The following is a 55,402-nucleotide window of genomic DNA, read 5'->3' as shown; positions in this document are numbered from 1 at the left end:
CCGCAAGGCGATCGACGGTTACAAGAACGGCTCGGGCACCTTCCGGATGAACGTGGCGCTGTCGGAGCTGCCGGACTTCACGTCCCTGCCCGGCAAGGCGATGGCCGAGCATCACCAGAGCGGGATCGTCATCGCCCCCAGCCTCGACTACATGGACGCCGCCTATCGCGACGCCAAGGCCGACGGCATGAGCAAGGCCCCGATCGTCGAGATCCTGATCCCCTCGACCATCGACCCCACCCTGGCCCCGCCCGGCCAGCACGTGGCCAGCCTGTTCTGCCAGCAGTTCGCCCCGACGCTTCCCGACGCGCGGTCCTGGGACGCCGAGCGCGAGGCGGCCGCCGACCTGATCATCGACACGGTCGACCGCTGGGCGCCGAACTTCAAGGCCTCGGTGCTGGGCCGGATGATCCTGTCGCCGCTGGATCTGGAGCGGAAGTTCGGCCTGATCGGCGGCGACATCATGCACGGCAACATGTCGCTGGATCAGCTGTGGGCCGCCCGTCCGCTGCTGGGCCACGCCAGCCACCGGGCGCCGATCAAGGGCCTCTACATGTGCGGGGCGGGCACACATCCCGGCGGCGGGGTGTCTGGCAATCCGGGCCGCAACGCCGCCCGCGAAATCCTGCGCGACAAGGATTTCACCACGGCGGTGAAGCTGGCCGTGGTGGGGCGGTGAGCGGCATGACCGCCCTCTCCAACCACGACCCCCAATCCGACTGGGGCCTGCCCGGCTGGATCTACGGCTCGGAGCGGTTCTTCCGCGAGGAGCAGGACAAGGTCTTCCGGCCATCCTGGCAGATCGTCTGCCACCTCAACGACATCCCGAAAGCCGGCGACTTCCACACCTTCGACTTCGTGGGCGAGAGCCTGGTCGTGGTGCGCGGCAAGGACGGCGGGGCCAAGGCCTTTGCGAACGTCTGCCGGCATCGCGGCGCGCGGCTGCTGGACGGCCCCACCGGCCGCTGCGGCCGCATCGTCTGCCCCTACCACGCCTGGACCTACGACCTGGAGGGCCGGCTGATCGGCGTGCCGATGCGCGACGACTATCCGGCGCTGGAGATGGACAAGCAGGGCCTGGCCAGGCTGGACCTGGAGATCTGGCGCGGCTTCGTCTTCGTGCGGCTGGAGGGAGATGGCCCGAGCGTCGCCGACATGATGGCCCCCTACGAGGCCGAGGTCGCCCATTACCGGTTCGAGGAGCTGCAGCCGTTCGGCCGCGTCACCCTGCGGCCTCGCGACGTCAACTGGAAGAACATCAGCGACAACTATTCCGACGGCCTGCACATCCCGATCGCCCACCCCGGCCTGACCCGGCTGTTCGGCAAGGGCTATGGCGTCGAGGCGCAGACGTGGGTCGACAAGATGTGGGGCCAGCTGATCGACGAGCCGTCGAACAATCCGTCCGAACGTCTCTACCAGGCCGTCCTGCCCGACGTTCCGCACCTGCCGGCCGACCGCAAGCGCCTCTGGACCTATTTCAAGCTCTGGCCGAACTTCGCCTTCGACATCTATCCCGACCAGGTGGACTTCATGCAGTTCATCCCCGTCTCGGCCACGACCACCATGATCCGCGAGATCGCCTACGCCCTGCCCGACGACCGGCGCGAGATGAAGGCCGCGCGCTATCTCAACTGGCGCATCAACCGCCAGGTCAACGCCGAGGACACCGAGCTGGTGGCGCGGGTGCAGCAGGGCATGGCCTCGCGGACGTTTACGGCAGGACCGCTGGCGAGCAGCGAGGTGTCGTTGAGGAGCTTCGGGCGCAAGCTGCGGGCGCTGATCCCGGAGAGCCGCCTGCCTCGGCCGCCGGAGGGGTGGTGAAGACCCCCTCCGCCCCTCCGGGCCACCTCCCCCAGAGGGGGAGGATCTTTTGGCGCGCCCCCAAGATGCTCCCCCTCTGGGGGAGCTGTCGCGGAGCGACTGAGGGGGTCTTCCCATGACCCGCGCCCCCTTCACCCGCGAAGCCCCCGACGTCCGCCGCCAGGCCCTGGTCGCGGCCGCCGAGGCCGTGCTGGCCCGCGAAGGCGTGGCCGGAACCTCGGTGCGGACGATCTGCGCCGAGGCCGGTGTCTCGGCCGGCCTGCTGCGGCACTATTTCGAGGGCGTCGACGAGCTGATCGCCGCCGCCTACGAGGCGGTTGACCAGCGGATCGACGCGGCGCTGGAGGCGGCCGTGGCGGCGGCGGATCGCGATCCCCGCGCGCGGCTCTCGGCCTATCTGGCCGCCAGCTTCGCCCCGCCGGTGCTGGACGCCGAGCTGCTGGCCGCCTGGATCGGGTTCTGGAGCCTGGTCAAGACCAAGCCCCGCATCGCCGCCATCCACGCGGCCTCCTACGCCGCCTACCGGGCGCGGCTGGAGACCCTGCTGGCCGACTGCGGCGCGCGCGAGCGCAGGCTGGCGGCGATCGGCCTGACGGCGATGGTCGACGGGCTGTGGCTGGAGCTTTGCCTGGACCCCAGCACCTTCTCGCCGGCCGAGGCGGTGCGGGCGCTGGAGGCGGCCGCCGGCGCCTGGCTAGGCTGAAGAAAAGGCTGGGTTCGCATGCAAGTATGGGCGGCGTTGACCAAACTCCTCCCCCGTAGCGAAGCGTGCGGGGGAGGTGGCGCGGCGCCATCGGCGCCGTGACGGAGGGGGCGACCGCAAACTCAGCGCCCAGTCTCGCCCCCTCCACCACTTCGTGGTCCCCCTCCCCCGCAAGCGGGGGAGGAGCAGGCACGCCAACGTTCTGAAACAGCCCAAGAAAAAGCCGCCCCGACGGCGTCGGAGCGGCTTGGAAGTCAGCCTAGATTGAAAAATTCGGGATCAGGCGGCGGCGGCGGCCGCGCCGGCCAGGCCCTTGCGGCCCCAGGTCGGACGGCGGGCTTCCGGTTCGGCGATGTGAACCTCGGCGTAGCGGCCCTGGCTGGTCATGTGGCGGGCCAGGAGCTGGGCCAGGGCCACGGCTTCGTGCTGGCTCGGGCAGGAGCTGATCAGCTCGGGCGAGTCGTTCCAGGTCACGTGCCAGACGCCGGCGACCGGACGGACGTAGTAGTGGTTCGAGTCGGCCATGGGGAGGCTCCTTGATCGAGGCTGACGCCAGCCTCCCCCCACGGGCGGCTTCGCGACAGCTGTATCAATGCTGCACAGCAACATCGAGTTGCAGCGCACAATGCACACGCCGCGCCAGGTCTCAAGCGGTTAATTTTTTGGCGCCAAGGGAACCCTAATCTTTGTAGACGACGCCGCCCTTCATCACCTTGGCCACGTCCTGCAGCAGCCCGACGTCGGCCAGCGGATCACCGGCCACCGCGATCAGATCGGCGTAGCAGCCGGCCTGGTCGCAGCCGACGTCCTTGTCCTTTCCCATCAGGGCCGCGGCGCTGGTGGTCGCCGACTGGATCGCCTGCATCGGCGTCATGCCGTAGCGGACCATGTAGGGCAGCTGGCGCGCGTTCCAGCCATGGGGATAGACGCCGGCGTCGGTGCCGTAGGCGATCTTGACCCCGGCCTTCACGGCCTTCCGGAAACCGTCCCGCTGGGCGTCGGTGGTCTCGCGGTTCTTGCGCAGGGTCTCGGCGGGCCAGCCGTTCTTCGTGCCGATCTCGTCGATGTAGTCGCCGTTGTAGATGTCGGCGACCAGCCAGGTTCCCCGCGCCTTCATCAGGGCGATGCCCTCGTCGTCGATCAGCGAGCCGTGCTCGATCGAGCGCACCCCGGCCCGCACCGCCACCTTGATCCCCTCGGCCCCGTGGGCGTGGGCGGTGGCGTAGGTCCCGCGCTTGGCCGCCTCCTCGACGGCGGCCTCGATCTCTTCCTTGGATAGCTCCAGCTGGCCGGGCTCGGTGCCGACGGTCAGGACCGCGCCGGTGGCGATCAGCTTCAGGAAGTCGGCGCCGTGCACCAGGATGTCGCGGGTCTTGCGATGGGTGTCGGCCACGTCTTCCACGACGCCCCGGCGCATCTCGGCCGGGATGACCACGTCGGCGGCGATGCCGGTCACCTCCCCGCCCCCGCCCGGCGTCGTCACATAGGCCCCGGCCACCGACATGCGCGGTCCCGGGACCAGGCCCTTGTCGATGGCGTCCCGCAGCGCCACGTCGCCGAACGCGCGCCAGGTTCCGACGTCGCGCACGCTGGTGAAGCCGGCCATCAGGGTCGTGCGGGCGTGGGCAGCGCCGATATAGGCCTGCTCGGCGGCCGTGGTCAGCAGCGGCTCGGCGATGTTCTCGGTCTGCTCCTGGTCGACGATGTGGGTGTGCATGTCGATCAGGCCCGGCAGCACGGTCAGGGCCGACCAGTCGAGCACCGGGCCGTCGGTCGGGGCGCCGGTCCAGGCGGTGACGGCGACGATGCGCTCGCCCTCGATGCGGATCAGCCGGTCGGTCAGCACCTTGCCGGCGACGGGATCGATCAGCCGTCCGGCGTGGACGTAGGAGACCTTGGGGGTCGGCTTGGGCGCCTCGGCCGCCAGGGCTGGCGCAGCGGTCAACGCCGCCAGGGCGGCGGCCAGGGTCGAACGCAGCATCATGCGATGGGCCTCACGCACGCGCCGCACGGCGCATCAGCAGATGGACGGGAACGCCGGCGGCCAGCAGCACCAGACCCCACAGCACGGCTTCCTTGCCGGCGCCGAACAGGGTGAACACCGCATAGAGCCCGGCCAATACGGCGACGACGGTCAGCAGCCGCGAACCCGGCACGCGGCCGGCGTGTTGCAGCTTCAGCGCCGCCAGGGCGCAGGCCAGGTAGGTGAACAGCGAGGCCGTGGTCGCCAGCAGGGCGATGAAGGTGAAGAGGTCGGCCATCGACTTGGCGTAGTTGATGCCCACCAGCACGCTCAGGAACAGGCCAGAGACCAGGTGCGCCCGCACCGGCGTGCCGCGGCTGGACGACTTGCCCAGAAAGGCCGGGAACACCCCGCCCCGGGCCATGGCGTAGGGCATCTCGCCTTGCAGCAGCACCCAGCCGTTCAGGGCCCCGAAGGCGCTGATGGCGGCGAAGGCGGCCACGGCCATGGCCGCGCCGGATCCCCAGAACCGGCCGATGAACTCGGCCATCGGGGCGTTGGAGGCCTTCAGCGCGTCGGGCGGCGACAGCAGCACCACCGCCGAGCAGACCAGCAGGTAGACGCCCCCGGTGAAGGCCGCGCCGAACAGGGTGGCGCGCGGGATGGTGCGGGCGGGATCCTTGACCTTGTCGGCCGGCACCGTGGCCGACTCCAGGCCCAGCAGCGCCCACAGGGTCAGGGCCGAGGCGGCGACGAGGCCAGGCCCGCCCAGGTCGGAGACCCGCAACGGCGCCGAGACGGCGGTCGACCCGGCCTGGGTCAGCAGCCAGGCCGACAGGCCCAGCACGGCGGCCAGCGGCAGCAGCTTGAGGACGGTGGTCACCACCTGCACCTCGCCGGCCAGCTTGGCGCCGAAGCAGTTCACGCCGATCAGCCCCCAGATCAGGCTCAGGGTCACCAGGGCGTGCAGGCCCGGAACCTTGGCGATGGCGGGGACCAGCACCGACAGATAACTCACGGCCCCCGTGGCGATGGCGGCGTTGCCGACCCACAGCGAGATCCAGTACGCCCAGGCGACGATGAAGCCCGCCGCCGGCCCGAAGGCTTCCTGGGTGTAGGCGTAGGGCCCGCCCTCGCGCGGCAGGGCCGCCGCCAGCCGGGCGAAGACGAAGGCCAGGCACAGGCCGCCGGCGATGGTGACGATCCAGCCCAGCACCCCGTTCCAGCCGTACGGGGCCAGCGAGGCCGGCAGCATGAAGACGCCCGAGCCGATCATGTTGCCGACGACAAGGGCGCTGCACATCCAGAAGCCGAGGGCCTTGGGCGCGGGCGTACTCATAAGGTCATGCTTTCACCAGCACGATGAACGCGCAACCGCCTCCGTCCCGAAGGACGGAGGCGGCGCGTGCGTGGTCCGCGATCAGAACTTCTGGCCGAACTTCAGGCCCATCGTTCGTGGCTGGTTGGGGATCACATAGACGTTGTCGCCGCACACCGCCTCGGCGCACTGGACGAAGCGGTTGTTGCTGGCCCGCTTGTCGGCGACGTTGGTGATGTAGGCCGACAACGACCAGGTGTCGCGGCTGAGACCCGCCGACAGGTCGAAGGTGACGAAGCCGCCGCCCGTCCCCAGGATGCCGGACTCCTCGGTCCGCAGGTCGGAGAAGACGTCGGACTGGCCGACCCCCGAGCCCTGGACGAAGGCCCTGAACGAACCGGCGTCGAACTCGTAGCGGGCCGTCACGTTGGCCTTGTACTTGGGCGTCACCGGCAGGCGCGTGCCCGACGGCGCCAGCGGCGAGGCGCAGGTGGTCACCGGATTGCCGGCGCTGTCAGTATAGCCGCAGTAGTTCTCGGCCAGCCTGGCGTCGGTATAGGCGGCCGCGGCGTTGATCGTCAGGCCGTGGATCACCGCCCAGGTGATGTCGGACTCCAGGCCCTTGATCTCGGCCGCGCCGGCGTTGCGGATCTCGGTCAGGCCGTTGGGGCCAAGGATCGAGAACTGGAACTTGTCCCACTTCTCGAAATAGGCCGCGCCGTTCCAGCGGAAGCGGTTCTGGGCCCAGCTGGTCTTCCAGCCGAACTCGTAGTTCTTCAGATAGTCCGACAGGTACGGCGCCAGGGTGCCGCGCCGGTTGATGCCGCCCGGCCGGAAGCCTTCCGAATAGGTGACGTAGACCAGCTTGTCGTCGTCGACCTTGTAGGTGAGGTTGAACTTGGGCGTGTTGCCCGTCTCCTTCACCCGCTTGTCGAGGTTGGTGCAGGGCGAGCCGGCGACGACCGGCCCCTTGAAGCACGCAGCCACGCCGGTGCCGCTGCTGTAGCCCGATCCATAGCCGTAGAAGCCGACCAGCGAGTTGTCGGCCTTGAAGAAGCGGATGCCCGCCGTCGCCGTCAGCTTGGGCAGGATGTCGAACGACACCTCGCCGAAGGCGGCGCTGTCGCGGTCGACGCGCTTCTGCTCCGTCAGCCAGATGGTGCCCGGATGGCCCTCCACCGACAGCGACTCGCCCAGGGCGTCGATCTTGTAGTCCTGGTGAATGCCGTGGGTCTGGCGCTGGTAGAACAGGCCGGCGACGAAGCGCAGGCGGTTCTCCTGCGGCGAGGACACGCGCAGTTCGTGGCTGACCTTGGAATAGCGGTCCTTGCCGTTGATGTACTGCGAGGGATCGACCGGATTGCCGGCGTCGTCGGTCCAGTAGGCGCCGTAGCCGTACAGCGTGTCGTAGAAGTAGGAGTAGTCAGTGTAGTCCTGCTCGGTCAGCACCGTCCGCTCCAGGTACGAACCGGCATAGACGATGTCGAGGTTGCTGATCTTGCCCTCGACGGTAAGGGCCGCCTGCACCCAGCGGTCGTCGGCGCTTTCCGGATAGTAGTGGCTGATCTCCAGGTCGCCGACCTCGGGATCGTAGCCGGCGAAGCCGTTCGACTTCTGCACCTGGCCCATGACCTGCGGCGTGACCGACCAGTTGTCGCCGATATCGACCTTCACCGCCGCCCGGGCGCCGTAGGTCTCGGTGTCGTTGTAGTCCTTCTTGGCCACGCCATCGTTGTCGATGGTGACGCCCGAGGTCGGATAGGTGCGGATCGACGGCACGTTGTCGATATAGCCGCCGGTGCGCTTGCTCCAGCCGACCAGGCGCACGGCGACCGTGTCCGACAGCGGCTGGTTGACGAAGCCCTCGGCGACATAGCCCGCGTCGCCGCCGGCGATCGTGTTGACCTCCAGGTCGTAGCCGGCCTTGAAGCTGGCGGTGCTGGGCTTGTTGGTGATGATGCGGATGGTGCCGGCCTGCGAGCTGGCGCCATACAGCGTGCCCTGCGGCCCGGCCAGGGCCTCGACCCGGGCGATGTCGTAGACGTGGATGTCGAGCGCGCCCTGGATCGTGGTGATCGGCTGCTCGTCGAGATAGATGCCGACGCTGGGCAGCGAGCCCGAGTGGTTGCCGTCGCCGCCGCTGGCCACGCCGCGCATGTAGACCTGGTTGAAGCCCGAACCGGAGCCGGTGAACGACACGCTGGGCAGGAACTTCACATAGTCGGCGAAATTGGTGACCTGCAGCTGCTGCAGCTTGGTCTCGCCCAGCGCCTGAATGCTGACCGGAACGTCCTGCAGGTTTTCCGAACGCTTCTGGGCGGTGACCACCACCTCTTCCAGCGCCACCCCGCCGTCCTGCGCCAGAGCCGCTCCCCCGAGCGCGCTTGACGACATCAGGGCCGTGACCAGCAGGCCCGACCTCATTGTTTTTGAACGCATAATCGGCACGTGTTCACTCCTTGGCCCCAAGGAGAACAACGTTCTTTCAGTTAATCTGAGGTCGCAAGCAGCAAAGCTTCACGTTGGCGCAATTCATGAGACTGTTGCAAAAACGGCAGTCTCGGAGCCCGGTGGTCAAATAACGGGCGCGGCGGGATAGGTGGTCAAAACCGGCCCGAGGGCCGCCTTCAGCGGATCCAGCCACGGTTCATAGTTGCGCCACTGATCGACGCCGTCCTTGAAAATCGGCTGGCGCACCTGCTCGGAGCTGGCGGTGCGCACGGCGCGGTCGTTCTGGTGGAAATTCAGGCACGCGTCCTCGAACGGCAGGCCGCAATGGTCGAGCAGCCGCCGGATCTCGGCCTCCGGCGACTCGACCATCTCCTCGTAGATCACCCGGTGCACGCGCCCCGGCAGCACGGCGTCGAAATGGGCCATCAGGTCCACATAGTCGGCGTAGTAGCGGCCGATGTCGGTCAGGCCGTAGCTGAAGGTCTGGCCCCGCGCGAAGTGCTGCTTGAACCCCGAGAAGCAGCAGCCCAGCGGATGGCGCCGGGCGTCGATGATCCTGGCGTTCGGCAGCATCAGGTGGATCAGCCCGGCGTGCGCGAAGTTGTTGGGCATCTTGTCGACGAAGAACGGCCGGTCGGTCTTTCGCTGCACCCGGGTGCGCTCGAGATACTCCTCGCCAAGCGCCTTCAGGGCGTCGGCGTCGAGACCGGCCAGGGCCTCGGGATAGGCGCTCGCCCCGCCCTTCCCCGGCTTGCCGCCCAACCGCTTGGCGATGGCGATCACGTCGGGCAGCTCCATCGTGCCCTCGACCTGGGAGTGGCTGGCCAGAATCTGCTCGATCAGGGTCGAGCCCGAGCGCGGCAGGCCGACGACGAAGATCGGGTCGGGCGCGGCGCAACCCCGCCCCGCTCGCTCGGCGAAGAACGACGGCGTGAACAGCGCCTTGCTGCGCGCCGCATGCGCCGTGGTCTCGTCGGCGTCGTAGCGGATCTGCACCCGGCGCAGCTCCGCGCCCCTGGTGTAGTGGCGAAAGCTCTCCTCGTAGCGGCCGGCGTCCTCGAGCGCCTTGCCCAGGGCGTAGTGCAGGTGGAAGCGGTCCTCGTCGACCAGGTCGGCGACGGCCAGCTGGCCTTCCATCGTGGCCAGGTCCTCGTCGGAGAAGCGCAGGGTCTTGAGGTTGGCCAGGCTCCACCAGGCCTCGCCCAGCATCGGCGCCTGCTCGACGGCCTTGCGATAGGCCGCCTCGCACTCGGCGCGGCGGCCCAGGGTCTTCAGCGCGTGGCCATAGCTCATCCAGCCCTTGGGCTGATGCGGATGCCGGGCCAGCACGTCGCGATAGATGCCGACGGCCGCCTCGTACTCGCCGATCCGCACCAGGGCGGCGGCGCGCAGGTTGGCGTAGGCCGGATGGCGCGGGTCGGCCGCCTGCAGCAGGTCGAGCTCGGCCAGCGCTTCCAGGGTCTTGTTCTGGCGATAGAACAGGGTCGCCAGGTTGTGGCGGGCGGCGGTGAAGCCGGGCGTGAAGGCCAGGGTCTGGGTCAGGATCCGCTCGGCGTCCTCGTAGCGGCCCAGGCGCGCGGCCACCTCGGCCAGCATGCGCAGGGCGGCCGGCTCGTCGGGCCTGGCCGCCAGATAGGTTCGCAGGCCATGCTCGGCCTCCGCCAAACGTCCCTCGACCAGGGCCGAGGCGGCGGCGATCAGAGCCGGATCGCGCACCGAAGCCTGGATCTGCCGGTCGCCGGCGTCCTGCGCGCCAGCCATGTCGCCCAGCACCGTCAGCCCCACCGACAGCGCCCGCCAGGCCTCGCCGAGGCCAGGGTTCAGCATCGTCGCCCGCCGCAGCGCCGCCACCGCCTCCTGGGTGCGACCAAGATCCAGCAGCACGAGACCATGCTCCAGCTGCACCTCCGGGGCTTGAGGCAGCGCGCGCGACAGCGGGTCGATCACCGGCAGGGCGGCCGCCGCGTCGCCCGACAGCCGCAGGGCCGCGGCCAGGATCAGGGTCGCGCCCGGATGACGAGGCGCGGCCTCCAGGATCGCCAGGGCCTGCTCACGCGCCAGTTCGGGATCATGCGAAAGCAGCCTCGCCGCATGGGCGAGCGCCGTGGCCAGACTGCCCGTCGGCTCCGAAACCTGCCCCTGCATCTCACCCCGCCACGCTTCGTAACGGGAGTATCGGAGGGCGACGCTGGTCGGGTGTCAATCAGGCCGACGGCCAACGGCGCGAGGCGAAGGCGATTGCCCGGGGCGCGGGCCTAGGCGGGGTCCAGGGAAGCAGGCGCGCCGAACACCGGCAGAATGATCGGCCGGCTCAGGTTGCGGCCACGCACGCCGCTTTCGAGAAAGGCCTCGCATTGCGGAAAGAGCCCGGCCAGCCGCCGGGCCAGCCTGGCCGAGGCCTTCGCCGACCAGAAGCGGTTGGGCGCCAGCCAGGGCTTGCCCCAGAAATGATAGTACTTGCCCTTGCGCGGCACGAGATTGGCCTGGTCGAACGGCCTTTGCTCGCCGGCCCGCTCCCGCTCGACGGCCACCTGGAACCGCGGGTCCCGATACTTGTCGAACTGGATGGTGACCGACTTGAACAGGCCCTGCTCGGCCTTCTCCAGACGGATCTCCAGACCGCTGACCGCGCGGCCGCGATCCCCGCATTCGAGGCTCACGGGAACATAGCCCGCATCGAGAAACCTCTGGAGAAACACCGTCTCCACCTGTTCGGCCAAGCCGCCGGTCCTGGGCCCGCACAGCCGGACCCATTTCGCGAACCGCTTGGGGCGCTGATAGGCCAGGGTCATCAGGAGTTCCCGGAGGCAGGGCCTGCGGTCAGGCCCCGGTCTCGTCCACGGCGATGATCACCGGCTTGCCGCGCGACCAGGGCTCCCACCCCGCCGCCACGGCCGAGGCGATGGCCTTGCCCACCAGCTTGACGGGGATCTGCTCGGGCTTCAGCTGCGGCGCGCCGTAGCGGGGCTGCTCGCCCGGCGGAAACTCGATCACGACCTCGCGCTTGCCTTCCTTGTGGTGCACGCAGATCGCCATGCCGTGCCGCTCGACGGGATCCTTCGACCAGTGGGGCGTGCGCTGCAGCCGCCAGACATAGGTCTCGCCGTCGACGTCGATCTCGAATTCGGGGTTCAGCTTGGTTCGCGCCATGTGGGGGTTGTTAGCCCGACGAACGCGTCCAGGCCAGCCCGTCCCGACCCGCGCTTGACTCATTTCGATGTTTAGCTAATCATCACATCATGAGCCAGGTGTTCAGAGCCCTTTCCGATCCGACCCGCCGCAAGGTGCTGCTGCTCCTGCGCGAGGGCCCCTTGAGCGCCGGCGAACTGGCCGATCAGTTCGACGTCTCCAAGCCAACCATGTCGGCCCATTTCGCGGTGCTGAGGGAGGCCGACCTGGTGCACGCCGAGAAGGCCGGCAAGTCCGTCATCTACCACCTGAAGCTCTCGGTGCTCGAAGAGGCGCTGCTGGGCTTCGTCCAATCGTTCGGCCTCGGCGAGGACGCGCCGGCGCCCCCGTCGATCAAGCAGGAGATCGCACGATGAGCACGATGAAGAAGGACATGATCGCCGACCTCGCCTGGGGAGTCGGCATCGTCGTGCTGGCCCTGGCGGCGAGCTTCGCGCGCAAGCTGGGCTATATCGACACCGACACCGTCAACAGGCTGGTCATGGGCGCCATCGGCCTGATGGTCGCCTGGTTCGGCAACCGCATGCCCAAGCGGTTCGTCCCCATCGCCTGGGCCCGCAAGGCCAACCGGGTCGGCGGCTGGTCGATGGCGCTGAGCGGCCTCGTCTATGCCGGACTGTGGGCCTTCGCGCCGCCGCAGGTGGCCGTGCTGGGCGGCTGCGGCGCGATCCTGGCGGGGCCGGCGGTGACGATCGGCTACTGCCTGTCGCTGCGGGCCAAGGCCGCCTGAGCGGGACGCGTCCCTAGAGGCGGTCCCGCATCGCGTACCAGGAAAGGCCCGCCACCGTCAGCGGCCAGCGCAGCAGCCGCCCGCCAGGGAACGGCGGGGTCGGCAGGCGCGACAGCAGCTCCACCCCGCCCGTCTCGCCCAGGGCCGCGTCGGCCAGCAGCTTGCCGAACCACGGCGCCAGCATCACCCCCTGCCCCGAATAGCCGGCCGCGACCCGCACCCCCGGCGCCAGTTCGCGCACATAGGGCGCGCGATGGACGGTGATCCCCAGGCTCCCGCCCCACGCATGAGTCACCTTCACGTCGGCCAGGTCGGGGTAGATCTTCAGCATGTGGCGGCGCACGAAGCTCGGCAGGTCCGGCGGAAAGCCCGGCCGGTAGTTCTCGCCGCCGCCGAACAGCAGCCGACCGTCGGGCGTCTTGCGGAAGTAGTTCACGACGAAGCGGCTGTCGGCCACGGCGGCGTTGGAGCGGATGATCGTCTCGGCGCGATCTCCCAAGGGTTCGGTGGCCAGGACGAAGTTGTTGATCGGCATCACCCGCGCGCGAGCCTGCGGGCCCGCCAGCTCGTCCAGATAGCCGTCGCCGGTCAGGATCAGCTGATCGCACAGTACGCGGCCGGCGGCCGTCTCGACCACGATCTTGCCGCCCTCGCGGCGCCCCCCTTCCTTGCGCCAGGCCCGCGCGCGGCTGCGCTCGTGGATCGTCGCGCCCCTGGCCAGCGCCGCCAGCGCCAGGCCCAGGGCCAGGTTCAGCGGATGCAGGTGGCCGCCGCCGTTGTCGCGCGTTCCGCCGTGATAGACGCCCGTGCCCAGTTCCTCGGCCAGGGCGTCCTCGTCGATCAGCTCCAGCTCGTGATAGCCGTAGCGGGCGGCCATGAACTCGATGTGGTCAAGGTCCTCGCCCTCCCCGCCGCTCTTGTGGCGGGCGTGGATCATGCCCGGCGTGAAGTCGCAGGCGATGGCGTGCTCGGCGATCAGGGCCGACAGGTGCGAGCGGGCGTCCAGCGACATCTTCCACAGCGCTATCGCGTCGTCGCGGCCGACCGTCTTCTCCAGCCAGGCCTGGTCGTTGCGCTGGCCCGCATGCACCTGCCCGCCGTTGCGCCCCGAGGCGCCGGACCCGACCTGGGCGGCCTCCAGCACGACCACCGAGACCCCGCGCGAGGCCAGTTCCAGCGCCGCGCCCAGACCGGTATAGCCCGCGCCGACCACGCAGACGTCGGCCGTGGTCTCGCCGTCGAGGGCGGGGAGCGGCGGCAGGGCGTGCGCCGTGGCGGCGTACCAGGAAGCGCTCGGGTGGCCGGTGTTCAGCATGCTCGGACGCCACCTCTCCCGTAGGGAGAGGGTGAACAAAGGCGACCGCCCCTAAACATTCAGCAGCAGGAACTCCCGCTCCCACGGACTGATGGTGCGCATGAAGGTCTCGTACTCGGCCTGCTTCACCCGGACATAGGCGCTGCAGAAGGTCGTCCCGAGGATCTCGACCAGGGGCTTGGCGTCCTCGAACAGGGTCACCGACTCCAGCAGGCTGCGCGGCAGCTCGATCCCCCGGGCGCTGGCGTCGATCTCGACCGGCGCGGTGGGCGCCAGGTTCTGGGTCATGCCCAGGTAGCCGCAGGCCAGCACCGCGGCGATGGCCAGGTACGGATTGGCGTCGGACGAGGGGATGCGGTTCTCGACCCGGCGGTTGGCCGGATCCGACGGCGGCACCCGCAGGCCGCAGGTGCGGTTGTCGTAGCCCCACTGGGTGTTGACCGGCGCGCCGCTGTCGCGGGCGATGCGGCGGTAGCTGTTCACGTAGGGCGCCAGGATCGCCATGATCGCCGGCAGGTAACGCTGCTGGCCGGCGATGAAGGCGTAGAAGGCCGGCGTCGCCTCGCCCGTCTTGGGGTCGGAGAACAGGTTGTCGCCGTCCTCGGTCAGGATCGACTGGTGGATGTGCATGGCGCTGCCGGGCTCGCCGGCCATCGGCTTGGCCATGAAGGTGGCGTAGATGTCGTGCTCGAGCGCCGCCTCGCGGATGGTGCGCTTGAACATGAACACCTGGTCGGCCAGTTCCAGCGGCGTGCCATGGCGCAGGTTGATCTCCATCTGGGCCACGCCGCTCTCATGGATCAGGGTGTCGATCTCCAGGCCCTGGCGCTCCGAGTACTCGTACATGTCCTCGAAGAGGGCGTCGAACTCGTTGACCGCGCTGATCGAATAGCCCTGACGACCGCTCTCGGGCCGGCCCGAGCGGCCGATCGGCGGCTTCAGCGGATAGTCCCAGTCGATGTTCTTCTCGACGAGATAGAACTCGATCTCCGGCGCCACGATCGGGCTCCAGCCCTTCTCGCGATAGAGCGACAGAACCCGGCGCAGCACCTGGCGCGGGCTTTCCTCGACGGGCCGGCCGTCGGGGTGGAAGGCGTCGTGGATCACCTGGGCCGTCGGGTCCTGGGCCCAGGGCACGGTGGCCAGGGTGGCAAGGTCCGGGGTCAGGAAGATGTCGGTGTCCGACTGCACCGCGTTCACCGCCCCCTCGAACTCGGGGAAGTCGCCGGTGATGGTCTGGTAGAACACCGCCAGCGGCAGGTTCATCGAGGGTGTCCCCAGGAACTTGCGCACCGGCATGATCTTGCCGCGCGCGACGCCGGCCAGATCGGGAACGACGCACTCGATCTCCTCGATGTTCTGGCTCCGGAACCAGGCCTGGGCCTCGTCCAGCGTCTTGACCCCCCGGGTGATCTTCGGACCGTCGTGGTTCTTCTTGTGCTTGGGCTTCATGGGGGCGCTCCTCGCGCTTGCTGAAGTCTGGGCTGATTGTTGAGGGTTGTCGTTCGGTCGCCTCGCTCAGGCGGTGTCCATGATAGGCTGCGGCATGACCCAATCCGATATCGATGCGGAATCCAACGAAGACGCCGAACGCCGCTTGGCGGCCGAAGCCGATATCGAGGCCGGTCGCTGCGTCCCACACGAGCGGGTGCGCGAATGGCTCAAGACGCTGGGCACGCCCGACCAGACACCCACGCCGTACTCCTGGCGGAAGTAGGCCGGCGCGGCGATCACGCATCGCCCTCCTTCGGCTTCAGCGCCCGCAGCACCGGTTCGGCCTCGTCGAGCGATTTGCGGATGATCCCCACCAGTTCGTCGATCTGCGCCTTGGTGATGATCAGCGGCGGACAGCAGACGATGCTGTCGCGGATGGCGCGGACCATCAGGCCGTTCTTGATGCAGAGGTCGCGCACGATCGGCCCGGCCTCGCCTTCCTTGTCGAGGAAGCGATGGTTGGTCCCCTTCTCGCGCACGATCTCGACCGCGCCGATCAGGCCCAGCGACCGGGTCTCGCCCACCAGTGGATGGTCGTTCAGGCTCGCCAGGGCCTGGGCCAGATAGGGGCCGGTCTCGTCGCGAGTGCGCTCGACCAGGCCCTCGCGCTCCATGATCTCGATGTTCTTCAGGGCCACGGCCGCTGCGGTCGGGTGGCCCGAATAGGTGAAGCCGTGGATGAAATCGCCGCCCTTCTCGCGCAGTTCGGCGACGATATGGTCGGCCACGCCCACGGCGCTGATCGGCAGGTAGCCGGACGACAGGCCCTTGGCCATGGCGATCAGGTCGGGCTTGATGCCGTAGTGCTGGTGGCCGAACCATTGGCCCAGGCGCCCGAAGCCGCAGATCACCTCATCGCAGACCAGCAGGATGCCGTACTTGCGGCACAGGGCCTCGACGGCGGGCCAGTAGCCGTCCGGCGGGATGATCACCCCGCCCGCGCCCTGCACCGGCTCGCCGATGAAGGCGGCGACATTCTCGGGGCCGACCTCGAGGATCTTGTCCTCGATGGCCTGCACCGCCCGGTCGCGGAAGGCCGCCGGATCCTCGCCGAAGCCGTCGCCGAACGGATAGGGCTGCATCACGTGCTCGACGCCGGCGATCGGCAGGTCGCCCTGCTTGTGCATGTGCTTCATGCCGCCCAGCGAGACGCCGGCCACGGTCGAGCCGTGATAGGCGTTCCAGCGGCTGATGAAGACGGTGCGGCTGGGCTCGCCCTTGAGCTTCCAGTAATGGCGCACCAGGCGGAAGACCGTGTCGTTCGCCTCGGATCCCGACGAGTTGTAGAAGACGTGGGTCAGATGCCCCCCCATCTTCTCCGCGATCTTGGCCGCCAGCTCGATCGGCGGCGGCGTCGCGGTCTTGAAGAAGGTGTTGTAGTACGGCAGCTCCAGCATCTGGTCGTAGGCGGCCTTGGCCAGTTCCTCGCGACCGTAGCCGACATTGACGCACCACAGCCCGGCCATGCCGTCGAGGATCTGGTGGCCCTCGCCGTCATGGATGTAGACGCCCTCGGCCCGGGTGATGATCCGGCTGCCGCCCTGCTCGGCGATGACCTTGTGATCAGCCTGGGCCGGCAGGTGGTGGGCCAGATCCAGGCGCTTGAGCTCGGCGATGTCGTGGTTGCGGAGGGGGGCGGTCATGTGTGGGTTTCCCGTACGTTTCTCTTCTCCCTTCCCCCTTTGATGGGGGAAGGGTCGGGGATGGGGGTGACAGCGGTTCAGGGTCCAGCGCGAGCCGAACCGCCGTAACCACCCCCACCCCTGGCCCCTCCCCCATCGAGGGGGAGGGGAAACTCGAATTCGCCTCGCAAGGCTTGGCCAAAAAGGTCGAAGAACGTCCGGCTCTGGGCGTTCTCCTCCGGCTTCCATTCCGGATGCCACTGCACGGCCAGCACCGGCGCGCCGTTGACGCTGGCCGACACCGCCTCGACGACGCCATCCTGCGCCCGAGCCTCCACCGACAGGCCTTCGCCCAGCCGGTCGACGCCCTGGTAGTGCACCGAATTGACCACCGCTCGCTCGACCCCGAAGGCCCTGGCCAGCACCCCGCCGGGGGTCAGGTCGACCGGGTGGCGATGGTCGAACATGCCGTTGAAGTCGACCTCGTCGGGCGCGTGGTGGGCGATCAGCTCGGCGCTGGTCGCCATGTCGCGCCGCAGGGATCCCCCGAAGGCGACGTTGATCTCCTGGAAGCCCCGGCACACCCCGAACACCGGCCGGCCGAGGTCCAGCATGGCCTCGATCAGGTCGCGGGTCATGGCGTCGCGATCGCGGTCGAACGGCCCCGGCGCGTCCTCCACCTTCTCGTCATAGAAGGCGGGATCGAGGTTCGACGGGCTGCCGGTCAGCAGCAGGCCGTCAAGCCGGCCCGCGATCTCGGACGCCTTCATCAGCCCTGGCATCGACGGCACCAGCAGGGCCGCCGCATCGGCGTACTTCATGGCGCCGGCGACATAGCGGTTCATCACCGCCTGGGCCGGCTCGATCCCGACGGTGCGGGTGCAGCAGATGACGCCGGCGACGGGTCTCATGGGGTCACGACAGCAGCACCGCCGGCGAGCAGGCGTGCCAGGCGATCCACACCGCCTCGCCCAGCCGGAAGTCCTCCTGGTCCCAGCGCGTCAGGTTGGGCCGCTGCACCTTCACGCGGCGGCCGCCCGCGATTTCCACCTCGTAGGTCGAGATGCCGCCCAGATAGGCCTCGTGCTTGATGACCCCGGCCACGGCGTTGGCGCCCTTGGGGGCGTCGCCCATGTTCGGCGGCTCGCCGTCGTCGGGGCGCTTGTGCAGCTCGATCTTCTCGGGGCGGATCGCCGCCCACACCGTGCCGCCGCGCGGGCCGGTGACGCCGTGGTCGAGGAAGATGTCGGTGGGCAGGCCTTCGGACTTGATCACCGCGTGGCTCGGCTCGTCCACCGCCAGCACGCCCTCGAACAGGTTCACGCTGCCGATGAAGTCGGCCACCAGCCGGCTGTTGGGAAACTCGTAGAGGTCGTTGGGCGTGGCCACCTGCTGCAGCAGGCCCTTGCTCATCACCGCGCAGCGGCTGGCGAGCGCGAGCGCCTCGTCCTGGTCGTGAGTGACCATGATGAAGGTGATGCCGACCTTCTCCTGCAGGGTGCACAGCTCGGTGCGCATCTGCTCGCGCAGCTTGGCGTCCAGGGCCGACAGCGGCTCGTCCAGGAGCAAGACGCGCGGCCGTTTCACCAGCGCCCGGGCCAGGGCCACGCGCTGGCGCTGACCGCCCGACAGCTGGTCGGGCTTGCGATGGCCAAGGCCGCCCAGCTGCACCAGCTCCAGCGCCTCCTCCACCCGGCGGTCGCGCTCGGCCTTGCCGACGCGGTCGACCTTCAGGCCGTAGGCGACGTTGTCGGCCACGGTCATGTGCGGGAACACGGCGTAGGACTGGAACACCATGTTCACCGGCCGCTTGTTCGGCGGCACGTTGGAGATGTCCTGGCCGTCGATCAGGATCCGCCCCTCGGTGGGCGTCTCGAACCCGGCCAGCATCCGCAGCAGGGTGGTCTTGCCGCAGCCCGACGGCCCCAGCAGGGCGAAGAACTCGCCCTCCCTGATGCTCAGCGAGACGTTGTCGACCGCCGCCAGCTTGCCGAAGCGCTTGGTGACGTTCTCGAAGGTGATGATGGGTTTGGGTTCGGTCACTTGCTCATTCCCCCCGAAAACTTCAGCGCCCAAGGCTCCTCAGCGCACGAGGAACCTCCCCCTATGGGGGAGGCGATCGCGCAGCGATCGGTGGGGGGCGTGACTACGAACCGTCCAACACAGGGGCGGCTGAAAACGCCCCCCCACCGGCCTTCGGCCGCCTCCCCCATGGGGGGAGGTTCCAATACGGCGAGCCTCATGCCTTCTCCCCCCCATGCGCCCCGGCCGTCTCGGCCGGATCGCCCTGCAGCTTCAGCGCCACGGCCGTCAGGATCACGGTCAGCACGATCAGTATGGTCGAGGCCGCGTTGACCTCGGGCGTCACCGAGAAGCGCACCATCGAATAGACCTTCACCGGGAAGGTCACGGTGTCGGGCCCCGCCGTGAAGAAGGTGATGACGAAGTCGTCCAGGCTCAGCGTGAAGGCCAGCAGCGCCCCCGCCACCAGCGACGGCGTCATGTGCGGCAGGATCACGTCCTTGATGGTGCGGAACTCGCCGGCCCCCAGGTCGCGGGCGGCCTCCTCCAGTTCGCGGTTGAAGCTGGCCATGCGCGCGCGCACCACCACCGCCACGAACGGGAACGAGAAGGTCACGTGGGCGATGATGATCGCCCCCAGGTTCAGCGGCCAGATCATCCCCTGCGGCCAGGGCAGCACCTTGGCGAAGAACACCAGCATGCCCACGCCCATGCAGATCTCGGGCACCACGATCGGCAGGGCCAGGCCTCCGTCCACCACCGTCTTGCCCGGGAAGCGGAACCGCCACAGGGCCAGGGCGACCATGGCCCCGAGCACGACGCTGAGCACGGTCGAGACCGCCGCGATGGTCAGGCTGTTGGCGAAGGCCTCGATCAGGCCGTCGTTGTTGAAGGCCTTCTCGTAGTATTTGAGGGTGAAGCCCTTCCAGACGATGTTGCGGCGGCTGTCGTTGAAGCTGAAGGCCATCAGGGCCACCAGCGGCGCGTAGAGGAAGATCCCCACGCCCGCCAGCCACAGCCGGATCGGCCAGCGGCGCAGGTATTCGAGCGGACCGGGCGGCGAACGCTTGGTCATCCCACGCCCTCCTTCTTCTTGCCGCGCGACAGCAGGGCCTGCACGGCGATGGCGATGAAGGTCAGGTACATCAGCAGGAACGACAGGGCCGCGCCGAACGGCCAGTCGTTGGCGCGCTTGAACTGGCGCTCGATGACGTTGGCGATCATCTGGCTGTCGGGACCGCCCAGCAGGTCGGGCGTCAGATAGGCGCCCAGGGCCGGAATGAAGGTGATCAGGATCCCCGAGGCGATGCCCGGCAGGGCCAGGGGCACGACGATGCGGAACAGGGTGCGCAGGTGCCCGGCGCCGAGGTCCAGGCTGGCCTCAAGCAGCGACTTGTCCAGCCGGTCCAGGGCCGAATAGAGCGGCAGCACCATGAACGGCAGGTGCACGTAGACGAGGCCCAGGATCACCGCGAAATTGTTGTGCAGCAACTCCAGCGGCTGGAACGCCCCCAGCGGCGCGATCTTCGAGGCCAGGGTCCAGATCCACTCGTAGCCCTGGTTGATGTAGCCCTCGGTGCGCAGCACGGCGATCAGGGCGTAGGTGCGGATCAGCAGGTTCGTCCAGAACGGCAGCATGACCAGCAGCAGCAGCCAGGTCTTGGCCTTCTGCGAGGCGAAGGTGATGGCCAGGGCGACCGGGAAGCCGATCACCAGGCACAGGGCCGTCGTCAGCGCCGCCACCCAGGCCGACTTGACGAAGATCTTCAGATACAGCGGCTCCAGCGCCCGGGCGTAGTTGGCGATCGTGCCGGTGAACGAGATCTCGGTCAGCCCGACATTGTGGCCGAAGCTGTAGGCCCAGACGATCGCCATCGGCGCGACGAAGAACACCACCAGCCAGACCAGCGGCGGTCCCAGCGCGGCGGCGAACACCGCCTTGGCCTTCTTCCAGCTCTGTTCCATTTACGGGCCTTCTCCCTTCCCCCTTGATGGGGGAAGGGTCGGGGTTGGGGGTGACACAGCGGCTCAGAACTTTCCGGGTCGGGGATGCCGGCAATCGCCGCAACCACCCCCATCCCCAGCCCTTCCCCCATCAAGGGGGAAGGGAGACGACGGCGCTCTACGCCGCCCGCACGCGGGTGATGATCTCCTCGTAGAGGCTGGCCTTTTCCGCCCCTTCGAAGGCCCCGTACTCGCACTTGGACATGATGTCGGCAGGCGGGAAGATCACCTTGTTGTTCTTGTAGTCCTCCGGCATCAGCGCCTTGGCCGCGGCGTTGGGCGTCGGATAGAGAATGGTCTTGCTGATCGCGGCGCCGGCCTGGGCGTCGAGCAGGTAGTTGATGAACTTGTGCGCGTTGTTCGGACGCGGCGCGCCCTTGGGGATGCACAGGGTGTCGGAGTTGATCAAGCTGCCTTCCTTGGGCACGACGAAGTCGATGTCGTCGTCGTCCTTCATCGCCTGGGCGATGTCGCCGTTGTACTCGAGCACCACGTCCACCTCGCCCGACAGCAGCAGGTCCTGGCCGTTGTCGTCGTGGAAGGCCTTCACGAACGGCTTCTGCTTGATCAGCATCTGCTCGATCTTCGGCAGCAGGTCGGCCGGGATGGCGTTGACCGAGTGGCCCAGGTACTTGGCCGACAGGCGCACCAGGTCGGCGCTTTCCGACAGCAGGCCGATCTTGCCGGCGTACTGGTTGCTGTCGAACAGCCACTTCCAGCTGTCGGGAACGCCCTTCACCTTGCTCTTGCGATAGCCGATGCCCAGCACCAGCCAGGTGTAGGGCATCGAGAACTTGCGGCCCTTGTCGTAGTCCGGGTCCATGAAGGCCGGGTCGATGTTCTTGATGTTCGGGATCTTGGCGTGGTCCAGCGGCTCCAGCATGCCGGCCTCGGCCATGCGGGTGACGAACTCGTTGGACGGCACGATCACGTCGAAGCCCGGATTGCCCGCCTTCAGCTTGGCGAACAGTTCGTCGTTGGTGGCGAACAGGCTCATGTTCACGTCGACGCCCGTGGCCTTCTTGAAGTCGCCCAGGGTCGTCTCGCCGATATAGGTGTCCCAGTTGTAGAAGTTCAGCTTGTTCTCTTCGCCGCCGGCCTCGCCCGGCTTTGGCTTCTCGCCGCAGGCGGTGAACGACAGGCCGATGGCGGCCGCCCCGAAGGCGGTCAGCAGAGAGCGGCGCGACGCGCCCAGAATACGATTGCTCATGGCCTCGAAACTCCCTCTTTCGTTCGCATGAAGCGGACGAGGCCCCTTCCCCGCCGCCGGTTCAACCCAAAGCCTTACTTCCAACGCCCACGGTCAGGCGTTGCGCAGATACCAGTCATAGTCGAGCTGCGTGATCACCTCGAAGAACCGCGCCTGTTCGGTGCGCTTGACCGAGACGAACATCTCCACGAACCGCACGCCCAGATAATCGGCCAGCACCTCCGACTTCTCGAAGAGGTCGACGGCGGCGAACCAGTTGGACGGCAGGCGCACGTTCTCCTTGGCCGCGGCCGCGTAGCCGTCGCCGACCACCGCCGCTCCCGGATCGATCTTGTTGGTGATGCCGTGGTGAGCGGCCGCCAGCAGCGTGGCCATCACCAGGTACGGATTGCCGTCGGCGCCGGCCACGCGGTGCTCGACGTGGCGCGTCGGCGCAGGCCCGGCCGGCACGCGCAGTGAAACCGTGCGGTTGTTGACGCCCCAGGTCGGGGCGACGGGCGCGTAGCTGTTGGCCTTGAAGCGGCGATAGCTGTTGGCGTTGGGCGCCAGGATCGCCATGCCCTCGCCCAGCAGCGCCTTCATGCCGCCGATGGCGTGCTTGAGCAGGTCCGAGCCTTCCGGATCCTCGGCGGCGCACAGGTTGTTCCCGTCCGCGTCGTTGAAGCTGACATGCACGTGGAAGCCGTTGCCCGCCCGGTCGACCCAGGGCTTGGCCATGAAGGTCGCCTCGCAGCCGTGGCGCAGGGCCACGCCCTTGGCGGCGCGCTTGTAGAGCACCGCGTCGTCGGCGGCGCGCAGGGCGTCGGGCTTGTGCTTGAGGGTCAGCTCCACCTGCCCCGGGGCGAATTCCGAGATCGCGCCTTCCAGAGGCACCCCGATCGTATCGGCCGTGTCCCACAGCTCGCGCAGGAACGGGGCGTTGGCCTCCAGCTCGGGCAGGCCATAGACCTGGATGCCGGTCGGCCGCTGGCCGGTCAGCACCGACTTGGCGGGCAAGAGCTCGCCGTTCGGGCCGCGCTCGATGTCGACGAGGTAGTATTCCAGCTCGCAGGCCGCGACCGGCGTCAGGCCGTCGGCGGCGTAGCGGTCGAGCACCCGTTGCAGCACGTGGCGCGGATCCAGGTCGTTGGGCGTCCCGTCCAGCTCGTACAGCGACAGCATCACCTGGGCGACGTCGGGACCCAGCCACGGCGCCAGGGTCAGCGTCCCCGGCACGGGCCGCGCGCGGCGGTCGGCGTCGCCGTCCTCCCAGACCAGGCCCGTGTCCTCGCAGTCGGCCCCGACGGTGTCGACCACCAGGATCGAGCCCGGCAGGAACCGGCCGTAGTCGTAGATGGCCTGCAGCTCATGCACCCGCAGGCGCTTGCCGCGCGGCACCCCGGTCATCGAGGTGAAGAACACCTCGACATATTTCACCTGCGGATGGGCGGCGAGGAAGTCGCGGCATTCCTGCGGATCGGCGACGGCGCTCATGCTTGCAACTCCCCGACAGCCGCCGCGAATCCGTCGATCGCCGCGACCAGCCGGTCCACCGCCGCGTCTTCGGTGACGGGCGAGACCAGCATCATGTTGTGGAAGGGCGCGATCAGCGCCCCTCGGTTGATCAGCCACAGATGCAGCGCTTCCACCGCATCCTGGTCCAGAACTTTCCGCATCGCGGCGGCGTCGCGCGGCGGCGGGTCGGCGAAGACCAGCTCCACCCGGGCGCCCACATGCGCGACCGACCACGGCAGGCCCCGCGCCGCGATGACGCCGCGCAGGCCGGCCACCAGCCGCTCCGCGCCGGCCAGCATCTTCGCATAGGCCGAGTCTGTCATCACTTCGGACAGCATGGCCCGCATGGCCGCCATGGCCAGGGCGGCGCCCGACAGCGTCGTGCCGATCCCCGACTGGCCCGGTCCGACGCGCGCCTGGGCCTCGTCCATCCGCGCCGAAAGCTCGGCCGTCACGCCCCAGACGGCGGCCGGCACGCCGCCGGCCACGGCCTTGCCCAGCACGAAGACGTCGGGCTCCAGCCCATGCGCCTTGGTGTAGCCGCCGGGGCCGGTCGAGATCGTGTGGGTCTCGTCGATGATCAGCAGGGTCCCGGCCTCGCGGGTCAGCCGGCGCAAGGCGTCGTGGAAGCCCGCGTACGGCAGGATCATCCCGCAATTGGTCATCACCGGCTCGGCCAGCACGGCCGCGACGTCGCCGAGGGCCAGGGCCGCTTGCAGCGCCGCCAGATCGTTGAACGGGACGACGCGGGTGGTCGTCGTCAGGTCCTGCACCTGACCCAGCAGGCCGGGCTTCATCGTCGCCGCGCCGTCCTTCAGCACGACGAAAGCGTCCTCGACCATGCCGTGATAACAGCCGTCGAACACCAGCACGACCGGCCGCCCCGTCACCGCCCGCGCCCAACGGATGGCCGCGCGGTTGGCGTCGCTGGCCGTGGTCGCCGCCTGCCACAGCGGCAGGCCGAAGCGCTCGGCCAAGAGCTTGCCGACGATCACCGCCGAGGCGGTCGGCAGCATGAACCCCGCCCCGCGCCTGGCCTGGTCGGCGACGGCCGCCGCCACCGAGGCGTCGCCATGGCCGAACATCGACGGCGTGTCGCCCAGGCAGAAGTCGTCATACAACTTCCCATCCACGTCGGTGACCTGCGCCCCCACGCCCTGGGCGGCGAAGATGGGCGACGGGCAGGCCCAGTCGCCCATCCAGTGCATAGGCACGCCCCCGCGCCACACCTGGGCGGCCGCCTTGGCCATCGCCACGCTGCGCGGATGCTCGGCCAGGAACCGCGCGCGCTCGGCGGCGATCAGGCCTTCCATCGTCGAACGCGTGGCGACGGCTGCGCTCATGCCACCCCGCCGAAGCACAGGTACTTGGTCTCGAAATACTCATCGAGGCCCTCGGACGACCCCTCGCGGCCCAGGCCCGACTCCTTGACGCCGCCGAACGGCGCCACCTCGGTCGAGATCAGACCCTCGTTGATGCCGACCATGCCGGCCTCGATGGCCTCGGCCACGCGCCAGCAACGACCGACGTCGCGGCTGTAGAAATAGGCCGCCAGGCCGAAGGGCGTGGCGTTGGCCAGGGTGACCGCCTCGTCCTCGGTGTGGAACTTCACGATCGGGGCGACGGGGCCGAAGATCTCCTCGTTGAACAGTCGCATGTCCGGCGTCGCGCCAGAGAGCACCGTGGGCTGGTAGAACAGCCCGCCCCGTTCGTGACGCTCGCCGCCGACCTCGACCCGGGCGCCGGCCTCGACGGCTTCGCGCACCAGGGCCTCGACCTTGATGATGGCCTTCTCGTTGATCAGCGGGCCGATCACGACCCCCTCGCCCGTGCCCGGCCCGACCTTCATCGCCGCCACCTTCTCGGTCAGCCGCGCGACGAAGGCGTCGTGGATCCCGGCCTGGACGATCAGGCGGTTGGCGCAGACGCAGGTCTGGCCGGTGTTGCGGTATTTGCTGGCGATGGCTCCATCGACGGCGGCCTCCAGGTCGGCGTCGTCGAAGACGATGAAAGGCGCGTTGCCGCCCAGCTCGAGGGAGAGCTTCTTCATCGTGCCGGCGCACTGGCCGTAGAGCACCTTGCCCACCGGGGTCGAGCCGGTAAACGACAGCTTGCGCACCCGGCCGTCCTCGCACAGGGCCTTGCCGATGGCCGAGGCGTCGGTGCCGGTGACGACGTTGAGCACGCCGGCCGGCACGCCCGCCTCGACCGCCAGACGGGCGATGGCCAAGGCGCACAGCGGCGTCTCGGCGGCCGGCTTGACCACCACGGTGCAGCCGGCCGCCAGGGCCGGGCCGACCTTGCGGGTGATCATGGCGATCGGGAAGTTCCACGGCGCGATCGCCGCGCACACCCCGATCGGCTGCTTGATCGAGGCCAGGCGCTTCTTGGGATCCGGCGTCGGGATGGTGTGGCCGTAGCCGCGCTTGGCCTCCTCGGCGAACCAGTCGATGAACGACGCGCCATAGGCCACCTCGCCCTTCGACTCCGCCAGCGGCTTGCCCTGCTCGGCCGTCATCAGCCGGGCCAGGTCGTCGGCGTGGGCGAGCATCAGGTCGCTCCACCGGCGCAGGATCGCGCCCCGCTCCTTGGCCGTCCGCGCCGCCCAGCCCGGAAACGCCCGGTGCGCGGCCTCGATGGCGATCCGCGTTTCGGCCGCGCCCAGTTCGGCGACCTCGGCGATCGTCTCGCCGTCGGCCGGATTGGTGACGGCGAAGGTCGCGTCGCCCTCGATCCAGAGGCCGTCGATCAGGGCGGCGGTTTCGACAAGGTTCAGGGCGGTCATGTGGGGCTACCTCAGCGTCACGGACACCGACTTCAGGTCGGCGTACTTGTGCAACGCATGAAGGCTGCGGTCACGGCCGAAGCCCGACTGCTTGAAGCCCCCGAACGGCATGGTGATGTCGCAGGCGTCCCAGCCGTTGACCCAGACGAGCCCGGCCTTCAGCTTCCGCGCGCCCTTCAGCCCGCGATTGATGTCGCTGGTCCACAGGCCGGCGGCGAGGCCGTAGACCGTGTCGTTGGCCAGAGCGAAGGCCTCTTCCTCGCCCGTGAAGCTCAGCACGCCCAGGACGGGTCCGAACACCTCTTCCTTGGCCAGTCTGTGCTCCGGCTGCACGCCGTCGAAGATGGTCGGCTCGACATAGAAGCCGCCGGTCTCCGTGCGCACTTGGTTCCCGCCGAGCACGGGATCGCCGCCCTCCTCGCGGGCCTTGTCGATATAGGAAAGCGCGGTCTTCATCTGCCGCTCGCTGACCATGGCCCCGAAGCCGGTCTCCGGATCCAGCGGATCGCCGACCTGGATGGTGCGGGCGACCGCGACCACCTTCTCGAGGAATTCGTCCTTGATCGAGGCCTCGACCAGCAGACGCGAGGCGGCGGTGCAGACCTCGCCCTGGTTATAGAACACGCCCCAGGCGGCGGCCTCCGCGGCGGCGTCCAGGTCGGGGCAGTCGGCGAAGACGATCTGGGGCGACTTGCCGCCCAGCTCCAGCGACACGCGCTTGAGATTGCTCTGGGCGGCATATTCCATCAGCCGCCGGCCGGTCGGGCCCGAGCCGGTGAAGGCGATCATGTCGACGTCCATCGACCGCGCCAGGGCCTGGCCGGCGATCGCCCCGAAACCGGGGATCACGTTGAGCACCCCTGCCGGGAGGCCAGCTTCGAGGGCCAGTTCACCCAGCTTCAGGGCCGTCAGCGGCGACTGTTCGGCGGGCTTGAGGACAACCGAATTGCCAATCGCCAGGGCCGGAGCGACCTTCCACATCGCCATGTGCAGCGGGAAGTTCCACGGCACGATCGCCCCGATCACGCCCAGCGGCTCGTGGGTGGCGAAGCTCAGGCGATCGGCCGGCGAGGCGCCGACCTCGCCATAGACCTTGTCCAGCGCCTCGGCGTACCAGCGGGTGGTGTTGATCGCGAGCGGGATGTCGACACTGCGCGCGTCGCGGATCGGCTTGCCGACGTCCAGGCTCTCCAGCAGAGCCAGCTCCTCGGCGTCGCGCTCCATCAGCTCGGCCAGGCGGAACAGCACCTTCTTCTTCTGGCGCGGATGCAGGTCGCGCCAGCGGCCGTCCTCGAAGGCGGCGCGGGCGGCCGCCACGGCGCGATCGACGTCGGCCCCGTCGCAGGCGGCCACCCGGTTCAGCACCCTGCCGTCGCGCGGCCCGACATTGGGGAAGGTCCCGCCCGAGGCCGCCTCGACCAGGGCGCCATCGATCACCGCCCGCCCGGGAAGGGCCAGGCGACGCAGCTGTTCGGAGATGGACGCGGGAACGGTCACGCGAAGGGCCTCATCGAATTGTGATCACAGTTTGCGCCGCCATCGACCCTGTCAAGCCGGACTCGGCGCCGACCGCCGCCCGCATCTTGTCCATGCCTTCGGAGAGGTCAGCGGCGATGGCGCGGCGGGCGCCGTCGGCGTCGCGGGCCTTCAGGGCGTCCATGGCCTCGGCGTGGCGGTCGGCCGGCAGGCTGCCGGTGCCGACCCGGCCGAACACCACCCGCATGAACGGCCCGATCTGCAGCCACAGCCCGCCGGCCATGGCCAGCAGCACCTCGGCCCCGGCCCGCTCGTAGATGGCGAAGTGGAAGGCGTGGTTGGCCACCATGTAGCCGTCGACGTCGCCCACGCGAAGCGCGTCTTCCAGCTGCTGATCAATAAGCTTCAGCTTGCGCACCAAGGCTTCGTCGGCCCTGGGCGCGGCGCGGGCGGCCAGTTCCGGCTCGATCCACTGCCGCGCCAACTCCAGCTGCTCCAGCCGCTCGGCCGACAGCGAGGGCACCGAAAGGCGCTTGTTGGCGGGGTTGATCGCCAAGGCCCGCTCGGCGACGAGCCGGCGCACCGCGTCGCGCACCGGCATGGGGCTGACCCCCAGCTCGGCCGCCAGGCTGCGCAGGGAAACCCCGACGCCCGGGGCGATCTTGCCGGTGATCAGGGCCTGGCGAATGGAGTCGTAGACCTGGTCATGCACCGCCGTGGAATCGGCCAGGGGACGGCGCGTTTTCGGCTCGGCCATGTCCCCTCCTCTCCGCGACGCATTCCAGGGCTTGCCAGCTAGCCGATAATTGCGATCACAATGCAAGGTCTCGCGAAGGACCTCGCTCATGCCCGACTTTGGCGCCAACGACCTCGACGCCTACTGGATGCCGTTCACGCCCAACCGGCGGTTCAAGGCCAATCCGCGCCTGCTCGCCAGCGCCAAGGGCATGCACTACGCCACGCCCGACGGCCGCCAGATCCTCGACGCCACCTCGGGCCTGTGGTGCGTCAACGCCGGCCACGGCCGCGAGCAGATCACCGAGGCGATCCGCAAGCAGGCCGGCGAGCTGGACTATGCGCCGAGCTTCAACCTCGGCCACCCGCTGGCCTTTTCCTTCGCCTCGCGACTGGCCCAGGTGACGCCGAAGGGCCTCGACCGGATATTCTTCACCAACAGCGGCTCGGAGTCGGTCGACACCGCCCTGAAGATCGCGCTGGCCTATCACCGCGCTCGCGGCAAGGGGACCAAGACCCGGCTGATCGGCCGCGAGCGCGGCTATCACGGCGTCGGCTTCGGCGGGATCTCGGTGGGCGGCATCCCCAAGAACCGGATGTATTTCGGGTCCCTGCTCACCGGCGTCGACCACCTGCCCCACACTCACGGCATTCCCGAGAACCTGTTCAGCCAGGGCCTGCCCAAACACGGCGCACACCTGGCCGACGACCTGGAACGGATCGTCGCCCTGCACGACGCCTCCAACATCGCCGCCGTCATCGTCGAGCCGGTCGCGGGTTCGACCGGCGTGCTGGTGCCGCCCGAGGGCTACCTGCAGAAGCTGCGGGCGATCTGCGACAGGCACGACATCCTGCTGATCTTCGACGAGGTGATCACCGGCTTCGGCCGGGTCGGCGCGCCCTTCGCCGCCGACCGCTTCGGGGTGACGCCCGACCTGCTGTGCATGGCCAAGGGCCTGACCAACGCCGCCGTGCCGGCCGGCGCGGTGGCCGCCAGCACCGCCATCTACGAGGCCATGCTCGACGGCGCCGACAGCCCCATCGAACTCTTCCACGGCTACACCTATTCAGGCCATCCGCTGGCCTGCGCGGCGGGCCTGGCGACGCTGGAAATCTACCAGAGCGAGGGCCTGTTCGAGCGCGCCCTGGCCATCGAGCCCTACTGGCGCGCCGCCGTCCACTCGCTGGCCGACGCCCGCCACGTCATCGACATCCGCGACTTCGGCCTGATCGCCGGCATCGAGCTCTCGCCCCGCCCCGGCGCGGCCACCGCCCGAGCCATGGAGGCCTTCGAGGCCGCCTTCGACCAGGGCCTGCTGATCCGCGTCACCGGCGACATCATCGCCCTGTCGCCGCCGCTGATCATCGAGGAGGCCCAGATCGACCGCGTGGTGGAAACGATCCGAAAAGTGCTTGCCGCCGTCGACTGAACGGCGCGAGCATCCGGGCGACCTCGGAGTCCCCGCACATGCTGCCCGCCCTCGTCGCCGCCTGGCTTCTCGCCGGCGGCTCGCCCTCGGAGATGGCCGTCCCGCCGCCGCCGACCTACGTCTCGGCGGAGCATGGCCTGACGTTCCGAACGCCTCCAGGCGTCTTCAACTGCCGTCTCCCGGCCGATTGGACCGGGGCCGATCACGGCGTGACGCTGTTCCTGAAGCCGGTTTCCTGCGCCGTCGCCGTCGGCGACGCCGAGCCGCCCAGGGACCTGGCGTTCATCGCGGTCTATTACGGCTACGCCGTGGGCGAGGACGCGCCGCCCGAGCCGCCCTGCGACAAGGTCGCCGTGATGCGCCTGTTCGACGCCGACCAGCCGGTGTGCCGCCGGACCGACGCGACCGGCGTGACCTCATACGCCATCGAAACCACCTATCGCGGCGGAGACGGCGCCCGCGACCTCGTTCTCTCCCTGACCACCACCCCAGAGCGCCTGCGAGGCGACCTCGAGACGCTCCGGGTTCTGGCCGCCTCGTTGCGGACCTGCACCATGAGCTGGCGCAACGGCCGCAAGACCTTCACCACCGGCGCCGGCCCCGCCTGCCCCAAGACCGGGCGGTACTGAGGGACCACTCCTCCGTAAAATCCCCGCTTTCGCGGGGATTTTACGGATTGGGGATTTCCAGACCGGGATAGAGCGCGCCCGCCCTCCCCCGACGAACGCGCCGCGGGGGTCCGGGCCGGGTGAAGCGTCTCATGTTTGAGAGACCCCTCATCCGACGGCTTCGCCGCCACCTTCTCCCGCAAGGGGAGAAGGAAACTACGCCTTCAGACGCAGCACGTTGTCCACGGATCGCTCGGCCACCGGCAGCGGCGTGTCCACGGCCTGGCGCTGCACCAGGCAGCCGTACCAGCCCAGGCCCTTGTAGGTCTCGTACCCCGGCGTCAGGGCGTAGCCGATCGTGCGGTCGCCTTCGGCGTAGCTGCCCATCGAGCCATGCGAGGTATTGAGCTTGAAGGTTTCCACCAGCACGCCCTGCCCGTCCGAGGCGGCCAGCACCCGGTGGTTCTGGTCGAGCAGCAGCACCCGCGAGCGCGAGCGTTCCTCGTCGGTCATGCGCACGCCGTCGACGATGGCCTGGGCCTGCGGGCGCCAGTCGAAGTGAACGCCCAGCACGCCGATCACCTTGCCCTTGGCCTCGCCGCCCTCGCGGATGGCGGTGGCGTAGGTGGCGACCGGGGCGTCGTCGAGCAGGCGCTGGCGGGCGATGTCGGCCACGGCGAAGTCATCGCCGCTCTTGGTGCGCATGGCTTCCTGGAACCACGAGTCGTTGGCGACCGAGGCGCCCTGCACGCCGCGGTACTTGTCGGGCCGGCCGCTGGCGATCACCCGCCCGGCCGCGTCGCAGATCCACAGGTCCAGATAGACGGTGTAGGCGTCGAGAATGACGCGCAAGCGCTGGCTGGCGTAGTCGGCGGCCTCGCGCGACGGGGCCATGGCGCAGTCGACAACAGCGCTGTCGGTCGCCCACCAGCGCACGTCGCAGGTGCGCTCATAGAGGTTGCGGTCAATGATCTCGATGGCGTTCAGGGCCAGGTCCGCCAGGCGCTGGCCGCGCAGGTGCGACAGGATCGCCCCGCCGATGGCGGTCAGTTCGTCGAGGTCGGCGCGCACCTGGCTTTCCAGGGCCCCGGCCACCTCATCGATCTGGGTGGAGATCTTCTTGAACTCCTCGGCGACGATGGCGAAGCCCTTGCCGGCCTCGCCCGCGCGGGCGGCGACGATCAGGGCGTTGATGGCCAGCATCTTGGCCGCGCGGTTGACGGTCGAGATCTCGCCGATCTTCTGGCCGGCGACGATGCTCAGCCGCTCGGACAGGTCGAGGATGCGCTCCGGGCGGAGGGTGGATTCTTCGACGGACATGGATGCTCCCCCCCGGGAACGCGAATCGAAAGCTCCGGTAAGGTTGACACCAGCGTCAGGTTTCCACCGCCCATTTCAGAAGGAAACTTCGCGTGGCGAGGGAACGGGCGAACAGCAGCCCCCAAATCGCACAGCTTTCGAGCAGAGATTGCTCAAACAATCCGCATAACAGCGTTATCCATCAACCAAGCGTCACAAGGTGCTTGGCGGCCACACCTTATGACACCGGTGGACATTTCTCGGAGAGGCGGGCAGGGTCGCCTCGCCAGGACGAGACGCGATCGACGCTCGCCGGCCTTCGGGGAGAGATACGCCGCCATGACCATCCGCCCTATCCTCCCGCGCCTGCTCGCCGGCGCCGCGGCGCTCGCCCTGCTCGGCGGCGCGACGGCGGCCATGAGCCAGACCCTGGCCTTCCCCGGCGCCGAGGGCGCGGGTCGGCTGTCGCAGGGCGGCCGCGGCGGGGCGGTGATCAAGGTCACCAACCTGGAGGATTCCGGCCCCGGCTCGCTGCGCGCCGCCGTCGAGGCCAAGGGGCCGCGCACCGTGGTGTTCGACGTGGCCGGCACGATCCAGCTGAAGTCGGACCTGAAGATCAGCGAGCCGCGTATCACCATCGCCGGCCAGACCGCGCCGGGCGGCGGGATCACCGTGCGCGACCACACCCTGGTCGTCGCCGCCGACGACGTGGTCATCCGCTTCGTCCGCTCGCGCCTGGGCGACGAGAGCAAGACCGAGAGCGACGCGATCTGGATCAACAAGGGCCGGCGGATCATCCTCGACCACGTCTCGGCCAGCTGGTCGGTGGACGAGACCCTCTCGGCCTCGGCCCGCTACGGCGAGGAGGGCCAGGGCTTCTTCGACCTGACCGTCCAGTGGTCGATCATCGCCGAGTCCATGGCCCATTCGCTGCACGCCAAGGGCGACCACGGCTATGGCAGCCTGATCCGTGGCGGCATGGGCTCGAAGATCAGCTTCCACCACAATCTGTGGGCCAGCCACATGGCCCGCATGCCGCGCCCCGGCAACTACGACGGCCCCGACAAGGACCCGGTCGGCGCGCTCTTCGATTTCCGCTCAAACGTCTTCTACAACTGGGGCAAGGGCTATGCCGGCTACGACGCCGACAAGGCGGCCCTGGCGGCCTACAACTTCGTCGACAACGCCTATGTGCCAGGTCCGAGCAGCGGCAAGCCGGTGGCCTTCCAGGAGAGCAACACCCTGGCCCGCGCCTATTTCGCCGGCAACAGCATGGCCGGGGCGGTTCCGGCCGATCCCTGGAGTCTGGTGACCTTCACCATTCCCGAGCCGGCCGGCTATCGCCAGGCCGCGCCGATCGAGGTCGCGCCGGTGACGCCCGAGCCGGCCGACAAGGCCTATGACCGCGTGCTGGCAGACGCCGGCGCCTCGGTGTTCCGCGACAGCGTCGACACCCGGATCGTGGCCGGAGTGCGCGACCGCACGGGGACGGTGATCAACAGCCAGAAGGACGTCGGCGGCTGGCCCGCCCTGCCCGCCGGCAAGCCCGCCCCCGACACCGACGGCGACGGCATGCCCGACGCCTGGGAAAAGGCCCACGGCCTGAACCCCAAGACGGCCGCCGACGGCCCCGCCCTGGCCAAGGACGGCTCGGGCTACACCAACCTTGAGCTCTATCTGGCCGACGCCGCGCGCCGGCGCGGTTGACGCACGGATCGCGCCCGGGCGAGCTAGCGGCTCAACGCGAGGGCGACCCATGCTCAAATACCTGGATACCGTTCGAGAACTGCTGATCGTCTATGTGGTCATGCTGCTGGCGGCCGCGGGGTCCTACGCCTTCTTCGAGGGCAAGACCTATCTCGACGGGATCTGGTGGGCCTGCGTCACGGCCACGACGGTCGGCTATGGCGACATGTATCCGGCCACGCTGGGCGGGCGGATCACGGCCGTGGTGCTGATGCACGTGACCCTGCTGCTGATCCTGCCCCTGCTGATCGGCAACATCTGCTCGCGCTGCATCAAGGACGCCAACGAGTTCAGCCACGCCGAGCAGGAGGAGCTGAAGGCGACCCTGGCGCGGCTGGAGGCCAAGCTCGACGGCAAGACCTAGCCGGCCTCCAGGCACGCCTCGCGCAGCCGGGCCAGGGCCTTGGGCGTGTCCTTGCGCAGGCCCGCGCGCAGCAGGGCCTTGGGGATCACCCAGTCCACGGCCAGGCGGTTCTCGTAGAACACCCGCGTGCCCGCGCCGCCGGCCAGGGGCTGCAGCCGCCATTCGCCCTCCTCGGCCTTCAGATCGCCCTCGACCAGCCGAAAGCGGATGCGCCGCCGCCCCTCGTAGTCCGAGCGGAAGACGATGCGCATGCGGGGAAAGAACAGGCTCTTGCGGGTGACGTGCTCGCGGACGTCCCAGCCCCGCTTCTGGTCGCCGGACAGCACCGCGCAGCGTTCGAGATTGGTGATCATCCGCGCCGCGCTGGCGCAGTCGGTCAGCACGGCCCAGACGTGGTCGGGCGGGGCGGCGATGTCGATCACCCCGCGCACCTGGCCGCCGGTCTCCCCGGCTGGATCGGGCGAGACCTCGGCATGGGCCTCGCCGCGCGCCAGGCTGGCCCGCGCTTCCGGCGACAGCTCGAAGGCGCTCGCCGGGCCGGCGGCGACAAAGGCCAGAACCAGGATCGATATCGTCCGCAACGGCGTCTCCAGGTTCGTCCCCGAAGACAGCTACGTATCCGCCAGGCGATCAGATGCGGGTCAGCCGACCCGCTTCATGCCGAGGATCTGGACCGGCGCCTTGAGCATCTCGTCCTTCATCGCCTCGGTATAGGCCGGACCGCCCGTGGGCATGGCCAGGATCTTCTTCACGATCGGCAGGCCCTCGACCACGGTCCCAAAGGCCGCGAAACCCAGGTTGTCGCCTTTCGCGCCCGGATGGGCGTCGAGATAGGGCATGGCGCTGGCGCAGATGAAGAAGTCGCAGGTGGCCGTGCCCGGCGCGTTGCGGGCCAACGAGATCGTGCCCGGCTTGTGGCGCAGGCCGGTCTGGGTGGTGCTCTCGTGGGCGATGGGGGCGAAGCGCCGCGCGCGCTGCGGCGGCGCGCCCTGGATCGAGCCCGCGCCCTTCACACCCTTGGTCCGCGAGGCCCGATAGAAGGTCCCGCCGTCGTACTTCTTCGCATCCACATAGCGCAGGAAATTGGCCGCCGTGATCGGGGCCTTCTTGTCCTCCAGCTCGACGACGATCAGCCCGGCGCTGGTCTGGATCGCCACCTTCGGCTTGCCGGCCGCCAGGGCCAGGCCCGGCGTGGCGACCACCAGGCCGGCGGCGCCGATCAGGGTACGGCGGGCGATGTCGGTCATGGTCGGGGCCTCTCTTCTCGTTCGGGATGCTTAGCGCGCGGGATCGGACGACGAAAGGCTCAGCCCTTCCCCCAGCCGCCACCGCCGGGCGTCTCGATGACCACGCGGTCGCCGGCCGCGACCTGGGCCTCGTCGGTCGCCGCCAGGGCCTGGACCGTCCCGTCCGCCCGCTCGATCCGCGCCAGGCCCAGCGCCCCGCTCGCCCCGCCGTGCAGGCCGAACGGCGGCACGCGGCGGCGGTTGGAGAGCAGGGTGACGGTCATCGGCTCGCGGAAGCCGATGGTGCGCACCACCCCGTCGCCGCCGCGATGCTCGCCGGCCCCGCCCGAGCCCCGGCGGATCGAGAAGGCCTCGACCCGCACCGGATAGCGGGTTTCCAGCACCTCGGGATCGGTCAGGCGGCTGTTGGTCATGTGGGTCTGGACGGCGTCGGCGCCGTCGAAGTCCGGCCCCGCCCCGGCCCCGCCGCAGATGGTCTCGTAGTACTGCCGCCGCTCGTCGCCGAAGGTGAAGTTGTTCATCGTGCCCTGGGCCGCCGCCATGACGCCCAGCGCGCCGTAGAGGGCGTCGACCACCACCTGGCTGGTCTCGACGTTGCCGGCCACCACCGCCGCCGGATAGCGCGGCTTCAGCATCGAGCCCTCGGGAATGACCAGCTCGACCGGCCGCAGGCAGCCGTCGTTCATCGGGATCTCGTCGTCCACCAGGGTGCGGAAGACGTAAAGCGCCGCCGCCCGGCAGATCGAGGCCGGGGCGTTGAAGTTGGTCGGCACCTGGTCGCTGGTGCCGGTGAAATCCACGCGGGCCGTGCGCGCGGCCTGGTCCACCGTGATCGCCACCTTCACCACGCTGCCGTCGTCGAGTTCGTAGGCGAAGGCGCCGTCCTCGAGCTTCGCCAACACTCGCCGCACGGCCTCCTCGGCGTTGTCCTGCACGTGGGCCATGTAGGCCTCGACCACGTCCTGGCCGAACTCGGCGACGAGGCCGGTCAGGCTTTCGGCGCCGCGCGCGCAGGCGGCGACCTGGGCCTTGAGGTCGCCGATGTTCTGGTCGGGATTGCGGGCCGGCCACTTGCCCGAGGCCAGCAGAGCGCGGGTCTCGGACTCCAGGAACCGCCCGCCCTCGACCAGCAGGAAGTTCTCGATCAGCACCCCCTCCTCCTCGACCGTACGGCTGCCCGGCGGCATGGACCCGGGGGTGATGCCACCGATGTCGCCCTGGTGACCGCGCGCGGCGACGTAGAACAGCAAGGCCCCCGCCGCGTCGAACACCGGCATGACCACCGTCACGTCCGGCAGGTGCGTGCCGCCGGCATAGGGGGCGTTCAGCATGTAGACGTCGCCGGGCCTCATGCCCCGGCCGTCACCCGTGCGGCCGTCGCGGATCGCCCGCACGCTGTCGCCCATCGAGCCCAGGTGCACCGGCATGTGCGGGGCGTTGGCGATCAGGTTTCCGTCGCGGTCGAACAGGGCGCAGGAGAAATCCAGCCGCTCCTTGATGTTCACCGAATAGGCGGTGTTCTGCAGGGCGAAGCCCATCTCCTCGGCCACGGCCATGAAGAGGTTGTTGAACACCTCCAGCATGACCGGATCGGCTTCCGTGCCGGCGGCGCGGCGGGGCGCGAGGGCCTCGACGCGGTCGAGGATCAGGTTGTGATGAGCATCCACGCGGGCGCGCCAGCCGGGCTCGACGACGGTGGTGCCGGTGGCCTCGCGGATGATCGCCGGCCCGGCGATCTCGGCGTCGACCGCCAGGCCCGCGCGATCGAGCACCGGCGTGTCATAGGCTTGTCCGGCCAGGCGAGCGGGCACGGTTGCCAGCACACCGCCCTGCCCGCCTTCGCCCGCGCCCAGGTCGGGCGCGGCGCCGGAGTCGGCATGGCCGATGGCCTCGACGCTCAGGGTCTCGACCACCAGCGGCGTGGCCGGCGAGACGAAGCCGAAGCGGCGCTGGTGCAGGGTCTCGAACGCCGCCTTCACGCCCTCGGCATCAGTCAGCGGCACGCGCAGCGGCGTGTCGGTGCCGGCGTACTTCACCAGCAGGGCCGCCTCGGTTTCGACCGTCACCAGCGGCGCGTCCTGGGCGCGCAAGGCGCCTTCCGCCTCGGCCGCCAGAACGGCGGCGCGGGCCGGCAGGGTTTCGGCGGCTTCATCCAGGCGCTGCTCGACCGTGATCTCGCGCAGCAGACGCAGGTCGGCCAGACCCATGCCGTAGGCGCTGAGCACCCCGGCGAACGGGTGGATCATCACCGTCTTCATGCCCAGGGCGTCGGCCACAAGGCAGGCGTGCTGGCCGCCCGCCCCGCCGAAGCAGGCCAGGACATAGCGGGTGACGTCGTACCCACGCTGGATCGAGATCTGCCGCACGGCCTTGGCCATGTTCTCGACGGCGATGGTCAGGAAGCCCTCGGCGATCTCGGCCGGGGTCATGGCGCGGCCAGTCGCCGCCGCGATCTCGGCGGCCAGGGCCTCGAAGCGCTCGACGACCACGTCGCGGTCCAGCGGCTGGTCGGCGTTGGGACCGAAGACGTGCGGGAAGAATTCGGGCTGCAGCTTGCCCAGCATGACGTTGCAGTCGGTCACCGTCAGCGGTCCGCCGCGCCGGTAGCAGGCTGGCCCGGGATTGGCCCCGGCCGAGGCGGGCCCCACCCGCAGCCGCGCGCCGTCGAACGCGCAGATCGAGCCGCCGCCGGCCGCCACGGTGTGGATGTTCATCATCGGGGCGCGCATCCGCACCCCGGCCACCACCGTCTCATAGGCCCGCTCGTACTCACCGGCGTAGTGGCAGACGTCGGTCGAGGTGCCGCCCATGTCGAAGCCGATGACGCGGGTGAAACCCGCCTCGGCCGCCGCCTTGGCCATGCCCACCACGCCGCCGGCCGGGCCGGACAGGATGGCGTCCTTGCCCCGGAAGGCGCGGGCGTCGGTCAGGCCGCCGTTCGACTGCATGAAGAAGAGCCGCGTCTCCTCGCCCAGCCGCGAGGCCACCTGGTCGACATAGCGCCGCAGGATCGGCGACAGATAGGCGTCGACCACCGCCGTGTCGCCCCGGCCGACCAGCTTCATCAGCGGGCTGACCTCGTGGCTGGCCGAGACCTGGGTGAAGCCGATCTCGCGGGCGATGGCGGCTACGCGGGCCTCGTGACCGGTGAAGCGGAAGCCGTGCAGCAGCACGATCGCCACGGCCCGGAAGTCGGCGTCGTAGGCCGCCTGCAAGCCTTCGCGGGCGGCGGCTTCGTCCAGCGGCCGCACCACCTCGCCATCCACGCCGATGCGCTCGTCGATCTCGACGACGCGGGTGTAGAGGGCCTCGGGCTTTATGATGTTGCGGTCGAACAGCTTGGGCCGGGCCTGCTGGCCGATGCGCAGGGCGTCGGCGTGGCCCTGGGTGATCGCCAGCAGCGTCGGCTCGCCCTTGCGTTCGAGCAGGGCGTTGGTGGCCACCGTGGTGCCCATCTTCACCGCCTCGACGCTCCCGCCGCCGCCCTGTTCCAAGAGAGCGCGTACGCCCGCGACAGCGGCGTCCTCGTACTGCTCGGGATTTTCCGACAGCAGCTTGTGGGTGACCAGGCGCCCGTCCGGCCGGCGGGCGACGATATCGGTGAAGGTGCCGCCGCGATCGATCCAGAATTCCCAACCGGTCGCGCGCGGCTCTTCGAGGGTCATGGGGCGGGAGACTCCGGAACGTTCGTCCCGTGCATAGCTCCCGCCCCTCCTCACGTCATTACTTGAAGACGCCCAGCAGCGTCGCGACGCCCCACAGGCCCAGGCCGAGGAAGATCAGCGCCGCGCCGATGCGCACGTACTTCAGCGGCACGATCTTGGTCGCCGCCTCGCCCAGATAGACGGCCGGCACGTTGGCCAGCATCATGCCCAGGGTGGTGCCGGCGGCCACCAGCGGCACGTTGTGGAACTGGGCGCCCAGGGCGACGGTGGCGATCTGGGTCTTGTCGCCCATCTCGACCAGGAAGAAGGCCACGGCCGTGGTCAGGAAGACGCCGTAGCGGCCCACGGCCCCGCCGTCCTCGTCGTCGGCCTTGTCGGGGATCAGCGCCCAGGCGGCCATGGCGATGAACGACAGGGCGATCACCCACTGGAACCAGGCGCCTTGCAGATATTGCGCGACCAGCGAACCGGCGAGAGCCGCCAGGGCGTGGTTCAACAGGGTGGCGACCAGGATGCCGAGGATGATCGGGATCGGCTTCTTGAAGCGCGTGGCCAGGATGATGGCCAGCAGCTGGGTCTTGTCGCCGATTTCGGCCACGGCCACGACCAGGGTCGAGACGAGCAGGGATTCCATGAAACACCGTTGCGGGGCCGAGCGCAGACAAGACGACAGCGACCGTTTCCCCGCCCAGCCCGGACGGGAAACGACGCCGTTGGTCTCGCCAAGAAAGCTGTCGGTGCTTCCTTCACCCGCGCCATGATCCCGAAAGACCAAGTATGTTGACGACGGGCCCCGCTGATAGGCGCGGGCGGCTACTCCCCAAAGGGTGAGGGGCGTTTAGCCGGAGCCGCCCGCCGGATCAAGCAGAGAGCCATTCGCAAGTGTCGCAGTGGTCGGCTGGCGGATGTCTCGGATCCCTCTCTCTTTGAGAGAGGGAGGGGCCCGCCGCCAAAGGCGGTGGGAGGGTGAGAGGTAACAAACTCTCAGGATGAAGCGCGGCTGGCCGACTAAGCAGGGCCACGACAACCCCTCCCCAGCCATCGATCGCCGGGCCGCATCGGGATCTGCCTGCCAACGGTGAAACCTCTCACCCTCCCATGGCTTCGCCATGGGCCCCTCCCTCTCTCTCAGAGAGAGGGATTTTTCTACACAGCCCCCGGCGCCTCGAAGCGCAGGAGCTGGATCGCCACCCGCACCTTGCCGCCGACGAAACTCCCGCCCGCGGCGGTGATCACCACCGGCGTGTCGGCGTAGAAGGCCGTCGGCCCCACGACGCCGATGTTGCTGGCGTTCAGTGCCACGCCCAGCGAACTGCCGAACTTGCCGGTCTCGCCAGCGACGCCGCAGCTATAGGAGACCGCGCCGGTGACAGCCACGCTGGTGCGGGTGGCGACGCCCAGCACGATCGAGCGGGCCGGGATCACGGCGGCCGTGGTCACCGAGGCGCCGCTCAAGGTCGCCTCGACCTCGCGGATCTCGACGCGGACGTCGGCGCCGAACGGCGAGCGGGCGGCGGTCAGGCTGGTGAAGGTGGACGACAGCGCGACCCAGGCCGAGCCGGTGAACACGGCCATCTGGCCCTCGTCGGCGATCCAGGCGGTGAAGCCGGTGGAAGGGGCGATCGCCTCCCAGGCGCCGGCCTCGAAGCGCATCAGGCTGTGGGCGGGGGCGGCCGCCCAGTCGGCGCCGGTCGCGGCGGCGGGGCGGATCCACAGGGCGCCGTCGGCCGGCGCGGCGGGTTGGGCCGCGATCGTGCGGCTGACGACGCAGGGCTGGACGAGGCCGTCCAGCCGGGCGAGGCACTCGTTAACGGTGACGTGCTTCTGGGCTTGCCCCGCGGCCACATAGGGCAGCGAAAGACGGGGCGTGGCGGCGTCGGACATGGGGCGCTCCTGGCGGGTTTCGAACCCGCCTAGGATCGCCCGGCCGGAGTCGCCGGGGACAAAGTCGCCTTCGTCCCCGGCTGGATCCCCGTCCTACTCGGCGGCGAAGGCCAGGCGGTTGCCGGCCGTGAGCGCGGTCTTGGCCGCCAGTTCGGCCTTCGCGTCCTCATATTCCTCCGCCAGCTTGGCGATGCGTTCGGCGACCGGGAGCACTTCCTTGATGGCGCCGATGCCCTGGCCCGAGCCCCAGATGTCGCGCCAGGCCTTGGCGTCCTGGTTGCCGCCCGAGCCGAAGCTCATCTTCGACGGATCGCTTTCCGGCAGGTTGTCGGGATCCAGGCCCGCGGCGACGATCGACTGGCGCAGATAGTTGCCGTGCACGCCGGTGAAGAGGTTCGAATAGACGATGTCGCTGGCGTTGGCCTCGGTGATGGTCCGCTTGTAGGCCTCGGGCGCGTTGGCCTCTTCGGTCGCGATGAAGGCCGAGCCGATATAGGCCAGGTCCGCGCCCATGGCCTGGGCCGACAGGATCGAGCGGCCGCTGGCGATGGCGCCCGAGAGGGCCACCGGGCCGTCGAACCAGGTGCGGATCTCCTGCACCAGGGCGAAGGGCGAGATGGCGCCCGCGTGGCCGCCGGCCCCGGCCGCCACCGGAATCAGGCCGTCGGCCCCCTTCTCGATGGCCTTGCGGGCGAAGCGGTCGTTGATGACGTCGTGCAGGGTGATGCCGCCGTACGAGTGGATCGCCTGGTTCAGGTCCTCGCGCGCGCCCAGCGAGGTGATCACCACCGGCACCTTGTATTTCACGCACAGCTCGATGTCCTGCTCGAGCCGGTTGTTGGTCTTGTGGACGATCTGGTTCACGGCGAACGGGGCCGACGGCAGGTCCGGATGGGCCTTGTCCCAGGCGGCCAGCTCCTCGGTGATGCGGGCCAGCCACTCGTCCAGTTGCGACAGCGGGCGGGCGTTCAGCGACGGGAACGAACCGACGATGCCGGCCTTGCACTCGGCGATCACGAGATCCGGATTGCTGATGATGAACAGCGGCGAGGCGATCACCGGCAGGCGCAAACGGTCACGCAGAATGGGCGGCAGAGCCATGGGACGGGGGTCTCCTCGTTCCGCGACGTCACGCGCCGCGCATGTTAACAGCGTTAGCTTAAACGCTCGTTCATGGGACTTGCAAGCGCTTGACCTCCGTGACGGCAGGCGCGCAACTGGGCGTCAAAACCAGAAATTGCCGCACCGCAGGAGAAACCCGTCGTGAGCGAGGCCCCCGCTCTTTTGGCCGCCGACTTCGGTCCGCCCGACGAGAATCTGGCGCAAGCCAGGTGGCTGAAACTGGTCGAGAAGACCCTGAAGGGGGCCGATTTCGACGAGACCCTGACGCGCGCCACGCCGGACGGGATCACCATCCGTCCGCTCTACACCGCCGAAGACGCCGTCACCGTGGCCCGCGACCTGCGCCCGCGCGACGTCGACCGCCCCTGGGACCTGCGCACCCGCGTCGCCCATCCCGATTCCGGGCACGCCAGCGGCGAAATCCTGAAGGACCTTGAGAACGGCGCGGCCTCGGTGCTGCTGGCGCTGGACCCGATGGGCGTGAACGGCGTCGCCGTCGGCTCGCGTGACGACCTGGCACGCGTTCTGGACGGCGTGCTGCTGGATCTCGCCCCCGTGGCGCTGGACGCCGGCTTCCTCGGTCCCAAGGCCGCCGACTGGCTGGGCGCCCTGGCCAAGGCCGCGCCCAATGCGCCGCTGGCCTTCCACATGGATCCGCTGACCGCCTGGATGCAGGCCGGCGTCAGCCCCGGCCCGATCGAGAGCCACGTCTTCTCGGCGGCCACGGTCGGCGCGCGCCTGGCCGAAACCTACGCCACGGCCAGCCTGTTCCTGGCCACCGGCCGCGCCGTGCACGAAGCCGGCGGCTCCAACGCCGAGGAGCTGGCGGTCATGGCCGCCGCCGCCGTCGCCTACGCCAAGGCCCTGGTCCGCTCGGGCCTGTCGATGGACGAGGCCTGGTCGCGCATCGTGCTGGGCGTCAGCCTGGACGGCGAATACTTCACCGGCGTCGCCAAGGTGCGCGCCGTCCGCACTCTCTGGGACCAGTTGACCAAGGCCTGCGGCGTCACGGTTCCGGCCCGGATCGAGGCCCGCTCCTCGGGGCGGATGCTGGCCAGGGCCGACGCCTGGACCAACCTCTTGCGCCTGACCGCCGCCGGTTTCGCCGGCGCGGTGGGCGGGGCCGACACGGTGGTGCTCGGAAACTTCACCGACGCCGTCGGCCTGCCGACCGCCTTCGCCCGCCGCCAGGCCCGCAACACCCAGCTAGTCCTAATGGAAGAAAGCCACCTGGGCCGCGTCGCCGACCCGGCCGGCGGCGCCTGGTACCTCGACACCCTGACCGACCAGCTGGCCCGCGCCGCCTGGGGCGGCTTCCAGGCCATCGAGGCCGACGGCGGGATCATCAAGGCGCTGGAAAGCGGCCTGATCGCCGACATCGTCGCCGAGACGCGCGAAGGCCAGGAGGCGTCCTTCGCCGACAAGAGCCGCAAGATCCTGGGCGTCACCGCCTTCCCCAACGCCGACGACAAGACGCCCGAGGTCGAGACGCCCGATCCGGCCGCCTTCGCCGTCGCCGGCCCCGACCCGCGCCTGCCCGGCCCCGACAGCCGCTGCCCGGCGCTGGTCCCCATCCGCTTCGCCGCCGCCTTCGAGGGAGCCTGAGCCATGAGCAAGTTCCCCAACTTCGCTGACGTCGCCTTCGAGACGCCCGAGCCCGCCGCCGCGCCGCAAGCCGGCAAGGCCTGGAGCACGCCCGAGGGCGTCGACGTCGCGCCCGCCTTCACCGCGCAGGACGCGGCGGGTCTGGACTTCACCGACGGCCGCCCCGGCGTCGCGCCCTTCGTGCGCGGCCCCTACCCCACCATGTACGTCACCAACCCGTGGACGATCCGCCAGTACGCGGGCTTCTCCACGGCCGAGGACAGCAACGCCTTCTATCGCCGCAACCTCGCGGCCGGTCAGATGGGCCTGTCGGTGGCCTTCGATCTCGCCACCCACCGCGGCTATGACTCAGACCACGAGCGGGTGAAGGGCGACGTCGGCATGGCGGGCGTGGCCATCGACTCGATCCTCGACATGCGCACCCTCTTTTCCGGCATCCCGCTCGACAAGATGAGCGTGTCGATGACCATGAACGGCGCGGTGCTGCCGATCCTGGCGCTCTACATCGTCGCCGCCGAGGAGCAGGGCGTCACGCCCGACAAGCTCTCGGGCACGATCCAGAACGACATCCTCAAAGAGTTCATGGTGCGGAACACCTACATCTATCCGCCCGCGCCCTCGATGCGGATCATCTCGGACATCTTCGCCTTCACCTCGGCGAACATGCCCAAGTTCAACTCGATCTCGATCAGCGGCTACCACATGCAGGAGGCCGGGGCCTCGGCCGACCTGGAGCTGGCCTACACCCTGGCCGACGGCATCGAATACGCCCGGGCCGGCGTCGCGGCCGGTATGAGCATCGACGCCTTCGCGCCGCGCCTGAGCTTCTTCTGGGCCATCGGCATGAACTACTTCATGGAAGTGGCGAAGATGCGCGCGGCCCGCCTGCTGTGGGCCCGCTTGATGAAGCGCGAGTTCGAGCCGAAGGACGACCGCTCGCTGTCCCTGCGCACCCACAGCCAGACCTCGGGCTGGTCGCTGGCGGCGCAGGACGTGTTCAACAACGTCTCGCGCACCTGCGTGGAGGCCATGGCCGCCGTCAACGGCCAGACCCAGAGCCTGCACACCAACGCCCTGGACGAGGCCCTGGCCCTGCCCACCGATTTTTCGGCCCGCATCGCCCGCAACACCCAGCTGTTCCTGCAGATGGAAAGCGGCACGACCCGCGTCGCCGACCCGTGGGGCGGTTCGTACTATGTCGAGCGCCTGACCCACGACCTGGCGGTCAAGGCCCTGGCCCATATCGAGGAGGTCGAGGCCGCCGGCGGCATGGCCAAGGCCATCGAGCAGGGCATCCCCAAGCTGCGCATCGAGGAAGCCGCCGCCAAGACCCAGGCCCGCATCGACTCCAATCGCCAGAGCGTGGTCGGCGTCAATCGCTACAAGCCCGAGGTGGCCGACGTCATTCCGATACTGAAGGTTGACAACAGCTCGGTGCGCAACCAGCAGCTCGAAAAGCTGGCCCGGCTGAAGGCCGAGCGCGATCCGGCGGCGACGCAAGCGGCGCTGCAGGCGCTGGAAGACGGCGCGCGCGGCTCGGGCAACCTGCTGGCCCTGGCCGTCGACGCGGCCCGCGCCAAGGCCACCGTGGGCGAGATCAGCGACGCGCTCGAGCGGGTGTTCGGCCGCCACCGGGCCGAGATCAAGTCGATCCAGGGGGTCTACATGAAGGAAGCCGGCTCCGACCCCACCACCGCCCGCGCCAAGGCCATGGTCGAGGCCTTCGCCCAGGCCGACGGCCGCCGCCCGCGCATCCTGGTCGCCAAGATGGGCCAGGACGGTCACGACCGCGGCCAGAAGGTGATCGCCACCGCCTTCGCCGACCTCGGCTTCGACGTCGACATCGGCCCGCTGTTCCAGACCCCCGCCGAGGCCGCGCGCCAGGCGGTGGAGAACGACGTCCACATCGTCGGGGCGTCGTCACTGGCGGCCGGGCACCTGACGCTGGCGCCGGAGCTGAAAGCCGAGCTCGGCAGGCAGGGCCGCGCCGACATCATGATGGTGGTCGGCGGCGTGATCCCGCCGCAGGACTTCCAGGCCCTGCGCGACGCCGGCGCCGCGGCGATCTTCCCGCCCGGCACGGTGATCGCCGAGGCGGTGATCGAGCTGCTCGACAAGCTGAACAAGCAGCTAGGTTACACCCAGGGCGAGGCGGCGTGACGGTCACGGCCGACGACCTGCCGCATCCGTCCCGGTTCACGAGCTTCCATCCCTTCCTGAAGGGCGTGTTCAGCCAGTGGCACGCCACGCCCTTCACGCTGGAGGGCCTGGACTTCGCCACCGCCGAGCAGTGGATGATGTACGGCAAGGCCCGCCTGTTCGGCGACGAGGCCGTCGCGACAGCGATCCTGGCCACGCCGGATCCGTCGGTGCAGAAGCGCCTGGGCCAGACCATCGCCAGCTTCGAGCAGGAGACCTGGGACGCCTGGAAGGTCGACATCGTCCATCGCGGCAGCCTGGCCAAGTTCGGCCAGAACGACGGCGCGCGCCGCCAACTCCTGGCCACCGGCGAGGCCATGCTGGTCGAGGCCAATCCCCGCGACTGGAACTGGGGGATCGGCCTGTCCGCCGACGATCCCGCGGTGCAACGGCCGGAAGATTGGAAGGGCGAGAACCTCCTCGGCCGGATCCTGACCGACGTCCGCGACCGGCTGGGCCGCGCCTAGCCGATCCTTGCACGTTTTCTCCATCGCGCCTTCGGCGCCGCCTGCACGGGGAGCCTCTTCAAATGAGGCCAAGAGCAGCGAGGAGCGATCGATGCGAAAGGCTGGCGAGCGGACGACCCATGGGCGCGTCCTGGCGGGCGCGGTGTTCAGCCTCCTGGCGCCGTCGCTGATCCTCGGACAGGTCTTCTACTGGCTGGACCGTGGCGACCTTTCGGAAGGCGGGCTGGCGGGCGCGATCGCCTTCGCCGTGATCTCGCCGGTGTTCGGCGGCCTGTTCGGCTGGCCCTACCTGCTGCCGGCCCTCGCGGCCTGGGCCATCCTCGACCAGATAGATCGGCACCATGCCTGGACGGCGGCGGTGGTCGGCCTGGCGGCCGGGACGAGCGTGGCCGTCGTGGCCTTTCGCGACGGCCTCTTCTTCGGGACCCCTATCGCCTATCCGCTCTGCATCGGCGTCGGCCTGCTGACCAGCCTCGGCGTCTGGTGGATCGCCTATGGCCGGCAGTGGCTGCTGAAGCCCGCGGCCCCGCCGCCCAGCAGCCGTCTCGTGCTCTGAGCGCACGCCGTTACGCTTCGCCCGCGCCATGTTATCGTCCCGCCCATGAACGCTCCGGGCCGCCCCGCAGAGACCGTCACGCCTTACCGCTTCACGTATGACGACGTGCTGCGCATGGTCGAGGCCGGCATCCTGGCGGAAGACGCGCACGTGGAGCTGATCGAGGGGGAACTGATCGCGGTGTCGCCGGAAAGCGTGCCTCACGTCCGCTGCCGGCGGTGGCTGACCCAGTTCTTCACCCGCCGCCTCGTCGAGGGGCAATGGGAGGTCAATTCCGACGCTCCGGCCCGCCTCGACGACCTGACCGCGCCCGAGCCCGATCTCGCGATCTTCCCGAGCCGCCTGCACGACCGCGACGTGCGCGGCGCCGACATCGTGCTGGCGATCGAGGTTTCGGTTTCCAGCCAGGCGTTCGACCTGGGCCGCAAAGCCGAGCTCTACGCCCAGAACGGCATCCGCGAATACTGGGTGGTCGACGTGCCTGGCCGCCAGATCGTCGTGCATCGCGAACCGTCTGCGGGCGGCTATCGGGCGGTGCAGGAGATCGGAGCGCGAGGATCGGTCGCGCCAAAAGCGTTCCCGCACCTGGAGATCAAGGTCGCCGACCTGCCGCTCGACGACTGACCGCTCAGCGCTTCCCGGCCTTGGCCTTCACCTTCTTGCGCCGCTTGACCTCTACGTCGTCGGGCAGGCCGTGGCGGGACTCGATGTCCTTCTGCAGGGCCTTGGCGGCCATCAGGTGGCCGGGGAACAGGGTATCGACCGCCCAGCCCAGCACCGGCACGGTGTCTGACAGGTTGTCGGCGGCCAGATAGGCCAGCATCCGCGCCATGGTCGCCGCGCCTGCCTTGGCCTGCACGGCGTGGAACATCAGCAGCGCCCCCGCCCCCAGGCCGTAGGCCAGGCCCGCGCCCGGCACCCAGGCCAGCACGCCGTCGAGGCCGATACCGATGGGACCAAGGCCAATCAGCCGGTCGGACAGCCGCTTGATGGTCTCGGCGTTGCGCCAGGCCTTGTGCGCCCGGCGCCGATGGTCGGCCGGGCCTTCATCGATCACTTCGCCATGCAGGGCGGCTTCGTCGGTCATGTCGTCTCAACGCCTCGACGCAAGCTTGGTTGTCAGCCCAGGAACACCACCCGGCGCTTTTCCTTGCCCGAGCGAATGCGCTCCAGCAGGTCGCGATATTCGGCCGTGCCCTGCGCGTCCTTGCGCGAGCCCTCGAAGTAGATGGTGTCGTCCATGTGCTTGATCAGCATGCCGCCGGCCCACTTCTGGCCGGTGAACAGGGTGTCGGCCACCGCGCCCAGGCCGGGCGGCCCCAGCGGCAGCAGGGCGTCGATCAGCAGCACGGCGGTCATCTGGATCAGCACCATGGGCGCGGCCCGGGCCCGCACGCCGTCGAACAGCAGCACCCCGCCCGCGCCCAGCGAGTAGAGCGAGCCCGCCCCGCCGAACCAGGCGAGAATGCCGTCCAGGCCGATGCCGACCGGCCCGACGCCGACGATATTGTCGGACAGCTTGACCGTGCGTTCGACGCTGCCCCGGATGTTGTGCAGGTCGAGATGCGATTTGGCGAAGAACAACGGCCAGCCCCCCAGCGTAAGCGGGGGGCAATCTGCCTCAAGGCCAGGCTTCCCGGAAGCCGGTTTCCCGCCAGAGGCGAAACTTCGCTCCACGACCTGCACGCGATCGGGGAGCCCCTCGCGGCGCTCGCCATTTATGCTTAACTATGCGCCATCGACCGAAGGACCGCCGCCGATGCTGATCTCGACCACCCCGTTCATCGAGGGCCGTCCGGTCCAGGAGTACAAGGGCGCGGTCTATTCCCAGGCGATCCTGGGGGCCAACGTGGTGCTCGACCTGCTGGCCTCGATCCGCGACTTCATCGGCGGCCGCTCCAGTTCCTACGAGCGGGTGCTGGAACGGGCTCGCGAGGACGCCCTCAAGGGCCTGATCAAGGAAGCCCAGAAGGTCGGCGCCAACGCCATCCTGGCGGTCGATCTCGACTACAACACGGTCGGCCCCAACGGCCAGATGATGATGGTTTCGGTTTCCGGCACCGCCGTCGTCCTCTAAATCCGGCGGGGTGAGCCCGCCCGTTCTCGACATCGCCGATCTGGCCGCCCGCCTCGTCGCCGGTGAGCGCGCGGCCCTGGCCCGCGCCATCACCCTGGTCGAGAGCCGCCGCGCCGACCACCAGGCCGCCGCCCGCGACCTGCTGCAACGCCTGATGCCGCGCACCGGCAAGGCCCAGCGGGTCGGGATCACCGGCGTGCCCGGCGCGGGCAAGTCGACCACCATCGAAAGCCTCGGCTGCGCCCTGACCGCCGCCGGCCATCGCGTGGCGGTGCTGGCGGTCGATCCGTCGTCCGGTCGCCACGGCGGCTCGATCCTGGGCGACAAGACGCGGATGGAGCGGCTGAGCGTCGATCCGCACGCCTTCATCCGCCCCTCCCCGTCCGGCGGCGCGCTCGGGGGCGTCGCGCGCAAGACCCGCGAGGCCATGCTGCTGTGCGAGGCGGCCGGCTTCGACGTGGTGATCGTCGAGACCGTGGGCGTGGGCCAGTCCGAGACCGTCGTCGCCGACATGGTCGACATCTTCGTGGCCCTGCTGATCCCCGGCGGCGGCGACGAACTGCAGGGCATCAAGAAGGGCCTGATCGAACTGGCCGACCTGCTGGTCATCAACAAGGCCGACGCCGATCCGGCCAAGGCCGAGCGCTCGGCCCGCGACTATCGCAACGCCCTGCACATCCTGACCCCCGCCCATCGCGACTGGACGCCGCCGGTGCTGACCGTCTCGGGCCTGACCGGCGCCGGCCTCGACCTGCTGTGGGGTCAGGTCGAGCGCCATCGCGAGGTGATGACCGCCAACGGCGCGAGAGCGTCTCGCCGCGCCGACCAGGACGGCCGCTGGATGTGGGCCATGGTCAACGATCGCCTGGCCGAAGCCTTCCGCGCCGCCCCGGCCGTGGCGGCCCTGGTCGGCGAAACCGAAGCCGCCGTCCGCGCCGGCGACCTCCCCGCCTCGGCCGCGGCGGATCGGCTGCTGAAGGCGTTCGGGCTGTAGACGCCGCCCTTCGTTTCGGGGCCAATGCCGGCAACGGAGGAAACCACCGCATGGCGCTGATCCTGCACGCCCACCCGCTCTCGTCGTTCTGCCACAAGGCGCTGATCGCCCTGTACGAGTTCGGCCTGCCCTTCGAGCAGCGCATGGTCGATTTCGGCGACCCGACCTCGGCGGCGGCGTTCCGGGCGCTGTGGCCGATGGCGCGGATGCCGGTGCTGGAGGACGCCGGGCGCGGCCGGGTCGTGCCCGAAAGCTCGATCCTGATCGAATATCTGCAGATCCATCATCCGGTCGCCGCGCGCCTGATCCCCGAGGATCCGGACGCCGCCCTGGAGGTGCGCGCCAAGGACCGGTTCTTCGACCTGTCGGTGCACGTGCCGATGCAGAAGGTGGTGGCCGACCGCATCCGCCCGGCCGACGCCAAGGACCCGCACGGCCTAGCCGCGGCCCGCGCCGACCTGGCCCGCGGCCTCGACATCGTCGAGCGCGAGATGGCCGGCCGCACCTGGGCCGCCGGCGAGGCCTTCAGCCTGGCCGACTGCGCCGCCGCCCCGGCCCTGTTCTATGCCGACAAGATCACGCCGCTGGCGGCCGACCGGCCCAGCGCGGCCTCCTATCTGCAACGGCTGAAGGCCCGTCCCTCCTACGCGCGGACGCTGGAGGAAGCCGGGCCCTACCTGCACATGTTCCCGGAAGCCTAGGCCTCGGCTTCCCAGGCCAGGAACTCCGGCGCCTCCAGCAGGCGCTCGCAATAGGCCCCCGCCGTGCCGACGTCGCCGTAGTCGGACAGGTGGACGCCATAGGTGCGGAAGCGGGTGGCGACGGGGGTGTAGAAGGCGTCGGCGATCGACCATTCGCCCAGCAGGAACGGCCCGCCCGAGCGCTTCAGAAGCTGGTTCCAGCGCTCGACGATCTTGCGGATGTCCTTCTGGGTGGCCTCGGAGAGGTCGGCGTGCTTGATGACGCCCAGGTCCATCGGGCACTCGCCGCGCAGCGAGGTGAAGCCCGAATGCATCTCGGCCGCCGCCGAGCGGGCCAGGGCCCGCAGTTCCGGATCGGTCGGCCAGAGCTTCGCCTCGGGATACTTCTCGGCCAGGTATTCGCAGATCGCCAGCGAGTCCCAGACCGTCAGGTCGCCGTCCTTGAGCACCGGGATCAGCTTGCTGGGCGAGTGCTTGGCGATCTCGGCGTCGGTGACCTCGGCTTGGCGCAGCGGGATCACCGTCTCCTTGAACGAGACGCCGGCGCGCTTGAGCACCAGCCAGGGGCGCAGCGACCAGGTCGACCATTTCTTGGTGCCGATGACGAGTTCCATGGACGGTCTCCTGAGCGATGCGGGGTGGTGTTCTCGCTTACCCCGCGTCTACAGTCGCCTCAACGATTAGAACAAATGTTCGAGGAGGAACGCCCATGGCGGAGACGGCGACCCCGTCACCGGTGATCGCGCCCGTGTCGAGCGGCTATCGCCGCTACGCCCTCTGGGTGCTGCTGATCATCTACACGCTGAACTTCCTCGACCGGCAGGTGGTCAACATCCTGGCCGAGCCGATCAAGCGCGACCTGGGGCTGGCCGACTGGCAGCTGGGCATGATGACGGGCCTGGCCTTCGCGATCTTCTACACGGTGCTGGGCATCCCGATCGCGCGGCTGGCCGAGCGCAAGAACCGGCCGCGGATCATCGCCGTCTCGATCCTGGCCTGGAGCGCCTTCACCCTGCTGTGCGGCCTGGCCCAGAACGTCTGGCAGCTGATCGCGGCCCGCATCGGGGTGGGCGTCGGCGAGGCCGGCTGCACCCCGCCGGCCCACTCGCTGATCACCGACTACGTGCCGAAGGAAAAGCGGGCCAGCGCCATCGCCTTCTATTCGATCGGCACGCCGCTGGGCACCCTGGCCGGCATGGCCATGGGCGGGCTGGTCGCCGACGCCTACGGCTGGCGCGTGGCCTTCATGATCGCCGGCGCGCCGGGCGTGGTCTTCGCCCTGATCGCGGCCTTCACCCTGGTCGAGCCCCGCAAACGGCTGGCCCAGGACCTGGCCGCCCGCGCCGCCCAGCCGATCGGCTTCGGCGCGGCCCTGGCCGTGCTGATGGCCAAGAAGACCTTCTGGCTGGTGGCCTTCGCCGCCTCGGTGAAGGCCTTCGTCGGTTACGGCCAGGCGCCGTTCATCGCCTCGTACTTCTTCCGCGTCCACGGCGCCGACATCGCCGCCCTGGCCGCCCAGTTCGGCCTGAAGTCGGCCGGCTTCCTGGGGCTGTCGCTCGGCCTGATCGGCGGCACGGCCGGCGTCATCGGCGCCTGGCTGGGCGGACAGCTGGCCGACCGCCTGGGGGCCAAGGACGTGCGGGCCTACGTCACCGTGCCGGCCATCGCCTCGCTCGCCACCCTGCCCTTCTACATCGCCGTGGTCAGCCTCGACGCCGTCGGCGCGGCGATCCTGATCCTGGCCGTGCCGATGCTGCTGGGCACGCTGTGGTACGGGCCGGTCTATGCGACCACCCAGAGCATCGTACCGCCGGCCATGCGGGCAACGGCCTCGGCCGTGCTGCTGTTCGTGATCAACCTGATCGGGCTTGGCCTCGGCCCCGTGGCCGTCGGCGCGCTCAGCGACGTCCTGGCCGGCCCGGTCGGCCTGGGCGAGGCCCAGGGCGTGCGCTGGGCGCTGATCGTCTCGACGATGTTCGGCTTGGCGGCCTTCGCCCTGTTCTGGGCGGCGCGGAAGACGATCCGCGAGGACATGGTGGCCTAGCTGGACGTCTTCGACCTTCGCACGAACAGAACCAGACCCGTAGCGGCGAAGACGGCGAAGTCGATGACCGCATGCCCCCACAGGAGCAGCTTGAGCTTGTCGGCATGGGCGGCTAGCGGCAGCCCCGCCTCTGCGGCCGACGACAACACGATCGTATGGGCGGTCTGCAAAGCGAAATAGTTGACCCAGAGAAAGGCGCCGACCGCGATCAGGATCGCCAGGCGCGCCAGCCTGGGCCATTCCAGCATGCCGCCCGGATCCTGCAACTGCTTGAGCAGCCCCAGCAATGTCACGCCGTAGAACAACCACAGCGCCCCGATGCCCGGAAACGCCAGCTTGAACAGTTCGAGCGGCAGGTTCGACTGCTCTCCTGACGTCGCCGTCATGTCGCTTCCCCCAAAGCGCGATTTGAGAGATCGACGTTATATCAATTCAGGGTCGTGTAATAGTCGAGCTCAATCCGTCGTGGGCCTCGGGAAGCAGTAGGCGAAGGGATACGGATCGGCGGGCACGCTCGTATCCCAGCGCTCCAGGGCCCGCATCGAGCGAGCGTGATTGAACTCGGCCAGGGAGATGACCTGGGCCGAGGGGACGGGCGTTTCCTGACGGATCGGGCGGGCGGCTTGCATGGGAGACCTCCGACGCGGCGGCCGTTCGAGCGGCCTTGTGTGACCCGAGTAGGCGCTCGCCTTCCTGAACGTCCCCGCTCCCCGCTCGTTGTCTGCCGTTCATTCCCGCGCCGCAAAGCCGCCACCATTCCGAAGCTTCGAAAAGAGGGTGGCGCTCGCCCTGCCGTTGGGTCACAGTCCCTACAAATAGAACAAACGTTTGAAGGGAGAGAGTCAGGATGAGCCAGGCGCGTGCGCCGGGCGGCGAGGCGCCGCTCTACTCCAAGGGCTACAAGGCCTCGGTGCTGGCGCTGCTGCTGGCGACCTACACCTTCAACTTCATCGACCGCACGATCATCGCCACCATCGGTCAGGCCATCAAGGTCGACCTGCACCTCTCCGACACCCAGCTGGGCCTTCTGGGCGGGCTCTATTTCGCCCTGCTCTACACCATCCTCGGTATTCCGATCGCCCGCCTGGCCGAGCGCTGGAACCGGGTGTCGATCATCTCGCTCTCGCTGGTCATCTGGTCGGGCTTCACGGCGCTGTGCGGCAGCGCGGCCAGCTTCGCCCAACTGGCGCTCTACCGCTTCGGGGTCGGCGTCGGCGAGGCCGGCTGCTCGCCGCCCAGCCACTCGCTGATCAGCGACTATTACGAGCCCAAGAGCCGGGCCTCGGCCCTGTCGATCTATTCGTTCGGCATCCCGCTGGGCACGATGTTCGGCGCCATCCTCGGCGGCTGGCTGGCCCAGACCTTCAGCTGGCGGGTGGCCTTCGTCATCGTCGGCCTGCCCGGCATCCTGCTGGCCCTGCTGGTCAAGCTGATCGTCAAGGAGCCGCCGCGCGGCCATTCGGAGATCAAGGAACGGCCGCTCGAAGCCGAAGACGTCGTGGTGGAGCCGGCCAAGCCGCCCTTCTCGCTGGCCGGCGAGTTCAGGGAACTGGGCGCGGTGATGGCCGTGCTGTTCGGCAAGTGGCCCGTCCTGCACATGATGCTGGGCGTCACCCTGGCCTCGTTCGGCTCCTATGGCTCGGGCGCGTTCCTGCCGCCCTATCTGGTGCGCGGCTTCGGGCTGAACCTGGCGCAGGTAGGCCTGATCGTCGGCCTGATCGCAGGCTTCTCGGCCGGCATCGGCACCCTGGTCGGCGGCTTCCTGACCGACTGGGCGGGCAGGAAGAGCGCCAAGTGGTACGCCCTGGTCCCGGCCATCGGCCTGCTGGTCGCCACCCCGATCTACATCGTCGCCTACCTGCAGCCCGACTGGAAGACGATGGCGCTGATCCTGCTGGTCCCCGGCATCTTCCACTACACCTACCTGGCCCCGACCTTCGGGGTGGTGCAGAACTCGGTGGAGCCGCGCCGGCGGGCCACGGCCACGGCCCTGCTGTTCTTCTTCCTCAACCTGATCGCCCTGGGCGGCGGCCCGGTGTTCACCGGCTGGCTGATCGACCACCTGGCCGGCTTCCACTTCAACCATCCGCAGGCCGGCGGCATCTTCGGCGCGCTCGGCGGCATGTTCTCGCCCGGCGCCATCGACTTCGCGAGCGCCTGCCCCGGCGGGATCGCGCCCAAGGGCGCGGGCGTCGAGGCCGCCAAGGCCTGCGGCGCGGCCATGGCCCGCGCCACCCAGCAGGGGATCATCGTCACCTTGTGCTTCTACGCCTGGGCCGGCGTGCACTACGCCCTGGCGGCGATCGGCATGGTCAAGCACATGAAGTCGCGGGGCTGAGACGGCGTTTGAGGGCGGCGGGCGTGGCGCGTTTCCATTCCGCCGCCCCCACCGCTAAGGTTGGCCCATGCTTCAACGCTACCTGCGCCTGCTGGGTCTCGCCGTCGCCGCTCTGCTGGTCAGCTGGATGGCCCTGGGCGTGACCGACACCCTTATCTATGAAGACCAGCCGCAGGCTGGGACGCGCGGCGTGATCGAACGCAAGATCAAGATCGAGGGACGCCTGCGGACCGTGCGCATGACCCCGACCCAGAACGCGGTGCGGCTGACCGTCGAGAGCGTGCACGGCGTCTCCGGACTGCTGACCTTCGCACTCGTCATCGGCCTGGCCTTCAACTGGCCGGGGCTGGAGGAGCCGGGGAAGCGCCGGCGCCCCGGCGAGCTCGCTTAAGTAATAACCCGCTTCCCTTGACTCCGCGGCCCCACGCGACGAAACCCCGGCCCCATGATCAGCCGCTACGCCCGCCCCGAAGCCGCCGCCATCTGGTCCAGCCAGACCAAGTACAAGATCTGGTTCGAGATCGAGGCCCATGCCGCCGACGCCATGGCCGAACTGGGGGTCATCCCCAAGCTCGCCGCCGAGACGATCTGGGAAAAGGGCCGCGACGCGGTCTGGGACAGCGACCGCATCGACGAGATCGAGCGCGTCACCAAGCATGACGTCATCGCCTTCCTGACCCACGTGTCGGAAATCGTCGGCCCCGAGGCCCGCTTCCTGCAC

Annotated in this window: 54 protein-coding genes (2 of these 54 only partly in view); 22 read left to right on the top strand and 32 right to left on the bottom strand. The window is 69.3% G+C overall.

Annotated features, from left to right (window positions below):
* From AC07NG_RS00825 to AC07NG_RS00815, 3 genes are all read left to right on the top strand, one after another.
* Positions 1-679 carry the 3' portion of a phytoene desaturase family protein gene (locus AC07NG_RS00825; RefSeq protein WP_494591533.1) on the top strand. It extends 947 nt beyond the left edge of the window, so the window shows 679 of its 1,626 coding nt (coding positions 948-1,626); its start codon lies beyond the left edge, outside the window; the stop codon is at positions 677-679.
* Between the two features lie 5 nt (positions 680-684).
* The gene (locus AC07NG_RS00820) at positions 685-1,824 is read left to right on the top strand and encodes an aromatic ring-hydroxylating oxygenase subunit alpha (protein WP_494591532.1); all 1,140 of its coding nucleotides are present in this window, start codon (positions 685-687) and stop codon (positions 1,822-1,824) included.
* A gap of 115 nt (positions 1,825-1,939) precedes the next feature.
* On the top strand, positions 1,940-2,527 hold the full coding sequence (locus AC07NG_RS00815; RefSeq protein WP_494591530.1) for a TetR family transcriptional regulator C-terminal domain-containing protein: 588 nt from the start codon (positions 1,940-1,942) through the stop codon (positions 2,525-2,527).
* 279 nt (positions 2,528-2,806) lie between these two features.
* Here AC07NG_RS00815 and AC07NG_RS00810 read toward each other — a convergent pair whose 3' ends face one another.
* From AC07NG_RS00810 to AC07NG_RS00780, 7 genes are all read right to left on the bottom strand, one after another.
* Positions 2,807-3,052, bottom strand: a complete 246-nt coding sequence (locus AC07NG_RS00810) for a hypothetical protein (RefSeq protein ID WP_487287787.1) — start codon at positions 3,050-3,052, stop codon at positions 2,807-2,809.
* Between the two features lie 154 nt (positions 3,053-3,206).
* A complete protein-coding gene (locus AC07NG_RS00805) occupies positions 3,207-4,511 on the bottom strand; it encodes a Xaa-Pro dipeptidase (protein WP_494591528.1) in 1,305 nt (434 codons plus the stop codon).
* Positions 4,512-4,521: 10 nt separating this feature from the next.
* Positions 4,522-5,829 carry an APC family permease gene (locus AC07NG_RS00800; RefSeq protein ID WP_487287789.1) on the bottom strand — a complete coding sequence of 436 codons (1,308 nt, stop codon included), beginning with the start codon at positions 5,827-5,829 and terminating at the stop codon, positions 4,522-4,524.
* Positions 5,830-5,910: 81 nt separating this feature from the next.
* Entirely contained in the window at positions 5,911-8,247 is a 2,337-nt protein-coding gene (locus AC07NG_RS00795; protein WP_494591526.1) for a TonB-dependent receptor, read from the bottom strand.
* 135 nt (positions 8,248-8,382) lie between these two features.
* Positions 8,383-10,404, bottom strand: a complete 2,022-nt coding sequence (locus AC07NG_RS00790; protein WP_494591524.1) for a tetratricopeptide repeat-containing sulfotransferase family protein — start codon at positions 10,402-10,404, stop codon at positions 8,383-8,385.
* 110 nt (positions 10,405-10,514) lie between these two features.
* Positions 10,515-11,051 carry a hypothetical protein gene (locus AC07NG_RS00785; protein ID WP_494591522.1) on the bottom strand — a complete coding sequence of 179 codons (537 nt, stop codon included), beginning with the start codon at positions 11,049-11,051 and terminating at the stop codon, positions 10,515-10,517.
* 28 nt (positions 11,052-11,079) lie between these two features.
* Positions 11,080-11,409, bottom strand: a complete 330-nt coding sequence (locus AC07NG_RS00780) for a hypothetical protein (RefSeq protein WP_487287793.1) — start codon at positions 11,407-11,409, stop codon at positions 11,080-11,082.
* An 89-nt stretch (positions 11,410-11,498) separates the two neighbouring features.
* Between AC07NG_RS00780 and AC07NG_RS00775 the strand changes: the two genes are divergently transcribed.
* Together AC07NG_RS00775 and AC07NG_RS00770 are read left to right on the top strand one after the other, a co-directional pair.
* Positions 11,499-11,804, top strand: coding sequence for an autorepressor SdpR family transcription factor (locus tag AC07NG_RS00775; protein ID WP_494591521.1), 306 nt, complete (start codon positions 11,499-11,501; stop codon positions 11,802-11,804).
* Positions 11,801-12,178, top strand: coding sequence for an SdpI family protein (locus tag AC07NG_RS00770; protein WP_494591519.1), 378 nt, complete (start codon positions 11,801-11,803; stop codon positions 12,176-12,178). Before AC07NG_RS00775 ends, AC07NG_RS00770 begins: the two co-directional genes overlap by 4 nt.
* Positions 12,179-12,191: 13 nt before the next feature.
* Here AC07NG_RS00770 and AC07NG_RS00765 read toward each other — a convergent pair whose 3' ends face one another.
* Positions 12,192-13,493 (bottom strand): NAD(P)/FAD-dependent oxidoreductase, encoded by a 1,302-nt coding sequence (locus AC07NG_RS00765; RefSeq protein ID WP_494591517.1) that lies wholly within the window; start codon positions 13,491-13,493, stop codon positions 12,192-12,194.
* A gap of 51 nt (positions 13,494-13,544) precedes the next feature.
* Positions 13,545-14,945 (bottom strand): glutamine synthetase family protein, encoded by a 1,401-nt coding sequence (locus AC07NG_RS00760; RefSeq protein ID WP_110121895.1) that lies wholly within the window; start codon positions 14,943-14,945, stop codon positions 13,545-13,547.
* Between the two features lie 94 nt (positions 14,946-15,039).
* Between AC07NG_RS00760 and AC07NG_RS00755 the strand changes: the two genes are divergently transcribed.
* A complete protein-coding gene (locus tag AC07NG_RS00755; RefSeq protein ID WP_494591514.1) occupies positions 15,040-15,210 on the top strand; it encodes an antitoxin in 171 nt (56 codons plus the stop codon).
* A gap of 13 nt (positions 15,211-15,223) precedes the next feature.
* On the opposite strand, the gene AC07NG_RS00750 is transcribed toward AC07NG_RS00755, so the two are convergent.
* The 11 genes from AC07NG_RS00750 to AC07NG_RS00700 form a co-directional block, all read right to left on the bottom strand.
* Entirely contained in the window at positions 15,224-16,630 is a 1,407-nt protein-coding gene (locus AC07NG_RS00750) for an aspartate aminotransferase family protein (RefSeq protein ID WP_494591512.1), read from the bottom strand.
* Positions 16,631-16,707: 77 nt separating this feature from the next.
* Positions 16,708-17,520 (bottom strand): gamma-glutamyl-gamma-aminobutyrate hydrolase family protein, encoded by an 813-nt coding sequence (locus tag AC07NG_RS00745; protein ID WP_494591510.1) that lies wholly within the window; start codon positions 17,518-17,520, stop codon positions 16,708-16,710.
* Positions 17,521-17,524: 4 nt separating this feature from the next.
* On the bottom strand, positions 17,525-18,652 hold the full coding sequence (locus tag AC07NG_RS00740; RefSeq protein ID WP_487287800.1) for an ABC transporter ATP-binding protein: 1,128 nt from the start codon (positions 18,650-18,652) through the stop codon (positions 17,525-17,527).
* Between the two features lie 196 nt (positions 18,653-18,848).
* A complete protein-coding gene (locus AC07NG_RS00735) occupies positions 18,849-19,706 on the bottom strand; it encodes an ABC transporter permease (RefSeq protein ID WP_494591508.1) in 858 nt (285 codons plus the stop codon).
* On the bottom strand, positions 19,703-20,596 hold the full coding sequence (locus AC07NG_RS00730) for an ABC transporter permease (RefSeq protein ID WP_494591507.1): 894 nt from the start codon (positions 20,594-20,596) through the stop codon (positions 19,703-19,705). Before AC07NG_RS00730 ends, AC07NG_RS00735 begins: the two co-directional genes overlap by 4 nt.
* A 157-nt stretch (positions 20,597-20,753) precedes the next feature.
* Entirely contained in the window at positions 20,754-21,845 is a 1,092-nt protein-coding gene (locus tag AC07NG_RS00725; RefSeq protein WP_487287803.1) for an ABC transporter substrate-binding protein, read from the bottom strand.
* Positions 21,846-21,938: 93 nt separating this feature from the next.
* Positions 21,939-23,318 carry a glutamine synthetase family protein gene (locus AC07NG_RS00720; protein WP_494591505.1) on the bottom strand — a complete coding sequence of 460 codons (1,380 nt, stop codon included), beginning with the start codon at positions 23,316-23,318 and terminating at the stop codon, positions 21,939-21,941.
* Positions 23,315-24,682: an aspartate aminotransferase family protein gene (locus AC07NG_RS00715; protein ID WP_494591503.1), complete on the bottom strand. Its 1,368-nt coding sequence runs from the start codon at positions 24,680-24,682 to the stop codon at positions 23,315-23,317. Before AC07NG_RS00715 ends, AC07NG_RS00720 begins: the two co-directional genes overlap by 4 nt.
* On the bottom strand, positions 24,679-26,124 hold the full coding sequence (locus AC07NG_RS00710) for an NAD-dependent succinate-semialdehyde dehydrogenase (RefSeq protein WP_494591501.1): 1,446 nt from the start codon (positions 26,122-26,124) through the stop codon (positions 24,679-24,681). The genes AC07NG_RS00715 and AC07NG_RS00710 overlap by 4 nt, the downstream gene beginning before the upstream one ends.
* Before the next feature lie 6 nt (positions 26,125-26,130).
* The gene (locus AC07NG_RS00705; RefSeq protein WP_494591499.1) at positions 26,131-27,621 is read right to left on the bottom strand and encodes an aldehyde dehydrogenase; all 1,491 of its coding nucleotides are present in this window, start codon (positions 27,619-27,621) and stop codon (positions 26,131-26,133) included.
* A gap of 10 nt (positions 27,622-27,631) precedes the next feature.
* On the bottom strand, positions 27,632-28,357 hold the full coding sequence (locus AC07NG_RS00700; protein WP_494591497.1) for a GntR family transcriptional regulator: 726 nt from the start codon (positions 28,355-28,357) through the stop codon (positions 27,632-27,634).
* Positions 28,358-28,445: 88 nt separating this feature from the next.
* On the opposite strand from AC07NG_RS00700, the gene aptA reads away from it, so the two are divergent.
* Together aptA and AC07NG_RS00690 are read left to right on the top strand one after the other, a co-directional pair.
* The gene (aptA, locus tag AC07NG_RS00695; RefSeq protein ID WP_494591496.1) at positions 28,446-29,765 is read left to right on the top strand and encodes an omega-aminotransferase AptA; all 1,320 of its coding nucleotides are present in this window, start codon (positions 28,446-28,448) and stop codon (positions 29,763-29,765) included.
* 38 nt (positions 29,766-29,803) lie between these two features.
* A complete protein-coding gene (locus AC07NG_RS00690; RefSeq protein ID WP_494591494.1) occupies positions 29,804-30,394 on the top strand; it encodes a hypothetical protein in 591 nt (196 codons plus the stop codon).
* 195 nt (positions 30,395-30,589) lie between these two features.
* Here AC07NG_RS00690 and AC07NG_RS00685 read toward each other — a convergent pair whose 3' ends face one another.
* On the bottom strand, positions 30,590-31,693 hold the full coding sequence (locus AC07NG_RS00685) for a methyl-accepting chemotaxis protein (RefSeq protein ID WP_494591492.1): 1,104 nt from the start codon (positions 31,691-31,693) through the stop codon (positions 30,590-30,592).
* A 318-nt stretch (positions 31,694-32,011) separates the two neighbouring features.
* Here AC07NG_RS00685 and AC07NG_RS00680 point away from each other — a divergent pair, with 318 nt between their 5' ends.
* Positions 32,012-33,379, top strand: a complete 1,368-nt coding sequence (locus AC07NG_RS00680; protein ID WP_494591490.1) for a pectate lyase — start codon at positions 32,012-32,014, stop codon at positions 33,377-33,379.
* A gap of 49 nt (positions 33,380-33,428) precedes the next feature.
* The gene (locus tag AC07NG_RS00675; protein ID WP_494591488.1) at positions 33,429-33,782 is read left to right on the top strand and encodes a potassium channel family protein; all 354 of its coding nucleotides are present in this window, start codon (positions 33,429-33,431) and stop codon (positions 33,780-33,782) included.
* On the opposite strand, the gene AC07NG_RS00670 is transcribed toward AC07NG_RS00675, so the two are convergent.
* The 6 genes from AC07NG_RS00670 to AC07NG_RS00645 form a co-directional block, all read right to left on the bottom strand.
* Positions 33,779-34,363, bottom strand: coding sequence for an SRPBCC family protein (locus tag AC07NG_RS00670; RefSeq protein ID WP_494591486.1), 585 nt, complete (start codon positions 34,361-34,363; stop codon positions 33,779-33,781). The genes AC07NG_RS00675 and AC07NG_RS00670 overlap by 4 nt on opposite strands.
* Positions 34,364-34,423: 60 nt before the next feature.
* Positions 34,424-35,029 carry a peptidylprolyl isomerase gene (locus AC07NG_RS00665; RefSeq protein WP_494591484.1) on the bottom strand — a complete coding sequence of 202 codons (606 nt, stop codon included), beginning with the start codon at positions 35,027-35,029 and terminating at the stop codon, positions 34,424-34,426.
* Between the two features lie 59 nt (positions 35,030-35,088).
* Complete coding sequence (locus AC07NG_RS00660; protein WP_494591483.1) at positions 35,089-38,694, bottom strand: hydantoinase B/oxoprolinase family protein; 3,606 nt, start codon at positions 38,692-38,694, stop codon at positions 35,089-35,091.
* A 58-nt stretch (positions 38,695-38,752) separates the two neighbouring features.
* Positions 38,753-39,328: a TMEM165/GDT1 family protein gene (locus AC07NG_RS00655; RefSeq protein ID WP_492855178.1), complete on the bottom strand. Its 576-nt coding sequence runs from the start codon at positions 39,326-39,328 to the stop codon at positions 38,753-38,755.
* A 512-nt stretch (positions 39,329-39,840) separates the two neighbouring features.
* Complete coding sequence (locus AC07NG_RS00650; RefSeq protein WP_494591480.1) at positions 39,841-40,578, bottom strand: DUF2793 domain-containing protein; 738 nt, start codon at positions 40,576-40,578, stop codon at positions 39,841-39,843.
* 93 nt (positions 40,579-40,671) lie between these two features.
* Positions 40,672-41,679, bottom strand: a complete 1,008-nt coding sequence (locus AC07NG_RS00645) for an NAD(P)H-dependent flavin oxidoreductase (protein ID WP_487287819.1) — start codon at positions 41,677-41,679, stop codon at positions 40,672-40,674.
* 183 nt (positions 41,680-41,862) lie between these two features.
* Here AC07NG_RS00645 and AC07NG_RS00640 point away from each other — a divergent pair, with 183 nt between their 5' ends.
* From AC07NG_RS00640 to AC07NG_RS00620, 5 genes are all read left to right on the top strand, one after another.
* Positions 41,863-43,305 (top strand): methylmalonyl-CoA mutase family protein, encoded by a 1,443-nt coding sequence (locus tag AC07NG_RS00640; protein ID WP_494591822.1) that lies wholly within the window; start codon positions 41,863-41,865, stop codon positions 43,303-43,305.
* A gap of 3 nt (positions 43,306-43,308) precedes the next feature.
* A complete protein-coding gene (gene scpA, locus AC07NG_RS00635) occupies positions 43,309-45,465 on the top strand; it encodes a methylmalonyl-CoA mutase (protein ID WP_494591478.1) in 2,157 nt (718 codons plus the stop codon).
* Positions 45,462-45,971, top strand: coding sequence for a riboflavin biosynthesis intermediates N-glycosidase (ybiA, locus tag AC07NG_RS00630; RefSeq protein ID WP_494591476.1), 510 nt, complete (start codon positions 45,462-45,464; stop codon positions 45,969-45,971). The genes scpA and ybiA overlap by 4 nt, the downstream gene beginning before the upstream one ends.
* A gap of 91 nt (positions 45,972-46,062) precedes the next feature.
* Positions 46,063-46,527 carry a hypothetical protein gene (locus AC07NG_RS00625; protein ID WP_494591475.1) on the top strand — a complete coding sequence of 155 codons (465 nt, stop codon included), beginning with the start codon at positions 46,063-46,065 and terminating at the stop codon, positions 46,525-46,527.
* Positions 46,528-46,572: 45 nt separating this feature from the next.
* Entirely contained in the window at positions 46,573-47,151 is a 579-nt protein-coding gene (locus AC07NG_RS00620) for a Uma2 family endonuclease (protein ID WP_494591473.1), read from the top strand.
* Between the two features lie 4 nt (positions 47,152-47,155).
* On the opposite strand, the gene AC07NG_RS00615 is transcribed toward AC07NG_RS00620, so the two are convergent.
* Positions 47,156-47,614 (bottom strand): DUF4112 domain-containing protein, encoded by a 459-nt coding sequence (locus tag AC07NG_RS00615; protein WP_494591471.1) that lies wholly within the window; start codon positions 47,612-47,614, stop codon positions 47,156-47,158.
* Positions 47,615-47,646: 32 nt separating this feature from the next.
* Positions 47,647-48,111 carry a DUF4112 domain-containing protein gene (locus AC07NG_RS00610; RefSeq protein WP_101712668.1) on the bottom strand — a complete coding sequence of 155 codons (465 nt, stop codon included), beginning with the start codon at positions 48,109-48,111 and terminating at the stop codon, positions 47,647-47,649.
* 175 nt (positions 48,112-48,286) lie between these two features.
* On the opposite strand from AC07NG_RS00610, the gene AC07NG_RS00605 reads away from it, so the two are divergent.
* Genes AC07NG_RS00605 through AC07NG_RS00595 form a run of 3 tightly spaced genes read left to right on the top strand, consistent with a single transcriptional unit; the run spans position 48,287 to position 50,299 of the window.
* Positions 48,287-48,604, top strand: a complete 318-nt coding sequence (locus AC07NG_RS00605; protein ID WP_494591470.1) for a heavy metal-binding domain-containing protein — start codon at positions 48,287-48,289, stop codon at positions 48,602-48,604.
* A 10-nt stretch (positions 48,605-48,614) separates the two neighbouring features.
* Entirely contained in the window at positions 48,615-49,598 is a 984-nt protein-coding gene (gene meaB / locus AC07NG_RS00600) for a methylmalonyl Co-A mutase-associated GTPase MeaB (protein ID WP_494591468.1), read from the top strand.
* Between the two features lie 50 nt (positions 49,599-49,648).
* The gene (locus tag AC07NG_RS00595) at positions 49,649-50,299 is read left to right on the top strand and encodes a glutathione S-transferase family protein (protein ID WP_494591467.1); all 651 of its coding nucleotides are present in this window, start codon (positions 49,649-49,651) and stop codon (positions 50,297-50,299) included.
* Here the strand turns inward: AC07NG_RS00595 and AC07NG_RS00590 are convergent.
* Positions 50,296-50,913, bottom strand: a complete 618-nt coding sequence (locus AC07NG_RS00590; protein WP_494591465.1) for a glutathione S-transferase family protein — start codon at positions 50,911-50,913, stop codon at positions 50,296-50,298. The two genes, AC07NG_RS00595 and AC07NG_RS00590, sit on opposite strands and share 4 nt — an antisense overlap.
* 95 nt (positions 50,914-51,008) lie before the next feature.
* Here AC07NG_RS00590 and AC07NG_RS00585 point away from each other — a divergent pair, with 95 nt between their 5' ends.
* The gene (locus tag AC07NG_RS00585; RefSeq protein WP_494591463.1) at positions 51,009-52,343 is read left to right on the top strand and encodes a spinster family MFS transporter; all 1,335 of its coding nucleotides are present in this window, start codon (positions 51,009-51,011) and stop codon (positions 52,341-52,343) included.
* Here AC07NG_RS00585 and AC07NG_RS00580 read toward each other — a convergent pair.
* The gene (locus AC07NG_RS00580) at positions 52,340-52,729 is read right to left on the bottom strand and encodes a hypothetical protein (protein WP_494591461.1); all 390 of its coding nucleotides are present in this window, start codon (positions 52,727-52,729) and stop codon (positions 52,340-52,342) included. The two genes, AC07NG_RS00585 and AC07NG_RS00580, sit on opposite strands and share 4 nt — an antisense overlap.
* A 69-nt stretch (positions 52,730-52,798) precedes the next feature.
* Positions 52,799-52,972: a hypothetical protein gene (locus AC07NG_RS00575; protein WP_494591459.1), complete on the bottom strand. Its 174-nt coding sequence runs from the start codon at positions 52,970-52,972 to the stop codon at positions 52,799-52,801.
* A 218-nt stretch (positions 52,973-53,190) separates the two neighbouring features.
* Here AC07NG_RS00575 and AC07NG_RS00570 point away from each other — a divergent pair, with 218 nt between their 5' ends.
* The 3 genes from AC07NG_RS00570 to purB form a co-directional block, all read left to right on the top strand.
* Positions 53,191-54,681, top strand: coding sequence for a spinster family MFS transporter (locus AC07NG_RS00570; protein WP_494591457.1), 1,491 nt, complete (start codon positions 53,191-53,193; stop codon positions 54,679-54,681).
* A gap of 67 nt (positions 54,682-54,748) precedes the next feature.
* Positions 54,749-55,072, top strand: coding sequence for a hypothetical protein (locus tag AC07NG_RS00565; protein ID WP_494591455.1), 324 nt, complete (start codon positions 54,749-54,751; stop codon positions 55,070-55,072).
* A gap of 54 nt (positions 55,073-55,126) precedes the next feature.
* On the top strand, positions 55,127-55,402 hold the beginning of the coding sequence (purB, locus tag AC07NG_RS00560; protein WP_494591453.1) for an adenylosuccinate lyase. 1,035 nt of this gene lie beyond the right edge of the window; only the first 276 of its 1,311 coding nucleotides appear in the window; it begins with the start codon at positions 55,127-55,129; its stop codon lies beyond the right edge, outside the window.

This window comes from Caulobacter sp. GW821-FHT10C03, from assembly GCF_059415485.1.
This window is presented reverse-complemented; position numbering and strand designations above follow the sequence as displayed.

What these genes read in the sequence shown, in the direction of transcription:
- AC07NG_RS00585 (WP_494591463.1), top strand. Translation starts at nt 51,009, where the DNA reads ATGGCGGAGACGGCGACCCCGTCACCGGTGATCGCGCCCGTGTCGAGC.
- AC07NG_RS00580 (WP_494591461.1), bottom strand. Translation starts at nt 52,729, where the DNA reads ATGACGGCGACGTCAGGAGAGCAGTCGAACCTGCCGCTCGAACTGTTC.
- AC07NG_RS00815 (WP_494591530.1), top strand. Translation starts at nt 1,940, where the DNA reads ATGACCCGCGCCCCCTTCACCCGCGAAGCCCCCGACGTCCGCCGCCAG.
- AC07NG_RS00605 (WP_494591470.1), top strand. Translation starts at nt 48,287, where the DNA reads ATGCTGATCTCGACCACCCCGTTCATCGAGGGCCGTCCGGTCCAGGAG.
- AC07NG_RS00620 (WP_494591473.1), top strand. Translation starts at nt 46,573, where the DNA reads ATGAACGCTCCGGGCCGCCCCGCAGAGACCGTCACGCCTTACCGCTTC.
- AC07NG_RS00675 (WP_494591488.1), top strand. Translation starts at nt 33,429, where the DNA reads ATGCTCAAATACCTGGATACCGTTCGAGAACTGCTGATCGTCTATGTG.
- AC07NG_RS00615 (WP_494591471.1), bottom strand. Translation starts at nt 47,614, where the DNA reads ATGACCGACGAAGCCGCCCTGCATGGCGAAGTGATCGATGAAGGCCCG.
- AC07NG_RS00730 (WP_494591507.1), bottom strand. Translation starts at nt 20,596, where the DNA reads ATGGAACAGAGCTGGAAGAAGGCCAAGGCGGTGTTCGCCGCCGCGCTG.
- AC07NG_RS00715 (WP_494591503.1), bottom strand. Translation starts at nt 24,682, where the DNA reads ATGAGCGCAGCCGTCGCCACGCGTTCGACGATGGAAGGCCTGATCGCC.
- AC07NG_RS00650 (WP_494591480.1), bottom strand. Translation starts at nt 40,578, where the DNA reads ATGTCCGACGCCGCCACGCCCCGTCTTTCGCTGCCCTATGTGGCCGCG.
- AC07NG_RS00755 (WP_494591514.1), top strand. Translation starts at nt 15,040, where the DNA reads ATGACCCAATCCGATATCGATGCGGAATCCAACGAAGACGCCGAACGC.
- aptA (WP_494591496.1), top strand. Translation starts at nt 28,446, where the DNA reads ATGCCCGACTTTGGCGCCAACGACCTCGACGCCTACTGGATGCCGTTC.
- AC07NG_RS00720 (WP_494591505.1), bottom strand. Translation starts at nt 23,318, where the DNA reads ATGAGCGCCGTCGCCGATCCGCAGGAATGCCGCGACTTCCTCGCCGCC.
- AC07NG_RS00795 (WP_494591526.1), bottom strand. Translation starts at nt 8,247, where the DNA reads ATGCGTTCAAAAACAATGAGGTCGGGCCTGCTGGTCACGGCCCTGATG.
- AC07NG_RS00590 (WP_494591465.1), bottom strand. Translation starts at nt 50,913, where the DNA reads ATGGAACTCGTCATCGGCACCAAGAAATGGTCGACCTGGTCGCTGCGC.
- AC07NG_RS00660 (WP_494591483.1), bottom strand. Translation starts at nt 38,694, where the DNA reads ATGACCCTCGAAGAGCCGCGCGCGACCGGTTGGGAATTCTGGATCGAT.
- AC07NG_RS00725 (WP_487287803.1), bottom strand. Translation starts at nt 21,845, where the DNA reads ATGAGCAATCGTATTCTGGGCGCGTCGCGCCGCTCTCTGCTGACCGCC.
- AC07NG_RS00570 (WP_494591457.1), top strand. Translation starts at nt 53,191, where the DNA reads ATGAGCCAGGCGCGTGCGCCGGGCGGCGAGGCGCCGCTCTACTCCAAG.
- AC07NG_RS00710 (WP_494591501.1), bottom strand. Translation starts at nt 26,124, where the DNA reads ATGACCGCCCTGAACCTTGTCGAAACCGCCGCCCTGATCGACGGCCTC.
- AC07NG_RS00750 (WP_494591512.1), bottom strand. Translation starts at nt 16,630, where the DNA reads ATGACCGCCCCCCTCCGCAACCACGACATCGCCGAGCTCAAGCGCCTG.
- AC07NG_RS00810 (WP_487287787.1), bottom strand. Translation starts at nt 3,052, where the DNA reads ATGGCCGACTCGAACCACTACTACGTCCGTCCGGTCGCCGGCGTCTGG.
- AC07NG_RS00685 (WP_494591492.1), bottom strand. Translation starts at nt 31,693, where the DNA reads ATGTCCGTCGAAGAATCCACCCTCCGCCCGGAGCGCATCCTCGACCTG.
- AC07NG_RS00820 (WP_494591532.1), top strand. Translation starts at nt 685, where the DNA reads ATGACCGCCCTCTCCAACCACGACCCCCAATCCGACTGGGGCCTGCCC.
- AC07NG_RS00735 (WP_494591508.1), bottom strand. Translation starts at nt 19,706, where the DNA reads ATGACCAAGCGTTCGCCGCCCGGTCCGCTCGAATACCTGCGCCGCTGG.
- AC07NG_RS00780 (WP_487287793.1), bottom strand. Translation starts at nt 11,409, where the DNA reads ATGGCGCGAACCAAGCTGAACCCCGAATTCGAGATCGACGTCGACGGC.
- AC07NG_RS00645 (WP_487287819.1), bottom strand. Translation starts at nt 41,679, where the DNA reads ATGGCTCTGCCGCCCATTCTGCGTGACCGTTTGCGCCTGCCGGTGATC.
- AC07NG_RS00760 (WP_110121895.1), bottom strand. Translation starts at nt 14,945, where the DNA reads ATGAAGCCCAAGCACAAGAAGAACCACGACGGTCCGAAGATCACCCGG.
- AC07NG_RS00625 (WP_494591475.1), top strand. Translation starts at nt 46,063, where the DNA reads ATGCGAAAGGCTGGCGAGCGGACGACCCATGGGCGCGTCCTGGCGGGC.
- AC07NG_RS00775 (WP_494591521.1), top strand. Translation starts at nt 11,499, where the DNA reads ATGAGCCAGGTGTTCAGAGCCCTTTCCGATCCGACCCGCCGCAAGGTG.
- AC07NG_RS00765 (WP_494591517.1), bottom strand. Translation starts at nt 13,493, where the DNA reads ATGCTGAACACCGGCCACCCGAGCGCTTCCTGGTACGCCGCCACGGCG.
- AC07NG_RS00565 (WP_494591455.1), top strand. Translation starts at nt 54,749, where the DNA reads ATGCTTCAACGCTACCTGCGCCTGCTGGGTCTCGCCGTCGCCGCTCTG.
- AC07NG_RS00700 (WP_494591497.1), bottom strand. Translation starts at nt 28,357, where the DNA reads ATGGCCGAGCCGAAAACGCGCCGTCCCCTGGCCGATTCCACGGCGGTG.
- AC07NG_RS00690 (WP_494591494.1), top strand. Translation starts at nt 29,804, where the DNA reads ATGCTGCCCGCCCTCGTCGCCGCCTGGCTTCTCGCCGGCGGCTCGCCC.
- AC07NG_RS00805 (WP_494591528.1), bottom strand. Translation starts at nt 4,511, where the DNA reads ATGATGCTGCGTTCGACCCTGGCCGCCGCCCTGGCGGCGTTGACCGCT.
- AC07NG_RS00790 (WP_494591524.1), bottom strand. Translation starts at nt 10,404, where the DNA reads ATGCAGGGGCAGGTTTCGGAGCCGACGGGCAGTCTGGCCACGGCGCTC.
- AC07NG_RS00655 (WP_492855178.1), bottom strand. Translation starts at nt 39,328, where the DNA reads ATGGAATCCCTGCTCGTCTCGACCCTGGTCGTGGCCGTGGCCGAAATC.
- AC07NG_RS00800 (WP_487287789.1), bottom strand. Translation starts at nt 5,829, where the DNA reads ATGAGTACGCCCGCGCCCAAGGCCCTCGGCTTCTGGATGTGCAGCGCC.
- AC07NG_RS00745 (WP_494591510.1), bottom strand. Translation starts at nt 17,520, where the DNA reads ATGAGACCCGTCGCCGGCGTCATCTGCTGCACCCGCACCGTCGGGATC.
- AC07NG_RS00575 (WP_494591459.1), bottom strand. Translation starts at nt 52,972, where the DNA reads ATGCAAGCCGCCCGCCCGATCCGTCAGGAAACGCCCGTCCCCTCGGCC.
- AC07NG_RS00770 (WP_494591519.1), top strand. Translation starts at nt 11,801, where the DNA reads ATGAGCACGATGAAGAAGGACATGATCGCCGACCTCGCCTGGGGAGTC.
- AC07NG_RS00665 (WP_494591484.1), bottom strand. Translation starts at nt 35,029, where the DNA reads ATGACCGACATCGCCCGCCGTACCCTGATCGGCGCCGCCGGCCTGGTG.
- AC07NG_RS00595 (WP_494591467.1), top strand. Translation starts at nt 49,649, where the DNA reads ATGGCGCTGATCCTGCACGCCCACCCGCTCTCGTCGTTCTGCCACAAG.
- AC07NG_RS00785 (WP_494591522.1), bottom strand. Translation starts at nt 11,051, where the DNA reads ATGACCCTGGCCTATCAGCGCCCCAAGCGGTTCGCGAAATGGGTCCGG.
- AC07NG_RS00680 (WP_494591490.1), top strand. Translation starts at nt 32,012, where the DNA reads ATGACCATCCGCCCTATCCTCCCGCGCCTGCTCGCCGGCGCCGCGGCG.
- scpA (WP_494591478.1), top strand. Translation starts at nt 43,309, where the DNA reads ATGAGCAAGTTCCCCAACTTCGCTGACGTCGCCTTCGAGACGCCCGAG.